Genomic DNA, 57671 nt, shown 5'->3' with positions numbered 1-57671 from the left:
TAAAGATAATAACCATTGAATTGGAAATGTTTCTTTAGAAAAGTAAATATAAAATTTCTTTAAATATTCAAATCCTGGTATTCCATTTTCAAAGGTTATTATTTCGCTATCTGTAATTTCTATTTCACCAAATTTAGTTTCATATTTTTTCTTATTTTGAGATAATTTTGAAACCTCTTTAATTTGTTTTTCCAATATATGTTGGCTCACTATGATTTCATCTCTTATATTATGTTTTATTGATAAATTTTCATCATCCAGGATGTATTGAATTCCTTTATTCGTTTTTTTGGAAATTATTAAAGGAGCTTTTAAATTTACAGTTGCATCTTCAGGATTTTCATGTGGAATAGTCATTACAGCAAAAACAGCGGCTTCTTCAGGATCTTCAATATCTAATTTTTTAACAGCTTCTTCAGGAACCTTGATTTGATAATCTATTTTTACTAATTTTGGTTCTATTATAGGTAAAGATACTAATTCATCTTCCAAAGATAATAGCCACATTATTGGATATGTTTCTTCGAGAGTAAGTATAACAAATTTCTTCAAATGCTCAAATCCTGGAATTCCATCTTCAAAAATAATAATTTCATTATCATCTACTTCTATTTCTCCTACTCTTGTTTTATATCTTTTCAATGCCACTTTTAATCTCCTCCCTATCTAATAAAATCCACAAGGGACTGTGGTAATATTTGGGCTGTTGTTTTTAATGCTGCCTGCAATGTTGTTTGTTCAAGAGACAAATCACTTAACGCTTTTGGCAAGTCTGTCCCACCAGATTGTTAATAATATCCGTATTATTATCCACAACCTTTTCAAATCTTTTTTCCATTGACTCCAACATATTATCAACACTACCAACTCTTGCCAGATTTGCATTAACCTTATTCAAAACGCTGTCTAAAGAGCCTAAATCTCTCTCAATATCATCATCATTTCCACTTTCTGCAGAATCAATAAGTCTATCTAATATTCCAAAAACTGTTTCTCCAGAATCCGTTTTAAATACATCATACACTGTTACACCATACTCAATATCTATATGTTCCACTGGAAGTTTAGCCCTTATATTTGCTTCTTGTGGAGTATTTATTACAACCGTCTCGTTTTCTTTTCTAACAGGTGGAACATTAGTTTTTGCACCACCAAAAATATACTTACCTCCAATTTGAGTATTGGCTAATTTATATAAATGTTCTTTTAATTGTTTAAGTTCAAGAGCAATATGATGCCTATCCTCAACCGTTTGTGTATCATTAGCTGCCTGAACAGCTAATTCTTTTATTCTATGATTAACATTCTGCATTTCCTGCAAAGCAGTATCATAATAAACGAGTACAGAGCGTGTATTTTTTATATCTTCTATATATCCATTAAGCAATCTGTTTCTACTCATCAAATAACTGGACTTTCCAGCATTGACCGGATCATCTGATGGCTTATTAATCTTTTTCCCTGTAGATATTTCCTCACTCAATTCTTCTCTTCGTAGCAATGAATTCCTGATATTGTTTATAGCATTATTTGCTATCATACTTTGAGTAACTCTCATATTAATCACCTCATCAATCCATTAATTATTCTATCAAGCATTCCATCAACTACATTAATCACCTTTGCTGCTGCATTAAATGCCTGTTGATATTTTATCATATTTGTCATTTCTTCATCCAATGAAACTCCTTTTACACTTTCTCTTTGATTAAGATATTCTGTTCTTAAACTATCTGTATTGATTTCCATTCTTTTTGCTTTCTCTCCAGACAACCCTACATCAGTAATCATATCTGAAATATAATCTTCAAAATCATGTCTTCCATCTGAAAAAATTTTAGCACTTTTTAATAAGTACCCTCTTCCATAGTGAAGAAGAGTGTTCCCAGTTGGAATAATCGTATCCACATCTCCATCATTATCAGTATCAACTTTTTTCCCTATATCCATAGCAAGCATATCTGGGTTACTCAAAAGATAATCTTTTACTTTTAAATTTTTTGCAACTTTTACATTATCTGATAAAATAAATTTTGAAGCATATTTTAATTTATCTTCTAATGTGGTTGCATCATAATCTGGATTTAATAATGTAAAATTTTCGGAATATGCCTGTGTAGTATCTTCATGCTTCCATAATCCAAGCATCTCAAATAATTTTTCAGGTCCTTTGATCTCAGCATTTTTTAGATCATAATTAAGTGTTTTATCCGCTTTTAATACAAACCTTCCTCCTGGTGTAAAATATGCTAAAACACCGTATTCGTTTGATTTATCTTTTCAACCAAACTTTCTAATGTATCTCTATGAAAATCTATTTGAACTTTTTTACCCTGAATTGATATAAAAGAACCAAAATCAAGAAAATCCATTCTCCATTTTAAATCTGAATCAGATTTCAACTTTAATTTTGCACTCTGTGTATCAGCAGCCCACCCTTGATTAACAAGTTTTGTTGCGGCGGAAGCTTCATCATAATAAAAATTCTCCAATTTTATTGTATCAGACCCAACTTTTATTTCAATATTATCAATGTTATTCCAGCTAAATGTGCTTCCGTCAGCACCTGGTAAAATCTCAAATTCTTCTCCATTCTGTACAATTTGAAATTCACTGTTAGTTCCTATTGTACTTCCATTTAATCCGGCCTTTGTTATTGTTGCTGTATATTGTGGAGTACTATCTTTATAATTTATTGTTATATTCACATTATCTGTTGCAGAGTAGGAAGATAAGTCAAAATTTTTAGTTTTATAAGCATATAGTCCAAATGAATTTTTTAGAGAATTTTGTGAGGAATCCAGTACTGATAAACTTACTGTATTAGAATTCATTTCATGAAGCATACCATTTGGATCATCTACTATTACATTTTTCATATCCAGATAGGATTTGTCTGTTGGAACAACATATAATTCGTTATTTCGGACAAATGCTCTAACTAATTTTAATCCACCATCACTTATTCCATCGCCGTCCGCATCTGTATTTATCCTTTGAGCTATTTCATTTAATGAAGTTACTCCCTGTAAATTGAGCGTTTCAGAGTAATTCCCTGGTCCTTTAAAAGTCATAATTCCCTGCATTGTTGTTGGTGGAATATCCGTCCATTTTAATGCATTAATATCTTTTGTAGGCATTCCTAATTGTTTAAAAACATTCCTATTAAAATCTATGATTAATCGATTATCTAACGAAGACCCACCTTCATTGGAAAACGTCAGTAATCCACCACTTTGAGTACTGTATTTATAATTGAAGTTACCCCTAAATTTATTTCCTGTATTTAAATTATCAAGCGTTTCTCCAGAATTTATTGTCGCTGTATAATCATTATTATCTTCAAACCCATCTTCTATATTTATTAATTCCCAGAACTTATATCAAAATTAAGTTTTATATCACTTATTGCATTTTGGTTGAATTTTATATAACTATCAACATAATTTTTCGGTTCTCCACTTAATAAAACATTTCCAGAAATTCTTCGTAATTTATCCGTTTCCAAATTGCCAGATTCTAATTCATTAAAAAAATTCATTCCTCTTATTGTTCCAGTTACATCATATCCTTCTTCATGAATCAAATTTAACGTATCATAAAATGTAGCAGCCAATTCATTTAATCTATTCAATTGATCTTTTATTATATTATCTCTTAATTCAATGGTTGCACCCAAAGAACCTTTTTTATATCTAACATTCCATTATCTACAAACACATAATTTTTATTGTTTATCTCTTTTACACTTAATTTTTTATACACTTCTCCATTTAATATTTCGTGATTTTTTAATATTATACTTATCTGTCCATCTTTTTTTTCATTAGTTACAAAATCAAATTTTTCTGATAGCTCATCTAAAATCTTATCTCTTTTATCCAGTAAATCATTAGCATCTATATTTTGTACTTTTAATTCTTTTATTTGCTTATTTAATTCCGCTAATTCGCTCAACTTAGAATTTATTTCTTTCACATTTTTTTCTACGTCATCATTTAGATTTTTCTGAACATTTTCAATATCCGAATATAAAGTATTCATCTTATTTGAAAGTTCCTGTGCTTTATAAACAAGTTCCCTCTTATTTTCAGGCACGGTTGGTTCTGATAATATTTTATGAATTGATCCCCAAAAATCATCAAATGCCCTTCTAAAACCATCTTCTGATGGTTCACCATAAAGAGATTGAATATAGTTTAAATTAGAATTCATTGTTTTCCAATAATTATAATTACTGTTGTATTTTCTATATTGAATATCTAAAAATTTATCTCTGACTCTTTCTATTGACTCAATTTTAGATCCACTTCCTAATTCAAATCCTCCATAATTTATAGTGGCATTAGTTGACATATTTACCTGTCTTCTTGAATAATCCGGGTTATTTGCATTGGCAATGTTTTGGGATACTGCATTCATTGCCATCTTATTTGTAAAAACTCCAGAGATACCAGTATGCAATGTATTAAATAATGACATTTTATCACCTCAACCTTGCCAGCTTGCTTTCCCCTGTTTCATTGTCTTATTATATAAACCGTTTTTATTATAAACTGGCACGCTATTTTTTGGTTCTATGTAGAGCTTTATTAATAAATCGTTGTATTCAATCTTTGTCTTTAACAAATCTTTTAACACATTATTTAGTGAAGATATTTCCACTAATTTTTCTGCTAATTCTTTTAATGAATTAACAATTTCATCATTCTTAGATGAAAAATATTCTATAAAGTCGTTTAATGTATTTTTTATCTTATTTTCAATAGCAATTTTTTCAAAAATTGTTATTCTTTTCTTTTCAATACGCGATAATCTCAATGCATTTTCGCTTATTCTTGATACAATAAAATTTAATGATTTCACATCATCATTATTTAATATTCCATTTTTCAATTTTTCCATAAAATAAAAAAGATCCACGAGGGTATTTAACTCCTCGTGGATTATTGTTTTTATATTAATATCTGGCATTTTAGAAACCTCCAAGCATTTTTTCTGCTATTTTATCCACATCGATTTTATATAATCCCTGTTCTATGGCCTGGCGCATCTCTTCCACGAGGTTATCCCTTATTTCAGGGATTTCATTCCTGGCCATTTCTATGTATTTTTTCGAAGAACCATCAACTGAAACCTTTACAGGAGAATTATCCTGTTTTATTATTCTACTTTCATTGGAGGTTTTCCCTATTTTATTTTCTTTTTTTAACGTTTCATTTTTTACATACTGTTGATATACCCTGTTCAATTTATTTATATCCATATTAAGCACCTCCATAAAATCCTATCATAATACATATCGACTATTTTTTGCCAGATATTAATATTATATTTTAATTTCTAACCTGTATTTCTAATTCACTTTCTAACATTTTTATTGTTTTTTCAGATATCCTGTTTATTTCATCGTCTGTCAATGTTCTATCTTTAGCTCTATAGGTTACAGTTATTGTAATACTTGTTTTCCCTTCTTCTATGTTTTTACCTTTATATATATCAAATACCTTTATTTCTTCTACCAATTTCTTTCCAACTTTTAATATTATATTTTTTATATCCAGGAAGGTTATTTTATCATCTACTAACATGGAATAATCTCTTCTCATTGATGGATAATCTGTTGATAAAATTGCTTTTCTCTTATCTCTCTTAAATGTATACATCTTTTCCAGATCTATTTCTGCTATATAAACAGGCTGATTGATATCATAAATATCTTTTGCAATATCTTTATCAATCTTTCCCATAAAACCAATTTCAGTATTATTTACATAAATTTTTGCTGTTTGTGAGTAAGACATGCCTTCTACATTTTCTCTCTTAAATTCTGCATTTATTCCAAAGTAATCAAATAGATTATCAACAGCACCTTTAAATGTATAGAAGTTTACAACCCTCTTATCAGTATAATCATATGGATTTTCTTCACCCACACTTACAAAAGCCAATTTTTCTATTTCTTTCACCTTAGTTTCAGAATTTTCATCTTTTAAAAAGCTTTTACCAATTTCAAATAACTTTATATTTCTGCTTTGATTTCTAAAATTATATGATGCAGACTCTAAAATCCATAAACAAGTAAAGGTCTCATTGTTCCAAGTTCTGAAGATATTGGATTTGATAAAAATACTTCTCCTTCTTTTAACCACATTCTTGAATTATCCATAAATGCAAATGTAAATGCTTCATTGTATCCATTTAATCTCATTACCTCTGAAACCTTTTCTCTAAACTTAATATAATCAGAAATTCCACCAATTAAATTGTTTTGAGGTAAAACTGATGGTATATTATGATAGCCATATATCCTTCCAATTTCTTCAACAAGATCTATCTCTTCTGTTATGTCAGGTCTTCTTGTAGGAACAGTAACCTTAAATCCATTCTCTACTTTTTCACTCTTAAAACCTAATTTATCTAATATTTCTTTTATTTTTTCTTCTTTTATTGTTACTCCTAACCTTTCATTTACATAACTGCTTCTAATAAAAATTTGTTTTGGTTCTATATATTGAGGATATACATCTGTCATTACGGGAGATACCTTACCATTTGCCAATTCTTTTATTAAATAAGCTAATCTTCCCATTACAAATTCTGCATCGTTTGGATCCACACCTCTTTCAAATCTATATGAAGAATCTGAAGAGATTTTATGATATCTCGCGCTTTTTCTAATATTTACTGGATCGAAATAAGCTACTTCTAATAATACACTCTTTGTATTTTCGTTTATACCAGAATCCTGCCCTCCCATTATTCCACCAAGAGCCAGTATTTTTTCACCATCTGTAATCAATGTTTCTGTACCATTCATTTCATACTCTTTTTCATCTAATAATACAACTTTTTCGCCTTTCTCTGCCTTTCTAACTACAATCTTATCTCCAATTAAATCCATATCAAATGCGTGAACAGGGTGTCCTGTTTCCAATAAAACATAATTTGTGATATCTACTATATTGTTTATGCTTCTTATTCCAGCAGTTGCTAATTTCTTTACCAACCATGCAGGTGATGGTTTAACTTCCACATCTTCCACTACCAATGCAGAATATCTTTTACATCCTTCATATTCAATATATACAGGAAATCCTTCTCCCTTTTCTACTTTAATAATTTCAGGATATCCTAAATTTTCCGCAGCATCAATAGCTACGAATTCCGAAGCTACTCCTAAGTAAGATAATAAGTCCGGTCTATTAGGAAAAATTTCTATATCTATAATGTCATCTTTTAACCTTAAATATTCCACAAAATCCGTTCCAGGATCTATATCATCTGGAATTTTATACACATATTCTGATTTTTCTTCCAATCCCAATTCTTCTAAAGAACACATCATACCTTCAGACATTATACCTCTCATTTTTCTTGACTTTATTTTAAAATTACCAGCCAATACCGCACCATCAATAGCCACTGGTATCAAATCATTAACTTTTACTGATTTATCAGCAGTTAATATTTGTAATGTTTTATCACCAACATCCACTTTACAAATAACGATTTTATCTGCATCTGGATGATCTTTTATTTCTAATATTCTACCTACTATAACTCCTTTAATGCCTTCACCTAACTTTTCAACACTTTCAACATTTGTAGAATGTAATTTTATTTTATCCACCAAATTATCTGTATCATCTTTTAAATCTATATATTCAGAAATCCAATTTCTTGATATATTCACTACTATTCCTCCCTTATAACCCTAAAAATCTCATATCATTTCTATAAAATTCTCTCATATCTGCAATTCCATGTTTTAACATAGCAATTCTTTCCACACCTGTTCCAAATGCAAAACCCTGCCACTCATCAGGATCATACCCTACATTCTTTAATACATTTGGATGAACCAAACCTGCACCTAATATCTCTATCCATCCAGTTCCTTTACATACATTACATCCTTTTCCACCACAGAACATACAATCAACATCAACTTCATACCCCGGTTCAACAAAAGGGAAATAACTTGGTCTTAATAATACCTTTCTTGAACCACCAAAATACATGGTTAAAAATCTCTCAAGAGTTGCTTTTAAATGCCCTACAGTAACATTTTTATCTATATACAATCCCTCTATTTGATTAAAAGCCGGTGAATGTGTTGCGTCCGGTTCATCTTTTCTATATACTCTACCCGGTGAAATTATCGCCAACGGTGGCTTATGATTCAACATGGTTCTCACCTGAACAGGTGAAGTATGTGTTCTTAAAATAATATTATCTTCTATATAAAAAGTATCCTGCATATCCCTTGCTGGATGCCATTCTGGAGTATTTAAAGCATCGAAATTATGCCATGTTGTTTCTATTTCTGGACCTTCAACAATTTTATATCCCATATTTGAGAATATATCATAAACTTCTCGTATTGTTTGTTTTAATATATGTTCATATCCTATTTTTCTTTTTGCTCCTGGCAACGTAATATCTATCCAATTCTTTTTTCTTCCTCTTCTTTCATTTTTTCTTTAAATTCAAAAGAGCTTCTTCTAAAATCTCTTCTGCCTCTTTTTTTATACCATTTACAAAGGCACCAAATTCCTTTCTCTTTCCTTTTCAACCTTAGAAATTTGCTTCATTAAATTAGATATTTCACCCTTTTTACCCAAAATTTCGATTTTAAAATCTGGAATTCTTGAACATTTTTTACTTCATTTACCATCTCTTTTAATTCTTTTAAAATTTTATCTTTTATTTCATTCAACTTCCTTTTCCTCCTTAACGTTAATTGTTTTATTATAAAAAATCGATATGTAATTATAGACAATACTAATAATAAATCCTGCTAATAAAATAAATAAAGCAAATATAATATTTTCAAAAAACAAAGCAATTATTGAAAAAACTAAGGGAATTAATATATTTAAATAAATATTTTCAAAAACAGAAGTAAGCAATATAGATAATAATGCATAAATTAAAAATAGATATAATTCGCTAATATCATGTAAAATCAAAAGCTCAATTGCAATAAATGAAAAAATAGCTGATAAAAGAAAAAAGACTCTTTTAAAATATTCTTTATAATAATGCAACATAAACAAAATCAAATTATTTTTATCAAATATAGTAAATATTCGACCACTGATAAAAATTGTGAAATAAAATACCAATCCTATAATTTTTATATAAAAATTATACACTTCTGGAGTTTTTAAATTTTCTTTTTCAATGAAATATGGTTTTACAATTTTGTTCAATTTAATAGAGGTATCATATAAAAATACTTTTAAATCTTTCAAAATTAAATCAAAATATTTGCTATTTTTGGGCAAATATACTTTTAATATATCTCCTTCTAATGATAAAACAGCCTTAGCCTGTTGTGGAAACTCCTTTGAAAATTTTAAATTATTACTTTCAATAGGAAAAGAACCATAATATAAATATGGCTCTTTTTGAAATATAAAATCGAATATTATTTGTGATAATGACAAAAAAATAGAAAAAAATATAACCAATAATATATATATACTTATCTTTTTTACTTTCATATTCCCCTCACATTTAATTCTCTCTTTTTTAATATTAGTGGAACATATTTTTCTTCAATTTCATTTATATTTTCAATTTCTTCCATATTATCCAAACGTTTAATAAATATTCCTTCTTCTAATTCTAAAGCATTTCCATTTATATCAATTACTCTATCACATATCGCTTCAAGAAAGTCTTTTGAGTCAGTTATTACTAAAATATTTTCCTGAGATAAATTTTTATCTATATATATTGAAATATCTACTATATTCTTCAAATCAATTTCACTTTCTTTTATTAATAAAATTATTATTTTCCTATTTTCAGGCTTGTTTTCTATTAATTTATTTATATTTTTTTCATTCCATAACCCCGTAGATATAACATGAAAAATTCTTCTACTAAAATAAGACAAATTCTCTGCTTCCATACCTTCTAAAACATATTCTTCTGTATATTTTTTAGGCTTGATTATTATTTTTAATAAATTGCGAAATAGTTCATCTGGATTATTCGCATATATTCCCACTTTTTCTCCTGTAATTATCTCAATATCTGGAAACGCAATCTTTGAATTCACTATTTTCAGCATAACATCAGACATAAAATCAGCTCCATTAGTATGGGATAAAATTCAAATAATCGTAAATAATTTTGCCTTTAAACCGTGTAGAAAATAAATTTACATTTTTTAATTTCTTAATAACTTCCAATAAATTCCCACCTTTAAATTTCAACAAACCTTTTCTGTATAATCCATATTCAGAATCTATCGAAATATTTTCATTTTGCGGATTAAAATAAGTCACACAAAATTCAAATAATTTTTTTGGTATATTTAAATTTATTTCTATATCAAAGTCATTATTTTGTAATTTTATCTCATTTTTAAAAGATAATTTCCCTAATGCTCTCAAAAAAGAGGTATGTATTAAGAATCTTGCTGTTATTTCTTTTTCACTCTTTTCAATTAAAAATGTGTAATCTGTCAAATCATCACCTAAAACTATTGGAGATATAATTTTCCCGTCTTTTTTCAATTGATTAATCCACGTCACTGGAATTGCATCAACAGCTATCGTTGAAAATATTATATCAAATTTTTCCTCATTATACCCATAATAACCATCTTTATTCAATACCATAATATTGTCATACATACTTAAATTCTCTCTAGCTTTTTGAAAAATTTCCGGTTCTGGTTCTGTTGTAATTATTACTCCTTTTTTTCCTACTATTTCAGCAATAATAGCAGCATTATATCCTGTACCTGTTCCTATTTCTAAAACCCTATCCCTTCTTTTAAGTTAGCTTTTTTATAAAACAAAGCCATCAAAGATGGTTGACTTGAAGTTGAAAGAAAATCCTTTCCATAAAAAGTTGGAATCGCTTGATCAGAATATATTGAATCAATCGAAATCCCACTAAAAACAAATTTTTCACGTGGGACTTTCTCAAAAGCTTTTATTATTCTATTATCTAATCCTTCAATTTTCCTCGAAACAATTTCAGCAATATATTTCTTTAACATTTTACTTTTTTATAGAATTTAAATATTTTTTCCAGTCTTCATTAAACCTCTCAATTCCTTTATCTGTTAAAGGATGGAAAAAAAGCTTTTGTAAAACTCCAAATGGAATTGTTGCTACATCACATCCCATTTTAGCAACTTCAACAACATGATATGGATGTCTTACACTAGCTGCTATAACTTGTGTATCAAAATCATAATTATAATATATCTGCAAAATTTCTTCTATTAATTCTAAACCTTGATTACCTATATCATCTACTCTTCCAATAAATGGACTTACATATGTAGCTCCTGCTTTTGCAGCAAGCAATGCCTGTAGTGGGCTAAAAACAAGAGTAACATTTGTTTTTATTCCCTCAGAAGACAATGTTTTTACAGCCTTTATTCCATCCTGGGTCATTGGTATTTTTACTACTACGTACTCACTTAATGAGGCTAAATGCCTGGCTTCTTTAACCATATTTTCATAATCCATGGAAACCACTTCTGCACTTACTGGTCCTTTTACAACATCACAAATTTCCTTTACCCTTGTTTCAAAATCAATATTCCCTTCTTTTGAAACTAATGTTGGATTAGTTGTTACTCCATCAATAATTCCCCAATTTTTAGCTGTTTTGATTTCTTCTAAGTTAGCTGTATCTAAAAAAATTTTCATAAATATACCGCCTCCTGATTTTATTTTTATATATACTCAAAAGTACTAAAATAAAACTTTGTATACTATAATTATATCACAAAACTGAGACTTTTCAGTCTCAGTAAAATTATTTTATTAACTTTTATTTATCTAATCTATTTTGATTTTGATAATCTTATTTTAACGTTTCTTATCCACAAATCAGAAGTTAATGTTTTATAATGCTTATTACCATAAGTCCAAAAAATAACTCTCAAATATTTCACATTTTTATCATTCACAATATCTTTTACATTAAAAGCTATAGAAAATTCTTTGGAATTTGTTAATGGCATAGGATTTATCCACAGATATTCTTTAAAAGGATATTCCGATGAACTCCAGACAAATGAAAATTTATCAATACTCCTTTTGTTTTCATCTAAAAATGAAAAAATAATGCCTGCTAAACTGTATGCATCTTCCGGTAAAAGCTTACTTTTACTCACCAACCTGCAATTTCAGCATAAAAGTCAACAAATGAATTTTCACCATATGGTAGCTCAAAATCTTTATACAAATTATTTTCAGAATACCCTTCTTTGTGTATTCTATACCATATAGTATTTTCAAGCACGCTCAAATCCATATCATTTTTGTCTTCTCTTCTTCCACCAACTTTCCAGTAATTATAATCTTTTGGTAAAAAATACGAAAAAACATGCGATTTTTCAAATAATTTTACTTTTTCCTGTTTTTCAATTATATTCCCTACCATTTTTATATTATTTAATTGTGAAGAATTTACATTCCCATTTTGTGAATAAATTTCACCTAATACTTCTTTTACACTATTATTCACAATAATTACTTTTTTATCCGAATAATCATTTAATTCTTTTTCAGGATATATGATTTCTACATTATAATCCTTCTCATTTTTCAATTTTTCAGAACCTTTATACACTACATTTCCTATAACATAATATGTTTCAGAAAAGAGTAGATATGGTAGTAGCAATAATAGTATTAAAATAAAAATCCTTTTTTCATTTTGTCCCTCCTTGAGAAATTCTAAATTATTTATCGCCCAAATTTTAAAGATATTTAATTTTATATTTTGAAAAAGATTGTGATATAATAGATTGAAAAAAAGAGATGTAGGTGATAATATGAAAAAATCCCTTGTTTTTAGCAAACATTCTGAAGAGATGCGTGTTGCCTTACTTGAAAATGATAAATTAATGGAAATTTTTTTCGAAGATTTAGAGGCTGGAAAGTTATCAGGAAAAATCTTTCTCGGTAGAATAGAAAATGTCGTTCCTGCATTAGAATCTTTTTTTGTTAATATTGGTACCAAAAAAAACGGCTTCTTAAGGTTTAAGGACACCACTGTAGATCCAAATTCTTTACATAGAGGCTCATTTATTATAGTTCAGGTAAAAAAAGACGGAAATACCAGAAAAGGGCCTCAATTAACGATGCGAATAGATATTCCCGGAAGATATATGGTTTATATGCCATATGGAGAAAACAGTATAGGAATATCAAAAAAAATTTTCTCTTTATCAGAAAAAGATCGATTAAGAGAAATTGGTGAAATATTGATTGAAACAGAAGAGGAAGGTTTAATATTCAGAACGAATAGTGAAAATGTTGATTTCGAAAGTATAAAAAACGAATTTTATAATTTAAAACTAATATGGAATAATATTTTAAAAAAAGCAAAATTGTATAATAAACCAACATTATTATTTGAAGATGAAAATTTCGTCCAATATATTTTACGAGAAAAATTAGATAATAATACATATGAAATAATAACTGATGATATCGAATTATTTAAAATTTTTAATAAATTAAAAACTCAATATTCTAATTTAAAAGTTAGAAAAGTCGATATTGATGCCTTTAGTTGGGCAAAAATATATGAGCAATTAGACGACCTCTTCGCTCGAAAAATAGAGCTCCCAAGCGGTGGAGTAATTACTATAGATAAAACAGAAGCTCTTACTGTTTTCGATGTGGATTCTGCCAGCAATGTTCTTGAAAAAGATGTTGAAACAACATCTTTTAAAACAAATCTTGAAGCTGCAAAAGAAATAGCACGACAATTAAGACTTAGAAATATTGCAGGGATTATACTTATTGACTTCATAGATATGAAAGATAATTATCATAAAGAGGAAATTATAAATATTTTTCGCGAAGAAACGTTGAAAGATAAAGCCAAAGTTTCTATTTCTGGATTTACCAAATTAGGATTACTGGAATTATCGCGAAAAAGAACCACTCCTTCAATTGATGCATTATTATTTACACAATGCCCAATTTGCCAGGGGACCGGGAAAATTGCTTCTCCTAGAATTGTTTTTAGAAGGGCTTTAAAAGAATTAGAGGAATCTTTAACTGATTTAAAAGAAAAACATAATATAAAAGAGGTTTATGCCAGTGTTTACCATAATTTATCTGGATACTTTACAAAAGAAAAAAAGAAAGAATTAGAAAAAAATTCAATGTAAAATTAGAAATAGATTTCAATTGGCCTGATCCAAATTCCTATAATATTAGATATAGAAAGTAGGGGGTAAAATTATGAGAATACAATTTCAAATAAAAGAAAAAATGCTCCCTTTATACGAAATTGAAAGAAAACAGGATATCTTAATAATTGGAGGAATTGAAGTATTAATAAAATCTATACTCTCAATTCCCCATATTTCTCTTGAAATTAATGGGATTGGTACTAAAATAGCAACACATTTAAAAAAAATGGGCATATTCCCTGTTATTTTTGATTTTCTTGGCAATGACGAATTTTTTGATTTAGTGAATAAATATTTCGAACAAAAAGAAATAAACTTATTTTTCGCAAGACAACCTTATGGAACAAAAAGAGTTTTAAAAATCTTGGATAACAATGAAGAAAAGGTTTATAAAGATTTTAAAAACATAGAAAAATTAAACTATAATTTTACACTAAATGCCCTTTCTGAAATATATAATAATGTTAGAAGTGTGTATTTAATATTACCTCACTGGGATAACAACTTAGCCAGAAATATCAAGCTTATGGGAAAATTTTTATTTCTGGATTTTGAAGAAAGTATTCATATTCCTGAAAACAAAGAAATTTTTGGAGATTTTGTTTTTACTAATGAAAATACCCTTTTACCTGATAATATTCATTATATATATAAAACCACGTTTTTAAATAACGGAAATATATTATTTAGTTTTTCAAAGGAAATTTGGGAAATAGAACCTTTCTCAGATAAACGCATTTCTAAATTTGAAGCAAAATGTGCTTTTAAGAGCGCTATAATAAATGCTTTATTCGATGGAAAATCTTTAAAAGATGCTTTATTAATAGCAAATATTGCATATTCTTATGCTCTTGATAATAATGGTAAAATGATATCAAAAAATAAATTATTCGAAGAATATTATAGAAGAAAATAACTTTTATAGTGTATTTTCCTGAAAAAATTTGATAATTTCATCTGCTACTTTTTCTTTTTCTATATCATTAACCACAACATGCGGGCTTTTTTCAAGAATTACAGTTTTGATTACATGTGATGAGATATTATTTTTTATAATATCCGCAACTTCTAAAGGAACCGTCTTATCTTTCTTAGAAACTATTATCAACGTATCACTTTTTATTTTGCTCAATCTTTTTTTAGCCAAACGTTGTAGTTTATACAAATCTGCAGCTTTTGAAGGCCAATCATAATCCCAATATTCTCTTGCTAACTTATTCAGCCCTTCTTCTTCATATTCAAATTTCTTATTTTTTTTTAATCTTTTAACAAATATTTTCATTATCGGTGTTAATTTCAATCTCCAATCTGTAGCCTCAAGTGCAGGAGCTGCCAGGGCTATTTTTTCTGGATTAAATTGTGCAGCTAATAACAAAGTCAAAACTCCACCCATAGATAATCCAGAAACATAAACTTTCCTATATTTTGTTTTTAGCTCAATATAAGAATCTAAAACTCTTCTTAACCAATCTTTCCAGTTGCTGTTTAAAAAATCGATTGAATTTGTTCCGTGACCAGGCAGTCGAGGTATTGATACTGTAAAACCTGCTTCATTTAATCTTTGGCCTAAATAATACATATCATGTGGAGTCCCAGTATATCCATGGATTAGTAAAATAGCGATATCTCCACCTTTTAAAAATAATGGAAATGATTTTTCATAATTAATTCTAATTCTTTTAGGAATATTATCTAAAAACATAATTTCCTCCTTTAATTCTTATTTTTATAATTTTACCATTTTTTCTCTAAAGTTTCAAAAAAAAGCGACGAAATATATAACGGTTGAAAAACATATTACATTTCACACGGAGGTGAAATTATGAGAATTTATCACAACATGGAAGCTTTAAACGCATGGAGAACGCTTAATAGTGTTAAAGGTGAGATGAGTAAGTCTCTGGAAAAACTCTCTTCTGGTTTAAGAATTAACAGAGCAGCAGATGATGCAGCAGGTTTGGCAATTTCTGAAAAAATGAGAAACCAGATAAAAGGTCTTGACACTGCAGTAAGAAATGCGCAGGATGCTATATCAATGATCCAAACTGCTGAAGGTGGAATGGATGAAATCCATTCAATATTAAAACGTATGAGAGAACTGGCTGTTCAATCATCTACAGATACAAATACTGATGCTGATAGAGTTCAATTGCAAAACGAATTTACAGAATTAAGAGATGAAATCAACAGAATTGCTAAAACAACACAGTTTAATACTAAAAACTTGTTGGATGGCTCTTTGAAAGAAACAAGAGATGCAGAAGCTAAATTAGTTTCTCCAGGCTCCGCTCACTTTTCAACCAGCCTTGTATCTGATACTTACACAGATGCTAATATCATTATAGAAGTCGGTCAATTTAGCGGTGGAGCTACTTCAGGTATCGATATTAAGTTAACCATAATTACTGCTGGAGGCAAAAGTAGTACATTGGTAACAAGTGCTGCTGGAAAAGCCGCAAATTCAACTGTTCTTAACGTAGGTGCCGGAAGCGTTAAGATATCTTGGGAACAGGATCAATTAGCAGATATTGACGATTATGGCGGAACATTAGCTTCCGGAACAAAAGTTGATGGTGGTGCAGTTGCTGTATTTGGTGCAGTTACAGCAGGTTCCAGTGGTGTAAATCCATTAAACTATCATATTGGAGCTAATGAAGGACAAATTATTAATCTTGGTTTCCAGAGCATGAAAGCTGATGATATTGGTATTACCTCAGAAATAAAAATAGATTCACAAAGCGATGCTGAATTTGCTATTAGTGCTATAGATGCTGCTGTTTATAAGGTTTCTGCATTCAGGGCTAAATTGGGTGCTGCTCAGAATAGGCTTGAACATACTATCAAGAACTTAGGTGTTGCTTCTGAAAACTTAACAGCTGCTGAATCAAGAATTAGAGATGCTGATATGGCTAAAGTTATGGCAGAATACACAAGACAACAGATACTTATGCAATCTGGTACTGCTATGTTATCTCAAGCTAATCAGTTACCTCAACAGGTATTACAATTACTCAGATAATACAACTAATTTAGGGGCGAAGGGATTCGCCCCTTTTTGTATTTTTATGTATTAAAGTTTCAAAAAAAAGAGACGAAATATATAACGGTTAGAGAATATATTACATTTCACACGGAGGTGAAATTATGAGAATTTATCACAACATGGAAGCTTTAAACGCATGGAGGACACTTAATAGCGTTAAGGGTGAGATGAGTAAATCTTTAGAAAAACTCTCTTCTGGTTTAAGAATTAACAGAGCAGCAGATGATGCAGCAGGTTTGGCAATTTCTGAAAAAATGAGAAACCAGATAAAAGGTCTTGATACTGCTGTAAGAAATGCACAGGATGCTATATCAATGATTCAAACCGCTGAAGGTGGAATGGATGAAATCCATTCAATATTAAAACGTATGAGAGAACTGGCTGTTCAATCATCCACAGATACAAATACTGATGCTGATAGGGTTCAATTGCAAAACGAATTTACAGAATTAAGAGATGAAATCAACAGAATTGCTAAAACAACACAGTTTAATACTAAAAACTTGTTGGATGGCTCTTTGAAAGAAACAAGAAACGCAGAAGCTAAAATAGTATCTCCAGGTTCTGGCCATTTTGCCATTGGTGCCTATTCAGCAAGCATGACAAATGACGCCAATTTCGTTATAGAAGTTGGTCAATTCAGTGGTGGAGCTACTTCCCAATTAGATGTTATCGTAAAAAGAATTGATTCTAACGGAATAACAACTGTAGGATCTTCTATAACTACCGTTAGTGCGGGAAGTATTCAAGTTACTGTAGCCGGTGGAGGAACTATAACTATTACGTGGGATACTAACCAAATTGCAAAAATTGATGATTATGGTGGAACATTAGCTTCTGGAACAAAAGTTGATGGTGCAGTAGTTGCAGCATATGGACAGGTTACAGCTGGTTCCACTGGTGTAAATCCATTGAACTATCATATTGGAGCTAATGAAGGTCAGGTTATTAATCTTGGTTTCGAAAGTATGAAAGCTGATGACATTGGAATCACATCAGGTGTAAAAATTGACTCACAAAGTGGCGCTGAATTTGCTATTAGTGCTATAGATGCCGCTGTTTATAAGGTTTCTGCATTTAGAGCTAAATTGGGTGCTGCTCAGAATAGGCTTGAACATACTATCAAGAACTTAGGTGTTGCTTCTGAAAACTTAACAGCTGCTGAATCAAGAATTAGAGATGCTGATATGGCTAAAGTTATGGCAGAATACACAAGACAACAGATACTTATGCAATCTGGTACTGCTATGTTATCTCAAGCTAATCAGTTACCTCAACAGGTATTACAATTACTCAGATAATACAACTAATTTAGGGGCGAAGGGATTCGCCCCTTTTTTATTTTTTAGAAACTAAAAGCCCCAAAAGGGGCTTTGATTTAATTATTATTATTAGAATGTTTTTGCTTTTTTTATCCATCCAATAACAATAGGACTTGCAATATACAATGAAGAATATGTACCTACTACTACACCTACTGCTAATCCAAAAGCAAACGGAGCAATCGCTCTTCCACCCCAGATTAATATTGGCAATACTACCAAGAATGTTGTAAGTGATGTGTTAATTGATCTAACAATAACTTCATTAATACTTGTATTTACTATTTCTTCTATTGATTTTTTACCTCTTAATTTTTTCATATTTTCCCTTATTTTATCATACACAACAATAGTGTCATTTAATGAATAACCTGCTAATGTCAAAAATGCAGCAATTGCAGCGACATTGATTTCAATACCAAATAAGGAATAAAATCCCATTGTGATAATAATATCGTGAGCTAAAGCTATAATTGCACCCACACCAAATGAAAATTTAAATCTTAATGTTATATAAGCTAATAATAATACTAACGAAATAATAACTGCATACCATGCATATGATTTGATTTCTTCTGCAGCATAACCAGAAACGTCATTAAATTCCAGAAAATCGATTTTTATGCCCTTCTCTGAAAATTTACTTTTCATAGATTTTATTAATTCTTCTTTCAATGCTGTAGAACCTGATAATGATTCTTTTAGAACTACTGAATATTGGAATAATTCAGAGTTTTCAACGTTCAGATTTTTTAATTTAGCAATTTTTGCAGTTGCATACTCCGATTTTATTGAACTTAATATATCTCTTATTTCATTAATACTTATTTCTTTATCAGAAGATATTACAAATTCTGTTCCACCTGCAAAATCTACACCTAAATTAAAACCTTTGGTAAAAACAAATATTAAACCAGTTATTACTAATAATAATGATAAAAGAATAAATACTTTCCTCTTTCCAACAAAATCAATCATCTTTTCCCCTCCTCTACAGCCGCACTTTGGTACTTTTTCACATTAATTAGATGACTTGTTGATTCAAGAATTGCTCTTGAAACAACTAAATTTGTAAACATACTACCTAAAACACCAATAATCAATGTAATCGCAAATCCTCTTACAGTACCTGTTGCAAAATAATAAAGAACCACACCTGCTAATACTGTAGTCAAATTAGCATCAAACAATGTCCAAAATGCTTTATCAAAACCGAATCTAACGGCTGTTAAAGGAGGTCTTCCATGTCTTAATTCTTCTTTTATTCTTTCATAAATAATTACATTACCATCAACAGTTGTACCAAATGTCAAAATAATACCTGCTAAACCTGGTAATGTTAATATTGCATGTGTCCCAGCTAAAACACCTAATAATAACATTGAATTAAATAATAAAGCTATATCCGCAACGACACCCATCCAACCATAAAAAGCTATCATATAAACCATAACAACTAATAAACCCAACAATCCAGCTTTTACTATTGTTTCAACAACATCTTTTCCTAATGTTGGACCTGTTGTTCTTTCCTGGAATTTTACTAAATCAACTGGCAAATTTCCTGCCTTTATCAAAGCAGCCACATTTCTTGCTTCTTCAATTGTCTGAATACCTTCAATTACAGCTGAACTACTTGTAATTTTTTGATTAACAACTGGTGCGATAATAACTCTATTATCAAGAATAATAGCCAATCTTTTTCCAACTAAGTTTCCAGTTATTAATTCAAATTTTTTGCTTCCTTGAGAGCTGAATTTTAAATTTACCAAAAATCCTTTCTTTCTTGTGTTGATATCAGCATTAGCATCAACAACTTCAGTTCCAGTAAATTCAAAAGGTTCCTTTCCAAATGTAAAATATTTTTGAACTTTATACCATGTTGTTTCATCATATAAATCCCTTACATAATCATATATAGGTTCTTCTTTACCATTAATAACAACATATTTATTTCTTCTAATCTCTGGTTTTGTATCTGATGTTTGAACATCAATTACTTCAGCAAAATATAATTTACCTCTACTGCCTATTAACTTTTCTGCAGTTTCAATATCTGTAATTCCTGGGATTTCAACACGAACTCTTATCTTATTCCCACTAACAACTTTTGATACAACAGCTTCTGTGTATCCTGCAGCATCTAATCTTTTTCTTAGAACCAAAATAACATTATCAATAATTTCATTAGGATCTGTTCCTTCATCAAGTTTCATGTTATACTCCAGCATACTCCCGCCTTTAATATCCAACCCAAGCTTAATGTTAGAAAAATATTTAAAAACTCCTGTATTTTCACTGGCTGTTTTTGATGGCCAGAAAAACATCAATAATGCTGTTAGTATAACTACTACCGAAATGATTACTCTAACTTTGTGTGACTTCACAAAACCAACCCCTTGAAAATTACTTTTTATTTTCTTCTTTATTTGATTTAGAAAGAATTGCTACTATTGAGCTTTTAGTTATGTCCAATTCAGTTTTATCAGCTGTTCTAATTCTAACAAAATCATTATTTATATTTACTATTTTTCCTATTATTCCTGATTGTGTTAAAATTTTATCATCTTTTTTTAGTTTAGATAACATATCCCTATGCTTTTTTTCCTGCCTTTTTTGAGGCATTATAATTAAGAAATACATTAACCCAAAAATCAAAATAAATGGAAATAATAAACTCCAAATACTTCCCGCGGCTGAAGTTGACGCAGCACCAGTTGTTGTTTGAGGAGCAGCTGCTTCAGGGGACCAAAAAATAAAAAATTTGTTATACTATGAAAATTCATAATAACTTCACCTCCAAATTAAATTTTTCTTAGAATATTATAACACAGATTTGTGATTTATGGAAATTTTTATGATATAATTAAAAGGGAATTTTATTATTTTTATGGAAAAAATGATTGAAAAACAATAAAGGGGTATGAAAATGGAACTTTTAAAAGAACTTGAAAGTATTATAAACAACCTTACTGAAAAATACAACAAGGTTAAAGAAGAAAGAGATGCATTAAAAAAAGAAAGTGAAGAACTTTATGCAGAATATGAAAATCTTACAAGAGAAAGGGACATGTTAAAAAGTCAGATTGATGAATTTAAAAAGAATGAAGAAGAAATGGAAAAATACATTCAAGAAATCAATTACAAATTAAAAGAAATTTTAGGAGAAGAAAATCCAGAAACAACATCAGAACCTTATATTTCTGATGAAACAATTTCAAATGACTCCTCAAATATGGATGGAATTTCTCACGAAGAGTCTAAATGGTAATAAGGTAATAACGTAGAGGCGGTGAATTTATGGGAGACAAAAGACGAAAACATATATATTTCGATTTACTTGGAAAAAAATATGACTTTATTACTGATGAACCAGAAGAAATTGTGAATGAAATACTGGAAAATATAAAAAGAAATGTCGAAGAAATATACGCTAAAATGAACAATCCTGACCTGGTTCATATATTGTTATTCCTTCTTTTAAATGAAAACCTGGAAAAATTAGAATTAAAAAATGGCTTAAAAGAATTAATAGATAAAGCCTCCTTTGTCTCCCATAATTAAAGGATAAAAATATCTGGTGGTGTAAAAAATGAGAATAGGTTTTTTTGATTCCGGAATAGGTGGTTTAACCGTTTTAAAAAAGGTGGTCGATACCTTTAAAGGCCACCACTATTTTTATTTTGGCGATACTTTAAATGTGCCATATGGTTCAAAACCCCCGGAAAAAATCATACACATATTAAAGAACCTATTTCTATTTTATGAAGAAATAGGAATAGATATTGTTGTTGCGGCATGCAACACATCTGATTCAATAATTCTAAGAAATTATATAGATATAAATTCATATAATTTTAAATATATTAGCATCCTGAAAAATGCAATTTCTCAAATAAAAGAAAAGGAAAATGTATTGTTATTAGCTACTGAAAATACTGTAAAAACTGGTACATATAGAGAATTATTAATATCTAAAAATACGAAATTAACAGAAATAGCCTGTCCTTTATTTGTCCCTCTTATTGAGGAAGGAATATGGCACGGCCCAATAGCTGAATCTATTGTAAATTTTTATCTAAAAAAACAAAAAAATATGATAAAATAATTTTGGGTTGCACTCATTATCCAATATTAGAAAAACACATAAAAAAGTCGTTAAGGGAAAAATAATAGACCCTGCTGATGGAATTGTTGAATCGTTAAAATTTCATTTACCAGTTGTAAATTCATCTCCTGAAATTCAATTTTATGTTTCGGGGATTTATATAAGTTTATACATAATTCCGAAAGAATTTTAGGAAGAAATAATTATAATGTAAAATATTCTTCTTTGATTTTTGGGGAAAATGGAGTGGTTTCATGGTAAAAAAAAGGAAAATCCTATTAATTACAGGTTTATCGGGAGCTGGAAAAACTACAATTCTAAAGATTTTAGAGGATATCAATTATTATACAATAGATAACATTCCCCTCATTTGATTGAGGAATTCCTAATAATGTTATTGAATAGTTCTGATATTGACAATATTGCTTTTGTTAGTGATATCAGATGGAAAAATCCAGAAGAATTAAAGGAAGAAATCATAAAAATACGAAAACGCTTTAAATATACTGATATTACATTTAGAGTAATTTTTTTAGATTCTTCTATAGAAACAATAAAAATAAGATTTATGAAATCCCGAAGAGGTCATCCTTTACAAAATTCAGATTTAACACTTGATGAATCTATAGATAAAGAGATTGAATTGATGAATCCTATAAAAGAGATATCAGATATTGTAATTGATACAACAAATCTTGAACCTTCAAAGTTTAGAGAAAAAATATTTGAAATTCTGGATGAGCAAAAAGAAAACAATACAAAAATTAAAATAATTAGTTTTGGATTTAAATATTCTCCCCAAACGATTTAGATTACTTATTTGACGTAAGATTTTTACCAAATCCTTATTATATAAAAGAATTATTTGTACAAACTGGTAAAGATAAGGAAATAATAGATTACCTGGAGCATTTTGAAGAGTCCAAAGAAATTGTTAACTCAATAATGGAAATATTAATAAAAATTCAGAAATGGTATTCTACAACTGGAAGAGTATCTATAAATGTTGGTATAGGTTGTACCGGTGGGCGACATAGATCTGTGTATGTTGCTGAGAAATTATATACTTTATTAAAATCAAAAAAATATAATGTTTCTATTTATCATAGAGATATCAACAGGTGATATTATGTCTGTATTTTCTGAAGAAGTTAAATTAGAACTGGTAAATTCAAAAATTGATTATCCTGAAATTGAATTGTTTGGCTTTATAAAAGGAAAAGGTAGTTTTGTTATAGAAGAAGATAATCATTTTTTGAAATTATCGATTTCTTCTATGAACACATTAAAAAGAGTTTATAAACTTTCCAAAGAATTATTTGAAGAATGGATAACCACATATATAAGAATTGAAAAAAGGCTTAAGCTTGGAAGAATGGGTGAATTGTACTTTAATTTAATGCATGCTAAAATTATTTTTGAAGAGAAAAATATTGATATTTTTTCAGATGGACTTCCAGGTTATATTGCTAAAGATCCTTATTTATTTGGTATTTTTTTGAGAGGTTTATTTTTAAGTTGCGGCTCTGTTTCTATTACTAAAAATTACCATTTTGAAATATTTTCAGATTTCACAGAACTTTTTGCTCAAATGATAATAAAAAATTTACAAAATCTTATAGGAATCAAAGCCAATTATATAACAAAAAATAATAAAATAAAAATATACATCAAATCATCTAAAGATATTTTAAATGTACTGGAATTAATTGGCGCTCACAATTCAGTAGAAAAAATATCAACTATCATCAAAGTTCGCGAATTAAAAAGCAATGTATCGCGAACATTTAATTTTATCTCAGCTAATGCCACAAAAACCGCTGAAAGCGCTTCAAAACAAATTGAGAATATAACTATAATTTTAAATAATATTGGATTGGATAATTTACCGGATGATTTAAAACAGATAGCTTTATATAGGCTCGAAAATGAGAGTGATAGTTTAAGCGAAATGGCAGAAAACTTAAATATATCAAAATCTACCCTGTATTATAAAATGAAAAAATTGGAAAAAATCGCAAACGATTTAAAAAGAGGTGAATTACCATGAAATGCCCTTATTGTGGCTTCGAAGAGACCAGAGTCTTAGATTCAAGAACAATTGCAGAAGGAACAGTAACCCGAAGAAGACGTGAATGTTTAAGATGTAATAGCAGATTCACAACTTATGAAAGATATGAAACTCACAAAATTTTTGTAATTAAAAAAAATGGACAAAGAGAAATTTTCGATAGACAAAAAATTTTAAACGGACTCATAAAAGCCTGTCATAAAAGAGCTATAAGTTATGAACAAATCGAAAATCTGGTAGCCGAAATAGAAGAAAAAATAAGAAAGATGGGAACATCCGAAATTGAAAGTGTTAAGATTGGAGACATGATTATGAATGAATTAAAAAAAATAGATCATGTTGCTTATGTTAGATTTGCTTCTGTATATAAAGAATTCGGAGATTTAGATCATTTTATAAAAATAATAAATGACTTAAGAAAAAAGAAAATTAAGGAGGTTTAAATATGGTTCCAGGTGAAAAAATACAATTAACCAGAGAAGGTTATGAAAGTTTAATAAAAGAAAAAGAGGCACTGAAAAATAAATTAATGACAGAAATAGCTGAAAGAATTAAGGAAGCAAGAGAATTAGGTGATTTGTCTGAAAACAGTGAATATGAAGAAGCAAAAAACGAACAGGGAAAAATCGATTCAAGAATTAAAGAAATAGACTATATTTTAGAAAACGCTGAAGTTATTGACGAATCAGCAAGCAACAACGAAGAAGTAAATTTAGGAAATACTGTTATAGTTAAAGACTTAAAGAAAAATGTTGAAGAAACTTATAAAATTGTTAATTCACAGGAAGCAGATATTTTCTCTGAACCTAAAAAAATTAGCTCCGAATCGCCACTAGGAAGAGCTTTATTAAAAAAGAGAATTGGTGATAGAATTAAATTCAAAACACCACTAAATAAAGAAAGAGAACTTGAAATTTTAGCTATATTAAAATATGGAGGTGCTTGATTTGAGCGATTTAAGAGAACAAAGATTAAAGTTAATTGAAGAGATACGAAAAGAAGGAAGAAATCCATATCCTTACAGATTTGAAAAGGATATGAAAGTTGAAGAAATTAAAGAGAAATATAATAATATTTCTGATGGTGAATTATTAGAAAATGAAGTATTTAAATTTGCAGGAAGAGTAATGTCCATAAGAAAACATGGAAAATCTGCATTTATTGTTTTAAAAGATGATACTGGAAGAATTCAAGCTTACATTAGAAAAGATAAAGTCCCAGAAGGAAAATTTGATGAATTTAAAAAATATATGGATATTGGTGATTGGGTTGGTATAGAAGGATTCCCTTTTAAAACCCACACAGGGGAATTAACATTATTAATCCTTGATTTTGAAATTCTTTCTAAAGCTTTAAGACCTTTACCAGAAAAATGGCACGGATTAAAGGACAAAGAAGTAAAATACAGACAAAGATATGTTGATATGATAGCCAACGATGAAAGCTTAAAAACATTTGTTACTCGATTTAAAGCTATAAGATATATAAGAGAATTCTTAAACTCGAAAGGATTTATTGAAGTAGAAACTCCTATCTTACACCCAATATTAGGTGGCGCAAATGCAAGACCTTTCATTACACATTTAAACGTTTACGATACCAATATGTATTTAAGAATTGCACCAGAATTATACTTAAAAAGATTAGTTGTTGGTGGTATGGAAAAAATATATGAAATTGGAAAAAATTTCAGAAATGAAGGTGTATCTTATAAACACAATCCAGAATTTTCAATGATGGAATTATATCAGGCATATGCGGATTATACTGATATGATGAAAATTACAGAAGATGTATTATCTTATGTTGTTGAAAAAATACATGGTACGACAAAGATAACCTATCAGGGTGTCGAAATTGATTTCAAACCACCTTTTAAAAGAGTAAAAATGAGAGATTTTATTAAAGAACATCTTGGAGTTGATATATTAGAAGATCCTGACGAAAAATTAGTTGAAGTTTTAGAAAAAAACGGTGTAGAGGTTATGGTTGAAGATAAAGGACATTATATTGATGAATTATGGTCTTTAGTAGAAGATAAAATTGTTCAACCAACATTTGTATTAGAACATCCTGTTGAAATTTCACCATTAGCAAAAAGGCATAGAGAAGACCCAAGAGTTACGGAGAGATTTGAATTAATTATATATGGAAGAGAATTGGCAAATGCTTTTAGTGAATTAAATGATCCTGTTGATCAATTACAAAGATTCAAAAAACAGGTGGAGCTAAAAGAAAAAGGTGATGAAGAAGCCCAAATGATGGATTTAGATTTTGTCAGAGCTTTAGAATACGGATTACCTCCAACAGGTGGATTGGGAATTGGCATTGATAGATTTGTAATGTTCCTTACAAATGCAGAGACTATTAGAGATGTTATTGCCTATCCAATTGTAAAACCTATGAAATTTGAAGACGAAGAAAAATTAATGGAATCTGATGAATAAAATTAACCTTTTTTAAATATTAAATTCATCTTTATGTATATAATATAGTAGGTGTATACTATATGAAATAATAATATAATAAAATACATAGGAGGATGATTAAAATGGCTAGAGTATGTGAAGTGTGTGGTAAAAGACCAACAGCGGGAAATAGTGTTGCTCACTCTAAAGTAACAACAAGAAGATGGTGGAAACCAAATATTCAAAAAGTTAAAGTTGTTTTAGAAGATGGAACTGTTAAAAGAATGAATGTATGTACAAGTTGTTTAAAAGCAGGAAAAGTTAAAAGAGCAATATAATCATACAATAAAAAGCGCCGTTCTGGCGCTTTTTATTTTGTAATTTATATATAAATTGAATAAAAACTTCATACATACGGTGTTCCTGCTGACTACGTCAGCTTATTTAATAATTATAAAAAACATAATTCAATAACACAGAAACCCGCGGATGCGTGTTTCTGTGTTATAATATAAAAAAAAGGCCTTGAGGTGGTATTTTGAAAATACTTGGTCCTGTTGTTACTTCAAAATCAATTGGAAAATCATATATACAGTTAAGAGACTTAATACCTTTAGCTAAGAAATATAATTATAATAGCATCGCAATATTAGAAGACCATCCAAAATCTTGGATAAGTTTCATATCCTTATGTAACAAATATAGAATAAAGCCAATTATTCTTTTTGAAAAAGAGAAGAAAATTTATATTCCTAAAAATTCTGATGAACTAAAAAATTTAATAAAATCTTATAATGGGATTGAGGTCAAACTTCCATATATTGAAAAGGATCATATATTAAAAAAACTTGTTTATCCAACAAAAAGATTTTCAGAATTATTAAATAATATAGATGGTGATTATATAAAAAAAGATTATGGCATTGAAAATTATGTTGATAAAAGATTATACAATTATATTTTAAAAACAGATTTTAATTATAATATTTCAAAATTTTATCTCGGAATTCCCAAAATTGGTGGTTTCAAAAAACTATATGAAACGATACTTCCACTAATAAGTAAATTACCTGACAATTATGTCGAACGCTTAAAAAATGAACTTGAAGTTATAAGAAAATTAAATGTATCTGATTATATTTTATCTGTAAAAAAATAACTGACACTGCAAAAAAAGTTGGAAGTCTTGTTGGACCTGGAAGAGGATCAGCTGTCGGCTCACTTATAGTTTATTTATTAGGAATAACTCTAATAGATCCTATAAAATATAATTTATACTTTGAAAGATTTTTAAATGTTTCCAGACAAGAACTTCCTGATATTGATATTGATGTAGAGTCAGAAAAAAGAGATTTAATAATAGAAGAACTATCAAAAGAATTTGAAATTGCTCAGGTTAGAACATATGTAAGAATGAAAAGTAAAAGCGTATTTAAAAAAATCAATGAAATACTAAATGTTGATTACTCAAAAAAATTCAAAAAGCCTATAAGAGCACCAGAAAATATGTACTTATATAAAAAAATTAAAGATTATTACACATTGGCTTTTTATTTAGAAGGTTTAGAAACAGCAGAATCTGTACACGCTGCAGGAATAATTTTATCCGATAAATTTTTAAAAGAAAACATTCCTCTTGATCTTTCAAGAAAAGTGCCTATCACTCTCTGGGAAATGGATGAATTAAAAGAAATCGGAATAGAAAAATTTGATCTATTGTCTCTTGACACACTTTCTCTATTAAAAAAATTTGATTTTAAATATTCAAAAAAACATTTTCAGAACTTAAATAATAAAAACGTTTATAATATAATATCTCAAGGTTTAACGGAAGGAATTTTTCAGCTTGAATCAAAATTAGCTAAAAAATTAGCTAAAAAATTAAGACCTAAAAACTTTGATGAACTCTATATTCTATTGGCTTTAAATAGGCCAGGTCCTCTGAATTCAGGAATGTTTGATGAATATTTAGAAGGTAACAGCAAAGATTACCTGAAAAAACTTTTACCAGAAACAAAAGGAGTTATTATATTTCAGGAACAGGTAATGTATTTAGCTCAAAGATTAGGTGGTTTAACTCCTCAGGAATCAGATAATTTTAGAAAAGCTATTGCTAAAAAAGATATTGAAAAAATTGAAAATTTAAAAACAAAGTTTATTTCTAATGCTTCTAAAATAATTGGTATTAATGAGGCTAAAAGATTATATTCTAAAATTGAAAATTTTGCTCAATATGCATTTAATAAATCTCATAGTGTTGCATATGCTCATCTAAGCTACTGGATTGCTGAAATAAAAAGTTTATATCCAGAAAATTTTTATCTTGAATATATTAAATATAAAGGTTTTTCTTTTGAACTTTTTAATGAAATAAAACTTATGAATATAAGCTTGAATCTTCCTTCTATAAACCACCCTATGGGATTAACCCAAAAAAAATATATAATTTTACCTCTGCGAATAATAAAAGGTGTAGGAGAATTTGCCGAAAAACGAATCTTTGAAGATATTCAAAAAAAAGGAAAATATACATCATTTGAAGATTTCATAAAAAGAGCAAAAGATATTGGAATAACCAGAAATATCATCGAACAAATGATTAAAGGTGGGACATTCGATATATTTGATAAAAATAGAAGGAAATTATTTAGAAAAATTTCGGAAATTGAAATGTATGCTAGTGAAAATTCTAAAAAAATATTATCCAATGTTTTTGGAGAAACTATTGCAAATGATGATAAAAAAATCATAACCTCAAGAGAAGATATAATTAAATTTGAAAAGGAAGTTTATGGTTTTTCTATTTCTTATACCTAAATATTTCAGAACAAAAAAGAAAGGTCACTATTGATTTTATAAAAAAAATATGATATAATCCAATTGAAATAAAACATTTAAGATGTTCGAGGGCTAAGCCCTCGAACTCTCTTTTATTTAAAATAAGGAGGTGTAAAATCAATGAATAATATTAAAGACCTGATAAAAGAAAAAGCTGATAAAATAGCTAAAAGTATGGATTTAGAAATTTTTGATATTTCTCTAAAAAAGATAAGGAAAAAGTTTAAATTAGAAATAATAATAGACAAATTAAATGGTTATGTAGGAATAGACGAATGTGAAAGCTTTTCCAGAGAAATTGAAGCTTATTTAGATGAAAAGGATCTTATAGAAACTTCATATGATTTAATAGTTAGTTCGCCTGGATTAGACAGACCTTTAAGATGTTTAAACGACTATATTCGCTTTAAAGGTAACCTTGCAAAAATTATATTAAGAGAAAGAATTGAAAATAGAACTGCTATAAAAGGTTATATTGAAGATATTGAAAAAGATATTATTTTTGTAAAGGAAAAAGATAGTGAAAAATTGATAAGAATACCCTATAATAAAATACTTAGAGCAAATCTAGAAATAGATTTATAGGAGGTGATAAAATGAACGTTGTTTTAATTGAGGCTTTAGAAGAATTAGAAAGAGAAAAGGATATTAAAAAAGAAGTATTGTTAGAAATTATTGAAAAAGCCATCGAAAAAGCTTATAAAAATAATTATGAAATGGAAAATGTGGAAGTTGTTGTTGATAAAAATCATGGTGAAATCAGCATATATCAAATATTAAAGGTTGTTGAAAAGGTAGAAAATGAAGGAGAAGAAATATCTTTTGAAGATGCCAAAAAAATTAATTCAAAAGTTCAAATAGGCGATTTAGTAAAGAAAAAAATTAACCCTAAAAAAGAATTCAAAAGAATAGCAGCTCAAACTGCAAAACAGGTAATTAAACAAAGCATAAGAGAAATAGAAAAAGAAAACTTATATCATAAATATTCGCCACTTGAAGGAAAAATTACAACTGCTGAAGTACTGTTGGTAACAAATGAATATGCTGATATAAGAATAGGTAAATTAGAAACAAAATTACCTAAAAAAGAATGGATTCCTAATGAATCATTATATTCTGGAGACATTATAAAAGTTTATATAAAAAGCATTCAAAAAACTACAAAAGGTCCTAAAATTTTAGTGACAAGAAGTGCTCCAGAATTTGTTGAAGAGCTATTTAAAATGAATATACCTGAAATTGAAGATGGTATTGTAAAAATTAAAAAAGTTTATAGAGAACCAGGAGTGCGAAGTAAAATAGCTGTATACTCTGAAGATCCAAAAATAGATCCAGTTGGAGCATGTATTGGAGAAAATGGGGTTAGAATCAGTCAAATATTAGAAGATCTAAAAAACTTAGAAAAAATAGACGTTATTAAATGGTCTGATAATATTGAAGAATTAATAAAAAATGCACTTGCTCCTGCCCAGGTATTAAATATAAAATTAGATAAGAAAAATAAAATGGCTGTGGTTCATGTACCAGAAAATCAACTCTCACTGGCAATAGGTAAAGGTGGTCAAAATGCAAGGGCTGCTGCTAAAATTACCGGTTGGAAAATAGATATACACACTGTTTGAATTAATTAAAAAGGAACACAATTTTAATAATACTTAAATCAAAAAGTCTTCTTTTTGCTGTAAAATTGAATCGAACTAAAAAATGAGGAGGCGGATTTAACACTATGTCCCAACAGGTTTTGAAAAAAGTTCTCAGAGATAAAAAACAAAGAATGACAGCACAAAGAGAGTTGATTTTAAAAATATTTATGGAATCAAAAGGAAGATTAATGAGTTTAGATGATGTTTATATGAATATTAGAAAAAGAAAAAACCATAAAACAAGTAAAATGACTGTTAAAAGGGGCATTGATCTTTTAGAAGAATTAGGAATTATAAGAAAAGTCAACTTTGAAGATGGAACACCCAGATATGAACTAATAGAAGAATTAGAAAATGAACCAAAAGTATTATTTATATGCGAAAATTGTGGAAAAGCTATAAAACTTGAACTAGATAAAGAAAAATTAAAAGTATATTGCCTTATGAAAATATTGAAATTAAGGATTTTGATTTGAAGATATATGGAATGTGTTCAGAATGCAAATAATACTGCACTTAATGTGCAGTATTATTTTTCTCTGGTGACTACGTCACCAGGTCTAAAATTCAATAAAAACAAATCATTTAAAATAGCTGGTGACTACGTCACCAGCTATTTTAAAAATTTATTTATTTCATTTTTTAAAGTTCCAATTCCTTCACCAGTTTTTGAAGATACTGGAAAATATAAATATTCACCATATTTCCTGCCTTTGACAGCAATTTGGCGATTTTAAGTGAAATGGAACGGTAGAATGCGGGTTTGAGGCGTGTATTTTTCAGGAAGTCGAAAAATTGTGTGGCTAACTTTTGTTACAGAGAATTAACTATAATTAGTAATATATTAGTCCTTTTGGTGGTATAATATATATGACAACCACTGAAAGGAGATGTTTTAAAATGTATCCTAAAATATCAAAAGTGAAAGGAAAAAGATATTTAAGGATAATGGAAAGCAAAAGAGAAAATGGAAAAGTGAAACAGCATACAGTAATAAATTTTGGAAATATAGATAAGTATAGTAAAAAAGATATAACAAAACTTGTAGATAGTCTTTTTAAAATATTTGAAATAGATGAATATGAAAAAATAGAAGATGATTTAATGGAAGAAATAGCAAGAAGAAATTACGGAGCCAAAGTAATAGTAAATAAGATATTTGAAAGATATGAGATGAAAAGATATTTTGAAAGACTGGATAAAGAAATAAAATACAATGCAGAAGAAATGTTAAAAATAATGGTGATGAATAGAATAGTAGAACCGAAGAGTAAATTGGGAATATTTAATAATTTAGAGTATTTTGGATATAACAAAGTGGAAGTTAAAAAAGAAAAAGACCTGGAAGAAAAAGATGTAATGTTGCACTGGTTATACAGAACATTGGATATATTAGCAGATAATAAAGAGTCGATAGAAAAACATATGTATAATCAAAGGATAAGTTTGTTTAATACAACGGTAGATTTAGTATTTTACGATGTAACAACATTAGCGTTTGAAACACAACAAACAAATGAAATATTACAAATGGGATATTCAAAGGATAAGAAATTTAATGAGTCGCAAGTAGTATTAGGGATGTCAATAGATCAGGATAGAATGCCAGTTAGTTTTGATATATATGCAGGAAATACATTTGAAGGGCATACATTTAAAGATTCAATAGAAAAAATGAAAAAAGAATATCAATTAGGAAAAGTAATAGTAGTAGCAGATAGAGGAATGATGAGTAAAAAAATATAGAAGTAGTAGAAAATTCTAATTATGAATTCATAGTAGGAAAATCAATAAAACAGTTAAAAAAGTAAATATATTTGAAGGAGAATTCATAGAAATAGCAAAAGGAATAAAATATAGAGAAGTAGAATATGAAAATAAAAGATTACTCATAATATATTCAGAAGAAAGAGCCAAAAAAGACAGAGCAGATAGACTACGATTAATAGAAAAAGCGAAAAAAATGTTAGAAGAAGGAAATATAGATTCAAAAAGTAAAAGAGGAGCGAAAAAATATTTAAAAGAACAGAACAAACAAAATTATATATTGGACATAGAAAAAATAGAAAATGATGAAAAATACGATGGATACTATGGAATAATAACAAACACAAAACTATCTCCAAAAGAAATATTAGAACAATATCATACATTATGGAAAGTAGAAGAAACATTCAGAACATTAAAAAATTATCTTGAAACAAGACCGGTATTTCATTGGACACCGAAAAGAATAAAAGGACATATTGTAATGAGTTTCATATCATAATTCAAAGAACATTAGAATTAGAACTGGAAAAAAATAATATTGAATACTCTCATGAAAAAATAAGAGAAGCTATAAAAAAAATGGAATACTCTGAAATAAGATTAAAAGACAAATTATTTGCATTAAGAGCCAATTTAAACGATTTTCAAAAAGCCATATTAAAAACATTAAAAATAGAAAAACCGAAAAAAATGATGGAATTAGATGAATTTAAAAAAATAATCTCCTAAAACACGCATGAAAAGCCAAAAAGGAGGAGGTGTGTGGCTAATTTCTCTTTTTATAAAAGTTAACAATAGCTATTTTTTTGAATAATTCTACTTTTTAGAATTTTGTTGATAATAATAGTGTCAAACTCAGGTGGTGACTACGTCACCAGGTCTAAAATTCAATAAAAACAAATCATTTAAAATAGCTGGTGACTACGTCACCAGCTATTTTAAAAATTTATTTATTTCATTTTTTAAAGTTCCAATTCCTTCACCATTTTTTGAAGATACTGGAAAATATAAATATTCACCATATTTTGCCAATTCTGTTCTTATTAAATTTAGTTTTTTCTGTCTTTCAGATTTTTTTACCTTATCCAACTTAGTAAGAACTATCATAAACGGTATCTCTAACTCTTTTAGCCATTGGATCATTTCAATATCCTTTTTTTGCGGCTCATGTCTGTGGTCTATTAATAAAAATACCATTTGTAATGAATATCTATTAATAAAATAATCTTCTAATAATTCTGCCCATTTTTTCTTTTCTTCTTTTGAAACACTCGCAAAACCATATCCAGGCAAATCTACAAGATATCCTTTATTATCAACATTATAAAAATTTATAGATCTTGTTTTTCCGGGTTAGAACTAATTTTTGCTATTTTAATTCCAAATAATTTATTCAACAAACTTGATTTTCCTACATTTGAACGGCCAGCAAAAGCTATTTCAGCATTCAAAGGTGGCGGATACTTACCTTTTACATATACAGTTTTTACCAATTCCACTTTTCTAAACATACTTATTCCTCCAATAATGCTATTTTAAGTACTTCTTTTATATTGCTTACCTTATGAACCTTGATTTTCTTCAATATTTCTTCTGGTATTTTTTCTAAATCCTTTTCGTTTTCTTTAGGTATAATGACCTCTTTTATTCCGCTTCTATATGCGGACAACAATTTTTCTTTAATTCCACCTACTGGAAGGACCTTTCCCATTAATGTTATTTCACCGGTCATTGCTATCTCATTATTTATCGGTTTTTTCAATAGAGACGAGATTATAGATGTTGTCAAAGTTACTCCAGCGGATGGTCCATCTTTAGGAACTGCTCCTTCAGGAACATGAATATGAAAATTACAATTATCAAATTTTTCAAGAAGTGTATTATCTATCTTTTCTATTAATGATTTAGATAATGTCAAAGCTATTTGAGCTGATTCTTTCATTACATCTCCCAATTTACCGGTAATTATTATTTTACCTTTTCCAGAAGTTATAAGTGTTTCTACTTGTAATATTTCACCACCATATGCAGTCCAGGCCATTCCAGTTGCAACACCAATTTCAGGCTTTTCTAACTTATCGGATTTAAAATATGGCGGTGTACCTAAAAACTCTTTTATATTAGAACTTTTCACTACTATCTTATCTTCACCTTCTGCAATTTTTAAAGCTATTTTCCTCATTAATTTTGCTAAAACTCGTTCTAATGACCTTACTCCGCTTCCCTGGTGTATTCTGATATTATTTTTTGCAATGCTGCTTTATTTATTTTCATATGCGATTTTTTAAACCATGTTCTTCCAATAACTTTGGAATTATATAATCTTTAGCTATATAATATTTTTCTGCATCTGTATATCCGGGAATATGTATAACTTCCATTCTATCCCTTAATGCAGATGGAATAGTATGCAATACATTAGCAGTAGTAATAAATATAACTTCAGATAAATCGAAAGGTACCTCTAAATAATGGTCTATAAAACTATTATTTTGTTCAGGATCTAGAACTTCCAACAAAGCTGCAGCTGGATCTCCCTGATAAGATACTCCCATTTTATCTATCTCGTCCAGAACAATAACAGGATTTTTCACATCTAATTTTTTAATTAACTGTATAATTCTTCCTGGCATTGCACCTACATATGTTCTTCTGTGTCCTCTTATTTCTGCTTCATCTCTCATCCCTCCGAGAGATATTCTGCCAAATTTTCTCCCTAAAGCTTCTGCTACAGATTTCCCAAGAGATGTTTTTCCAACACCAGGTGCCCCAACAAAACAAAGTATTGGTGACTTTGGTTTATCTGATAACTTTCTAACTGCTAAAAATTCTAAAATCCTTTCTTTAGGTTCTTTTAAACCATAATGGTTTTTATCCAATAATTTCTCTGCATCCTTAATATTTAATCTATCCATTGTTTTTTTATTCCATGGAAGATTTATAATCCAATCTATATACGTTCTAATAACATTAGCTTCAGGAGAATATGGTGACATTTTTTCCAGACGTGTCAATTCATGTTTGGCCTTTTCTTTTACATAATCCGGTAAATCCTTGCTTTCTATTTTCTCTTTTATCTCTTTCATTTCTTCATCGCTTTCACCAGAAAGTTCTTCCTGAATCGCTTTTAGCTTTTCTCTTAAATAAAACTCTTTTTGCCCTTTTTCTATTTTTTCTCTAACTTTAGATTCCAAAACTTCTTCTATTTCTAGTAATTCTATTTCCCTCATCAAAAGTTCTAACTCCAGTTCTAACCTTTTTTTAGGATGTAATTTTTCTAATAATTCTTGTTTTTCATTTAACTCCAAAGGTAAAACTGAAGCTATTAAATCACTTATCACTTCTGGATCATTTGTATCTTCCAAAACCATTATGGCTTCCTGAGGAAATTTTTTAGTTAACCCTATATACTTTTCAAATAACGTTTTTACTTTTCTCACTAAAGCTTCCAATGTTTTTGTCGTTTTATATTTCCTCTCCAAAGGTAAAATTTTAAATTTAAACATATCTTTTTCTTCTATAACCTTTTTTATTTCCGCTCTTTTTAATCCTTCAACAAGAATCTTATATTCACCATCTGGCAATTTAGCTATTTGCACAACCCTTCCAACAGTACCTATTTTAAACAAGTCTTCTATTGTAGGATCTTCAAGTTCTATTTCTTTTTGAGAAACAAAAAATAATAAATTATTATATTTCTCAAGAGATTCTTCCAAAGCTTTAATAGACTTTTTTCTCCCAATCAACATAGGTAAAATTGAATTTGGAAAAATTACCAATTTTGCTCTTGTTGCAATAGCCGGTAACTCTTCTGGAATACTCTCTTTAAAAGATTGGTCTATAAATTTATCTATTGCACTTTTTTTATCCTCCATATGCTCAACCTCCATTTTTATTCTAAATTTAACATATATATTAATAAATTAAGACGGAAATATGGTAGAATATACAATTGAAGTAGTCTTTTTAATATGAAATATAAATATAAGCCGATTTATATTTTAACACATATAATTGTAATTTATTAGGTATTTATGGTAAAAATAAAGAAAAAATAAATAGAAGTGATTATTAAAAGGTGGGAATGGCGTGACTCAAATGATTGAACTGTTTGGACTGAAACTATTATCAGGGAAAAAAGAAGAAATGTGGAATTTCATAAAAAGAAAAATCAACTCAGACGAAAAAACCTGGGTTGTTACACTTAATGCTTTAATGTTCCTGGAATATTTTAAAAATAACGAATATAAGTATGAATTACAAAATTCAACAATTTCAATACCAGATGGAATTGGTGTTGTTAAATATCTGGAAAAATGGGGATATACTACCGAAAGATGTCCAGGAATTGATACCATGCTCAAAATATGCGAATGGCAAGAACACAAAATATTTTTATTAGGTTCAAAACCTGGAATTTCAGAAAAAGCTAAAGAACATTTAGAAAAAAAATTCCCGAAAATAAATATAGTAGGAACTCATCATGGATATTTCGAAAATCCAGATAAAATTATAGGAAAAATAAATAGTAGTGGTGCTGAAATACTTTTTGTAGGCATGGGAGTTCCAAAACAGGAAGAATTTATTTATAAAAATATGCACAAACTAAATGTAAAGATGGCTATGGGAGTTGGTGGAAGTATAGATGTAATTTCCGGTAAAATTCCGAGAGCACCTAAGGTATTTCAAATATTTGGACTTGAATGGTTATACCGAATGTTAAGAGAACCAAAGAGATTTAAAAAACTACCTGATTTAATGAATTTTTATTTTAAAATCTATCGTTCTAAAGAAATGCCAATAAATCTGGAAGTTATAAACCTTTAAACATTCCGCTTCGCGGAAGGTTTAAAGGTTTTTATTATTAAAATAATTATTCCTAAAACCCTTCACGAAGTGAAGTGTTTTACTTCACGGAAAGTTTATGGATTTATTTTTATTTTTATTATTAATATTATATTATTTTCCTAAAATACTTCGCGAAGCGAAGAGATTTTTTGTTTTACGGAAGGTTTGAGATTTTTTATTATTAAAATAATAATCCTAAAACTTTTGCTTCGCAAAAAGTTTTCGCTTCGCGGAAGGTTTAAAGGTTTATTTTTATTATTAATATTATATTATTTTCCTAAAACACTTCGCGAAGCGAAGCGTTTTGGTTTGGAGGGATAAAATGAATATTCATCATATTGTAGAATTAACTGTAAGCTATATATCTGATATATCTTATATTATGGCCATTATTGTAATTTTTTTTGGTATGCTAAAAGGTTTTTCTATTTTTTTAAAAGATATATTGTTAAGTAAAAAATCTGAGGAAGCTACATGGGAAAGCAGATTAGAATTAGGGCATTCATTTTCTTTGGGATTAGGATTTTTAATAGGTTCCAGCATTTTAAAAACAACTGTAGCTCCAACCTGGAATGACATTGGACAACTGGCTACAATAATCGCAATAAGAACAACATTGAATTATTTTTTAACCAGAGAAATAAAAGAACATAAAAAGGATGTTTCAAATGGTTCGAAATAATATAATATGGATGAAAGAATTTTTAAAAGAATCAAACAAAAATATAATAAAAAATATTAAAAATAATAAAATCCCATTTATCGATAAGAAACAATTAAGTTTATATCTTGATAGTCTTAAAGAAAAGAATATTAAGGTAATTACTTACTTTGATGATGAATATCCTGAAAAATTAAAAAGAATATATAATCCTCCTGTACTTCTATATATTAAAGGTAATATTGAACTATTAAAGAAAAGAGCAATAGGTATTGTCGGCTCAAGGAAATGTACTTCTTATGGTAAAAACATAACCCTTTCATTTTCAGAAATCTTATCTAAAGAATATGTTATTATAAGTGGAATGGCATATGGTATTGATTCCTATGCACATAAAGGAGCAATAAACAATGGAACAATTGCTGTGTTAGGAAGTGGAATTGACATACCCTATCCTGTTTCTAATACCAATCTTTACTATGAGATATTAAAACATAATGGGTGCATTATTTCAGAATATGCTCCGGGTACTCCCGCTCAACCTTTTAGATTCCCAGAAAGAAATAGAATTATAGTTGGGTTAAGTGAATCAATTATTGTGATGGAAGCAGCAAAAAAAAGCGGTTCTTTAATAACTGCAAGATTAGCAGCAGAATCTGGAATTGATGTTTACGCTGTCCCTGGAGATATAAATAAAAAAAGTTCAGAAGGAACAAATAATTTAATATATAACGGTGCTACTCCTATTATTTCTGAAAAACATTTAAAAGATTTGTTCAATATAAAACAAGATAAAAATATTAAATTAAAAAGTTCTATTGATATAAAAATAGTTTCTGCAATAACAAACGGATACGATTCATTTGAAAAAATTATATATTATACAAATGAAAGTCCTTCCATTATATTACAACGTCTGACAATTTTAATAATGGAAAATTTAATTGTAGAAAATAATGGCACTTATTATTATAAAGGGGATGATGATTATGAAAAAGATATTATATTTTATTATTTTTTTATTGATATTTACACTACTTTCCTGTTCTTCGCAAAACAAGCAGGAACCTTATGAATATTTTTCTTCTCAAGAAAACAACTATACTGAAATTATTACTGAAGGAAAAGGAACAACATTAGAAGATGCTGAAAGCAATGCTCGAGTTCAAGCATTACAAAATATTGTAGGAATGCGGGTATATAATCAAACAACTGTAAAAAATTTCAAGTTAGTTGATAAAACCATCTTAACTAAAACCTATGGTTTTATAAAAGGTTCTCAAATAATCGAGCAGCATTATGATAATGGTATATACATTGTAAAGGTAAAATATAAGGTATCAAAAGGTATAGGTGATGATGATTTCTTTTATATTTTACAACAAATGAAAAAACCCAAAATAGGTGTTTCTATTTCATTAATTTCAAGTTATAATTTATCAGGAGACAAAATAGCTGAAGTTTCTATTGAATCAGAATTAAGCAAATATGGTTTTAACTTATTCGATTCAAAAAGAATAACAGAAATATCGGATAAAACACAACTGGCAAACAAAGGACTGGATATTTTAATTACAGGTAATGCTTATGCAGAATACTCAGGTGAATACTATGGATTAAGTACCGCCAGATGTAAAATAGATTTAAAAGCTTATTGGACATCTACCGGAAAACTGATTGCAAGTGTAACTTCGGAGGCAGGAGGATCTGATGTTACAAAACTAAACGCTATTAAAACTGCAATAAAAAAGACTTCAGAAATTGCCGGAGAAAAGCTCGCTAAAGAAATTTTGAAAACATGGATGGATTATCTGGCAAATGGCCTTCCAATTCAAATTGTCGTATTAGACTTATCCAGCATTGAATATCAAAATATTGCAAATAGAATTAAAAGTATATTTAAAGTTTTTTCATATAATTATTCTAATGGAAAAGCTGTTTTCGAAATCGAATCAAATAAGTTCACTGATGAAATATATAATTTATACTTTAAAGACTATAAACTTATTACCCAAAATATAACTTATTTGGTTATAAAATGATTCTTTTTATTCTTAATCATAAATAAATACTATTAATCATATTTAATTATTCTTAAAAACCAAAAAAAGATAGAAAAAAAAATTTTTTTGTGTTATAATTTTCTTGTAACAGTTTTTTTATAAATATAGTTAAGGGAGGGTAAAAAGATGAAAAAAGTTGCAGTATTAGTATTATTGGTATTACTTACTTTCACATCTATCTTCGCTGTTTCAAACAAGATAGTTGTATGGTGTTCAGAAAAACAAGTAGACTTTATGAAAACTTTTGGCGAAAAGTTTACAAGAGATACTGGTATTTTAGTAGAAGTACAACAGGTAAATTTTGGTGATATCAAATCAAAATTCTTGACAGCAGCACAAGCAGGTGAAGGTCCAGACATTATCGTCGGTGCTCATGACTGGGTTGGAGAATTAGTAGAAAATGGATTAATCGATTCAATTCCATTTTCAGCTATTGAAACAGACAAATTCGCAAAATCAGGTTTAGACGCATTTACAGTAAATGGTAAATTATATGGTGTTCCATATGCTATTGAAGCTGTAGCATTATTATATAACAAAGATTATGTTGAAGAAGCACCAAAAACAATTGAAGAATTGAAAAAAGTTGCAGCAGAATATACAACAGACGAAACATTAGGATTTGTATATGATGCAGGAAACTTCTATTTCTCATATGGATTTATAGCGGGAAATGGTGGTTATGTATTTAAATGGACAAAAGAAAATGGTTATGACGTAAATAACATCGGTTTAGCTAATGAAGGCGCAATTAAAGGTGCTGAATTAATTAAATCATTCTTTGATGAAGGTTTAATTCCACAAGGTGCAAATTACGGAACAATGGATTCAATGTTTAAAGATGGTTTAGCAGCTATGATTATCAATGGTCCTTGGGCGGTAAAAGATTATATTAACGCTGGTATTGATTTTGGTGTATTACCATTAACAGAATTAGACTTAGGAAATGGTCATTACGGAAAACCATTCGTTGGTGTACAGGGTTTAATGGTAAATGCAAGAAGTGAAAATAAAGCATTAGCAAAAGAATTTATAATCAATTACTTAGCAACAAAAGATGGAATTTACCAATTCTATTTAGCAGATCCAAGATTACCAGCAAGAACAGATGTAGCAAAAATAATCGAAGAAAAAGGTGGACCAGTACCAAAAGAAATCGTAGACGCATTTGTAAAAAGCGCAGCAGGTGGAGAACCAATGCCAAATGTGCCAGAAATGGGAGCAGTATGGGGACCAATGGGTGACGCATTATCACAAATCATCAATGGTCAATTAGAACCTGCACAAGCATTAAAAGAAGCTGTTGAAAAAATCAAATCATCAATTTCAAAATAATTAATTAATAAATAAATGACGACTCTTAATGAGTCGTCATTTATTTATTATCAATCCATCATAAGCTGTTATTATATTCTCTTTAAGATATATTCCTTCAAGTACAGAATGCACTGGATTATGCAAATGAGAAAAATGAGTTACAATAATTTTAGATGTTTCATTTATTATTCCTTGATTTAATAAAACTTCTTTTGTTTCTAATATTTCATCATATCCCATGTGGAATTCATATTTTTTATTAAATCCCATAGTAGCATCTAAAATCACAATATCTAAATGGTGTATATTATTTTTTATAAATTCCAAACTTTCAGGTAATAGTTTTCCAGAATCAACTGCATAAAGAACTTTTATTCCATTTTTTTCAATTACATAATTTAAAGGGGTTTCATTATATGATGATGTATGCTTTGCTTTTAGTGTATAAATAATATATCCATTTAAATGCAAGGTTCTAAAAGGTTCTACAGACATTAAACTAATCTTTGGAAGATCCACATTTTCTTTCAAAACACTACCCAGTTTATCTGGAACTATCAAATCAACATGAAACAACTCATTAAAAGATCCTGAAAAAATAGGATTCCTGTATTCGAAATTTTTAAAAAATAAATGGTCAGAATGCCCATGAGTAATTAAAATATGTTTTACTTTAGAAAGGTCTTTAGCAAACCTATTTGCAGAAGCTACAATGTCTGGACCAAAATCAATTAATATTTCTTCATCAATCAATAAACTTGATCTTAAACGAATACTTTTTTTACCTTCTTCTCTTGCTTTTTGACAATTTTCACATGAACAAAAAGGATTTGGATAACCTTCAGATGCAGCTGTCCCTAAAAATAAAATTTCCATAGTTTCTCCCCTCAAACATTGATTTTTTCTAATTATACCATATTTCTATCCCTTATTAAAAATATGGTAAAATAATAATAGTAATATTATTTTTTGTTTTAGGAGGTAAAAATATGAAACTTGGTGTTTTAAGTGACACGCATGGCTCTTTATTTTATTTTGAAAAAGCTCTTAAATATTTAAAAGATGTAGACAGGATTATTCATTTAGGAGATTACTTATATCATGGCCTCGAAATCCTCTTCCAGAAGGATATAATCCTATGGAATTATCCAATTTATTGAATAATTTTAAAAAAAGGACTTTTATAACAGGAAATTGCGATTCGCCCATAGACTTAAAATTGCTTAATATACCAGAACCTACACCTTATGTTGTAGAAAATTACGGTTCATATAATTTCTTCTTCACACATGGTTGGGATCCTAATCTAGAGGATTCTATTTCTTTAGCAAAAAAATATAAATGTCAATATTTAATTCACGGTCATACTCATATTTCCAAATATGAAAAACACGATGATTTGATTATAATAAATCCAGGAAGTGTCTCTATACCAAAAGAAAATACTCCACATAGTATTTTAATAATCGATATGCTCAAAAACAATATTGATTTTAAATTTATAAACATCATAAACGGAAAAATTTATAACCATATATATTATTAATATATATTTTATTATTTTGTAAAAAGTGATATAATAAGTTTGCACTATAAAAAACAGGGGTGTAAAAATGAAAAAAGTGCTGATTCTATTTAGTATTTTAATTCTTGGTTTATTAGTTTTTGCAGAACAGATGAACTTAGTTATCCTTCACACGAGTGATTTACATGGTAATATTTTTCCTGTAAATTATGCAACAAATAAGCCTTATTATGTTGGTTTGGGTAGAGTTGCTACTTTCTATAACATGGAAAAAGAGAAAAATCCAAATGTTCTTTTAATTGACACAGGAGACTTGATACAGGGGACTCCACTCGAATATTACCATGCAAGGATAGACAATAAACCTATAGATCCTATGGTTAAAGTTATGAATCACCTGGGATATATCGCATCTATTATAGGTAATCACGAATTTAATTATGGAAAAAAAGTATTAAACAAAGCTATTTCAGAAGCTAATTTCCCATTTTTAAGCGCAAATATTGTAGATAGAGATACTGGAAAACCTGTATTTAAACCTTATCTAGTTTTCAATTATAAAGGTGTTAAAATTGGAATTTTAGGATTAACAACAAAGTATATACCACATTGGGAAGATCCAAAAAATATTAGAAATTTAGACTTTTATGATCCAGTAGCTGTAGCAAAAAAATACGTAAAAATCTTAAGAGATCGGGAAAATGTTGATGTTTTAATTGTAGGTTATCATGGAGGTTTTGAAAGAGATTTAAAAACCGGAAAACCAACAGAAGAGTTAACAGGAGAAAATGAAGGATATCAGTTATTAACGGAAGTTCCTGGTATCGATGTATTATTAACAGGGCATCAACACAGAGCAATTTCAGGCGTCTACAATAATGTTGCTGTATCCATGCCAAAAAATTGGGGAAAAATGGTTGGCAGAATTGAATTAACTCTTGATAATTCCGATGGTAAATGGAAAGTAATTGCTAAAAAATCAGAATTATTAGATTCAAAAACAGTAGAGTCAGATAAAGAAGTTTTATCTCTCGTTCAGGATTATGAAGATAAGGTTCAAAAATGGTTAGATCAACCGGTTGGAACTGCTAAAGGCGATTTCTATGTATATGATCCATTAAAGGTTAGATTAGCAGATCACCCTTTGATTGAATTTGTAAATACAGTTCAACAAACATATTCTGGTGTAAAAATTTCTTCAACTGCATTATTTAACAATGACATAAAAGGCTGGAAATCAGGTCCAGTTACATTAAGAGATATTAACGGCGTATATATTTATCCAAATACATTAAAAGTATTAAGAGTTACAGGAAAAGATATAAAAGATGCTATAGAAAAAAGTGCAGATTACTTTGTATATAAAAATGGTAAAGTAGATGTAAATAAAACATGGGTAGATCCAAAACCACAACATTATAATTATGATATGTGGGAAGGTATTAATTATATTATTGACGTTGAAAAACCGGTTGGAAAAAGAGTTGTTTGGTTAGAATACGAAGGAAAACCTGTTGAAATGGATAAAGAATATAATATCGTCTTAAATAATTATAGAGCAGGTGGCGGTGGAGGATACTCAATGTTTGCTGGAAAACCTGTTGTAAAAGAGGTTATGATGGAAGTTTCTGAATTAATGGCTGATTATATTATGGACCATAAAGTCATAGAAGCAAAAGTTGATCATAATTGGTATGTTGCAACAGACGTTATGTATAACGTAAAATCAGGAGATACATTATTTAAATTAGGTAGAATGTATAATGTAAATCCTTATGCTATTGCAAAATGGAATAAAATTAAAAATCCTGATTTAATCTTCGTTGGTCAAAAGTTGATAATCTATAAACCTATAATCTCTGATAATTAAAAAATCAAAATCCCCTTTTCAGGGGATTTTAGATTGTTGGCAAAATAAAATAAGAAAAAATAATATGAACTAATACTTGAAAACTCTTGGAGCATTTGCTTCGCAAAATTTTAAATATTATAAACTAAAATAATTGCTTTATTTCAAACCTATATTAATTTTTATATTTTTTAAATATAAAAACCTTTATCTATTAATGCTATGCATTAATAATATGTTCATGAGTATTTTTAAAGGTTTAAAATTTCTGTATGAGTGAATATTGTTTTTGAAAACAATTTGTATTTAAATATAGAGTTTGGCAATAATCTAAAGTATCTTTCGGCACATTAAAGTGAGGGTTTTTACTTTTAGAATTAAATCCAATTACTATTTAATTGTTTCCTTTAATATATTTTTGAATATCTTGTTTCAAAGTAGTATTAGAGTTTTCTATTTTCTCAAACAATCTATTTACACTATTTATATCAATGTTTTCACCTTTTCTGGCCTTCTTTAAGTAAAATTCAATTTGCATATAATTATCCGTTATATCTTTTATAATTTTGTTTTCTGATAATGAAACATTTTCTCCGCCTATAAGACCAAAAATTGAAATTATCTGAAAAACTAATACAATAGATATTATTGATAATATTATAGCTAAATTCACTTTTATAATTTTACTTATTAAATTCATCTAATCCCCTCTCATTTAATAAAAGCTTGATCATATACATTTAATGTTCTCGTCACAAGCGTAACTCCTATTGGATGCACTCCTAAATAAAATTTAAAAACGACATTTCCAGAAGCCCATGCGTAATTATATCCAATCCCCCATAATCTTTGCCAATGGATACAATCTCCCATCCAGGCCTATATGTTCTAGGCATTATATTTACATTTATACCGTAACTTTTTTATTATCATTATAAAAATATTGACCAGTTAAAACCACTTCCAATACCGTTTGATTCCATCTATTTTTATATTTTGCAATATCAAAAAGATAATTATAATGGGTATTTTGAAATAATTTTAATGCATTTGAAGATTTTTCATATAATTTTAAACTTTTACTATGAACTAATTTTAAAGATTCAATCTCATTAATAATTTTTTTTAATTCAACAAAATTTTTTACCCAATAAATTTTTACATTATTTGGAATATTATTTTCAGGGATAAATTTTATAATTTTATTATCAATCTTAATTTCACTTATTTTATCTAAATTAAAATAAGCATTATTTGAAAAAACTGTTAAACTTATAAAAACTAACAAAAATACTATAAAAATATATTTATTCATAAAATCCCTCCTAATTTTTAGATTTTTATTCTGGCGCCAGAAGTTAATTATTTTTAATTATAAAGCTCCATACAAAATTATTTAGAAAATGATAAAGCATAGGTGAATATATTATTTTAGATTTTTTTTATAAGTAATACTCAATAACTGCAAAAATAAAGACAGATAAATTTCCATCTAATATTATATGTTGTTGATGAACTATAGCAAAAATAAATACTGAAATAAAACAAATTATTCTGCTATTTTGGAATAAAATTTCCATAAAATTCCCCTTTTAAATTTTCAATTTTAATTATATCAAAAAAAAGAAATAATCAATAATAATTGAAAAAAATTTACGTTATATTTTCAATTTTTAAATTTATGATTAATATATCAGATGATCAAAAAATAATATAAAATAATCACAAGATTTTGAAAAAGGAAAAATAGTAATACTCTTTCTGATATTAAAAATAACATTAGGAATGAAGTTTATTTTAATTATTTTAAACAAAGTATAAAATAGAAAATCCCTCCTCGTAGTTCAGTGTATTTTTTATTAATTACACTGTCTACTCTGGAGGTATCATATCAGTTTCCAGGGGATTTTCTATATTTCGAAAATTTCTATATTTTTATTCCCATTTTCATCATATATTTCAAATTTAATTCTTTTTATAGTACTTACAAAATCTTCAGACTCATCCTTTTCTAATTCATAATTATACCCATTTTCTGTTTTTTTCACAGAAATTTTTATTTTTATATACTTTCCATTATTAAATTCATATGTTTCTCCATCATCATCAAAATATGTAAATTCCGCATTATCAGTAACAAAACCAATTACCGTCAATTCCTTGATTGGTTTTTCATCTACATAATTTATTTCCTCTTCATTTAATATAATTAAAGAATTTTCTCTTACAAATACTGGAATTTCATTTAATTCTGTTTTTATATAATAATCTCCTGGTTCATATATTCTAATATTCCTTTCTTTAAAATCTGATACATTCCAATATAACCATCTTACCTCTGGTAAATGAACAAATCTACCTCTGGCATTAGGTTTTATCACAGGAGTTGCCATTATTGAATCACCAACCATAAATTGGCCTTCAATTTCTTTAGAAATTTCATCTTTAAAATATAAAAACAATGGCGCAATAAATGGTTTTAATTGATTTATAGAATTAAAAAATTCTGAATAAAGATAAGGAATTAATGCATATCTTAATTTTATAGTATCTTTTAATATTTCCTTTGTTTTTTTATCAAATGCCCACGGTTCCTGATTTCTCGTTCCTAATGCTGAATGATTTCTATATAATGGAGAAAAGACTCCCAATTGCATCCATCTGATAACTAATTCAGGAGAAGCATTAGAACCAAATCCTCCTATATCTGCACCAGTATAAAAGAATCCTGCCATATTTAACGAAAGAAGCATTCTAATATTTACTAACATATGTTCCCACCATGACATGTTATCTCCCATCCAAATAGTAGCTATTCTATGATGCCCGGCATAACTACTTCTGGATAATAATAAATATCTTTTATCTGGAATTATCCTTTCAAACCCTTCTACAGTAGCTTTTGTCATATAATATCCATATAAATTATGCAACTCATCATTTGTATATCTTCCCTGTGGAGTATTATGATAAAAACTCTGGTAATATTCCCTTTTATTAGATAAATTTATAGCTTCGTCTTTAATCATGAAAAATTCTAAACCCACTTCTTTTTCCTTTAAATCATCAATTTTTCTCAAATATTCTTTTAATGTCTTTGGTACAAAGAAAATAGAAGGTTCATTCATATCATTCCAAAAACCGGTAATACCTAAATCAGTAAATAATTTATATTTTTCACCCCACCATTTTCTTACCTCTGGATTTAAAAAATCTGGAAAATGTGTATATCCAGGCCACACCGTAGCAATAAAATCTTCTCCATTTTCTTCTTTACAAAAATATCCTTTTTCAATTCCTTCTTCATATACATCATAACCTTTCTCTATTTTCACACCCGGATCTATAATAGGAACTAAATTAAATCCAAGATTTTTCATCTCAGATACAAATTCTGGAAAATCCGAAAATTTCTTTTCATCTATGGTAAATACCTTATAATCTTTCATATAATCTATGTCCATATATATTGCATCACATGGAATATTCTTCTTCCTAAAATTCTCTGCTACCTTCTTAATAGTATTTGCATCAGGATAGCTCCATCTACTTTGTTGATACCCAAACGCCCATTTTGGTGGTATATACGGTGTTCCTGTTAATTTCAAATATTCCTGGATTATTTCTAAATTATTTTTATTATCAAATATATATATATCAAAATCTTTTGAATTAATAGTTATAGTCATTTTATCGAAATTTGTATAACCAATATCAAAAATAATTTCTCCTGGATAGTCTATAAAAAATCCGAATTTATCACTTATAATTGCAAATGGATGAGACCCATATAGCGACTCCTTTTCTGGGTATGCACAGGATCATCTGTAGCATATAGTCTATATCTTTTTCCTCTTTTATTTAATCCTCCTAATGTTTCACCTAATCCATATACTCTATCTTCATAATCTAAGTTTAATGTTAATATAACCTGATTTTCTTTATCTTTAATCTTAAAATAATCAATTTTTTCACAATATTTGAAATCATTTTCTTCAGGTTTTACCAAAGTCGCATCCGTTGCAAACGGTTTCCCAAATCTGTATAATTTAGTAAAATTCAGTAATTTCGTAAAATGCATTGTACCTCTCCTTTCTTATATATGAAAAAACGCCATTATAATCTCAAAAACGATTAAAATAACGATTAAAAATTCAAGAAAATTAGCTCTTGCTCCTTCATTAATTTCATTTAGAACTGTATAACTCTCTAACGCACTATCAAGCTTATGCGAAAGTATTTTATATCTTCTGTTTAATTCAAAAAATCTTGCAAGAATTTCATATAATTCATCATAAACATTCCATTCCCAGGTAATAGTGGGTTTATCCAGGATCATAATATCAGAAATGATTTCATGTCTTGTTTTTATTAAATTTAACGCCTTTCCTACAGCAACATTTCGCATAATAGATAAAAAATGCTTATATTTATTATATTTATTTATAGTTTTTTCTATATCCTCTTCTAAATCATCTGATAATTGCTCATATCTTTCAAGAGCAACACTTTGGGATATTGCAAGAGAAATCAAAGAAATAATTTCTTTAGAAAAAATATTTTCATTTATAAATAAAATCTCTTTATTATTATCCATATAAAAGTTTTTGTTCAAATCATCAACTATTTTTATAATCAATTCATCTTCAAATCTTGTTTTTATCTCTATTTCCAATAGTTTTTCAAGGTAGTTAATGAATTCCTTTATTTCCTTATCTAAAAAATCAAAAAATACAAATGCTCCAAATTGATATATATGAACATCTTTTTGATTATAATTCAAAATCAAGGGAATTTCCCACTTTGTTACTATAGGTAATTGTAATTTAGATGCTATCATTTGTATATCAATATTTTCTCCTGCATCAAAAGCTTTTATTTTAATTTCTCTTTCCATTTTTCTCCCTCCACATTAAAGAAAGAATTTTATAAACAATATAGGCTATTATAAACGCATTTACTGTTCTTAACACTCCTAAATATATTGGCGTTTGAAAATGCAAAAATGTATCCAAAATAGAAACAAAAAGTATTGATTGCCCGATATTCCAGAATATTTCAAAAAATTTTGTTGGTGGTTTTGTAAAGACAAAAAGATAAGCAAATAATTCTTTAAACCTCGGCCTTGCTATTAGCGTCCTTTCAAGAAAATCTCTTATATTTCTTTCAAACATCGTTGAAAATCCGAAATTTCCACTTCTTAAAATATAGTATATTGCAATTACACCCAACATCACAGAAGATAAAATGATGTCTTTCTTCTTCATTTTAAAATTTTTTATTTGCACTAAAAATAATACAAATGGTAAGGTTATCAATAGTAGTTTAATACCTCTTATAACAGAGATTTTATAAATATAAAAATATTTATACCCCGTTCCATATATTAACATTCCAAAAAGGATATTCAATAATATAGCATATAAGATTTTTTTGTTCTTTTCGAACCTTTTTTTCCAATATATCCAGGATAAAAATGAATATATAATGGCTAAAAAAACATAAGACCATGGATTAAAATAAATATACATTATTAAAAATATAATAGCCAATATTGGCACATATAAGGTTAAAAATACGGTATTTACAACAGCAGTTAAAAAACTAATGTTATCCTTTACTTTTATCAAATTTGGTATCGACTCATTATAATTATTTATTTTATTTTTTATTTCTATAATTATTTTTTCTCTTTTAAAATGATCTGGAATATAAAAAATATTTATTCTTCTTTCATTAAATGCTCTCCAAAATCTTTGAACTATTTGGTCAACATTATATTTATCCATTTCTTTTGGCTTTATATAATGCACATATCTTATTCTATTCAATTCAGATTTATTTAAACTAACTTTATATCTATCAAACAAATATCCAAAATCAGAAAATTCTGCTATGAGAATATTATTAAAGTGTGATACAAACCCTTTAAAATCATTTAATGTTATATTAGTGGAATTCTCGCTTATTAAAATATAATCCTGATATTTATAATAATCGATATTCTTATTATTTATTTTTATACTTTGTTTTATCAAAACATTATTATCAATAATATGATATCCTGATTTTAAATATTTAAAATCAGTAAAAGATATATATACAAACAAACCAATTGAATATAATACAACTAAAATAAATATTATTTTTTTTCTCTTTTTCAAATTATTATCCTCCTAACCTATTCAATACCTTTCTTAAATCAGGTGTTAGATTAGAAATTAATGTGTATCTTTTATTTTTATATCTAAATTCCAAAAAGTATGAATGCAAGAAATACCTTTTAAGACCTATTTGCTTTTTTAATATTCTATTTACTTCAAAATTACCGTATTTATTATCACCAGCCACAGGACTTCCAATTTTTGCAAATTGCTTTCTTATCTGATGTTTCCTTCCTGTTTTTAATTCAATATCAACTAATGTTAGATCTATATTATTCACCTTATAATTCTCTAAAACATCATAATATAACACTGCATTTTTGTCTTCTAAAACGCTCTCTAATTTATTATTATCACCTTTTAAATAACCTACAACCAATGCCTGATATTTCTTTGTTATATCCCTTCCTTTTATAATATCCGTTAATTCCCTTGAAACAATTTTATTTTTTGCTATCACTAACACTCCGGAAGTATGTTTATCCAATCTATGTACTAAATGAGGTTCAAATTTATCCTTTGCATAATATAATAATCCTTCTATAATAGTTACCTTTTCTTCATTTCTACCAGGGTGAACAGAAATACCTGCAGGTTTATTTATGGCTATTATTTTATCATCCTCAAAAATAATTTCTAAATCTAATGGTCTGGGTAAAATCTTCTCTTCTTTTTTTCTCTCATCTAATGGTCCATTATATCTTATTTCAACACTATCACCAATATTCAATTCAAAATCCTGTTTTTTTACTCTTTTTCCATTTACATATATAAATCCTTTTCTTAAAAGTTTATATATAAATCCTAATTTTAATTCCTTATAGTTATTTCTCAAAAACTTATCCAATCTTTTATAATAATTCCTATCATTTACAATTATATGTTTTTGCATATAAACACTCCTTTTCTGGTATAATATATATAATCAGATAAAATTATAAAGAGGTGATCATTTTGTATAAAGAAATTTTAAAAACATTATATTCTTTTCTTGGAAAGAATATATTAAATGAAGAAAAAAAGCTAAAAAGCGAAATTTTTGACAAATTAAATACAAAAAATGATTTTTATGATATTTTAGATTTTTTAAAAACTGAAACATTTCCACGGGAAATTGAAGAAAAATTTCTTTCCTTATTTATTATATCATTATTTAATCGATTACGCATCTCAATTGATATTGAAAAGAAAATTTTAATTTACGGAAATGAAAAGATTGATTTAGATACATTAGGAATAAATAAAGGAATTATTCAATCTGAAAATCTATTAAAAGAATTAATTGATTTAATAGATTACGGAAACCTGCCAACAGAATATCTTTTTGGTATATTATCTAATGATCTTTCATTTAGAATAAGGATCTTTAAAGAATTAATTGGCAGTTCTAAGATTACAGAAGAAAAATGGTCAAAAGAGGAATTAAAAGGATTGATTAATTCATTAACTGAATCTACAAAAAATTTCTTGAAATATATGGTTAAAAAAGGAAAAAGTTCTAAAGATGAAATAATTAAAGATTTAGAATTAAAAGATACAAGATCTATATCTGCATTTACCAGCGCCATTTCAAGGAATTCTCCTTCTAAAAAAGAAAGAATTTTGTTTGGTGAAAAAGGGAAATTATACATTAATGAAGATTATAGAGAGATATTAAAAGAACTATTATTGGAATGACAAATGAAATGCATAAAACTCTTCACTTCGTGAAGAGTTTTAAGAAAAATATGTTTATTATAAAATAAAAAAATAACCTTAATCCTTTCGCAAAACGAAATGATTCACTATATGAAGGTCTTAACTCTTCGCTACGCGAAGTATTTTAGAAAAAATATATAAAATAACAAAAAATAACAAATTTTCCGCTACGCGGAATGTTCTGGTATAATTGAAGCAGGAGGTGGAACTGATGAAAAAATTGCCAATAGGTGTACAGGATTATAAAAAGATAATAGAAGGAAATTATGTGTATGTAGATAAAACGAAATATATATATAACCTGATAAGTTCAGAAGTGCCAATATTTTTATCCCGTCCAAGAAGATTTGGAAAGAGCTTAACGGTATCAACATTGTATTATATATTCAAAGGAGAAAAAGAATTATTCAAGGATACTTATATATATGACAAATGGGAATTTAAAGAATATCCGATAATAAAAATAAGCTTGTTAGATGTGATAAGTGAAACAGCAGATGACTTGAAAGAAGGGTTATTAAGAATAATAAAAAAGGAAGCAAAAAAATATAATATAGAATTGGAAAGTAATCATTACAAATACTCATTTGACGAGTTAATCATGGCTTTATCGGAAAAAGAAAAGGTAGTAATACTGGTAGATGAATATGAAAAACCAATACTGGATAATATAAATAATAAAGAAAAAGCAGAAAGATATAGAGAAATATTAAGGGATTTTTATGTCACAATAAAATCAAATGATGAATACATAAAATTCGTATTCATCACAGGAATAACGAAATTCACAAAAACAGGAGTATTCTCTGCATTAAATAATTTAAACGATATATCATTAAACAAAAAATACTCACAGATGTTAGGATATACACAGGAAGAACTCGAACATTATTTCAAAGAGCACATAAAAGAAACATCAGAGGAAATGGGAATAAGTGAAGAAGAATTATTAAAAGGATTAAAAGAGTATTATAATGGATTTTCATTTGATGGAGAACATTATGTATATAATCCATTTTCAATATTAAAATTCTTTGAAGAAAAGAAATTTCAAAATTACTGGTTTGAAAGTGGATCTCCATCATTCTTATACGAATACATAAAAAACAGAAAGATAACCTATGAGGATTTAGTAAAGGAAACAGTAAGTGCAATGGATTTCTCAACAAGAGAAATAGAAGATGCAAATGCAAATATATTCTTCACACAGGCAGGATATTTAACCTTTAAAGGAATAAAAAAATTGGGATTAAAAGAAAAATATATACTCGACTATCCAAACATAGAAGTAAAAAGCAGTTTCTCAAGATTAATATTAGAAGCAAACTATGGATTAAAAGGATTAGATGAAGCAGAAAATATAATATATGAAAAAATATATGACAATGATATAGAAGGATTAATAGAAGAAATAAAAAAAGTAATAAGTTCAATACCGTATAATCTACATGAAAAAGAAGAAAGATATTATCACTCATTAATATTTGCAATACTGGCAATAGCCGGATTAAATGTAAGAGCAGAAGAAATGACAAATATTGGGAGAAGTGATGTAGTATTGGAATTCAATGAAAGGGTATATATATTCGAAGCAAAACTGGACAAAAGTGCAGAAGAAGCACTAGCTCAGATAAAAGAAAAGAAATACTATGAAAAATATAAAGGAAGAGAGATATATCTTATAGGAATAAATATAAATTCTAAAAAAAGAAATATTGAGGATTATATTATTGAAAAGATGGAAAAATAATACCCTGGTCCTTTAAACTGACCAGGTTATTTTTATAACAGGGAGAGGTGAAATTATGAAATTAGGTATTATAGGTTTAGGCAGAATGGGGAAAAATATGGCAAAAAGATTATTAAAGGATAATCATGAAGTAGTTGTTTATAATAGAACCAAGGAAAAGGTAGAAGATATGGTAAAAAAAGGAGCAATTGGCGCTTTTTCATTGGAAGAATTTGTTGAAAAATTAGACAACCCAAAAATAATATGGTTAATGCTACCAGCTGGAGAAATTACAGACGATACAATAAATAAGCTAATACCATTATTAAAAAAAGGAGATATTATCATCGATGGTGCTAACACATATTATAAAGATGATTTGAGAAGATCAAAAAAATTAAAAGAATATGGCATTCATTATATTGATGCAGGTGTTTCCGGTGGTATTTGGGGACTAAAAGAAGGCTATTGTACTATGATTGGTGGCGAAAAAGAGATATTTGAATACATTGAACCAATATTAAAAACATTAGCTCCAGAAGATGGCTATTTATATTGTGGTCCTAATGGAGCAGGACACTTTGTAAAAATGATTCATAATGGCATCGAATATGGATTAATGGAAGCATATGGTGAAGGATTTGAGTTGTTAAAAGCTTCAGAATATGGAAAATATTTAAATTTACATGATGTTGCGCATCTCTGGAATCATGGTAGCGTTATAAGATCCTGGTTATTAGAATTATTAGAAAACGCCTTTAAAAATGATGATAATCTGGAAGAAATACAGGGTTATGTTGAAGATTCTGGTGAAGCCAGATGGACTGTATTAGAAGCTGTGGAAAAAGGTGTTTCTATACCTATAATATCAAATTCATTATTTAAAAGATTTCAATCAAGACAAAAAGACGTTTTTTCTGATAAAGTTGTTGCTGCTTTAAGAAAAGAGTTTGGTGGTCATGCAGTTTACGATAAGACTCAAGATATTAAAAAAAGCATAGCAGGAGCAGGAGAAGTTAAACCTGCAAATCCACATGAAAAATATAAGGGATGATTTTTTATGAGTTATGTTGAAAATAAATTAGGTTCATATGTAGAACTATGTGATGATCCAACACCTTCTCCTGCAGGGATTATTATTTTTGGCGCTTCTGGAGACTTAACTTTTAGGAAGTTAATTCCTTCTATTTTTCAATTATTTAAAAAAAGAAAATTAGTTAATTTTTATTTATTGGGCGTAGGAAGGTCAAATATAAACGATGAAGAATATAGAAAAAAAGCATATAACAGACTTCTGGAGGATTTTAAAGATAAAAAATTAATTAATATGTTTGTATCTCATTTATATTTTCTATCAGGAAATTATAATTCAGAAGAACTATATAATAACTTAAAAAAAGATTATCATATTTAGATAAAAAAGAAAAAACAGAAAACAATCACTTATTTTATTTTGCCACTCCTCCAAATATTTATTTGCCTATAATAAAAAACATGGGATCCTTTGGACTTACAGAAGAAATGAATAATTATTCAAGAATTGTTATCGAAAAACCCTTTGGAAAAGATTTAAATAGCGCCAAAAAATTAGATGCTGAACTACATGCTCATTTAAGTGAAAATCAAATATATAGGATTGACCATTATTTAGGAAAAGAAACCGTTCAAAATATTATGATGATGAGGTTTGCAAATATTGTTTTTGAGCCTATCTGGAATTACAAATACATAGATCATGTTCAAATCACCGTTTCAGAAAAATTAGGTATAGGAAATAGAGTTGGATATTTTGATCAGACAGGACTTTTAAGAGATATGTTTCAAAACCATATATTACAATTACTAACTTTAATTGCAATGGAACCCCTGCTTCTTTAAATGCAGAAATGATACATGGAGAAAAAATAAAGGTTTTAAAGTCTATCAGGGAATTTCCGAAAGATAATTTAAATAATTGGATTATAAGAGGACAGTATATTGATGGTATCATTGATAATGAAAAAGTTAAATCATATAAAGATGAAGTTGGTAAAAATTCTACAACAGAAACCTTCATAGCCGCAAAATTATTAATTGATAATTGGAGATGGAGCGGAATTCCATTTTATATAAGAACCGGAAAAAGATTAAAAGAAAAAATTTCCGAAGTTTCCATAATATTCAAAGACGTTCCTCACTCTTTATTTTCAGATTTTTATCCTGTAAGAATTGAGCCCAATGCACTTGTTATAAGAATACAACCTGATGAAGGTTTTTCTCTTATTCTTCAGGCAAAGCAACCTGGTTCAAAAATATGTATAAATACCCTTAATATGGAATTTAAATATAAGAACTTTTTTAATTTTGAAACCCAGGATGCTTATGAAAGATTAATTCTTGATGCACTGCTTGGTGACCAAACATTATATGTAAGAAATGAT

Annotated in this window: 60 protein-coding genes and 9 pseudogenes (2 of these 69 cut by a window edge); 34 read left to right on the top strand and 35 right to left on the bottom strand. The window is 28.1% G+C overall.

What is annotated here, in order from left to right; all coding sequences use genetic code 11:
- From fliW (DJ007_RS20105) to DJ007_RS06830, 20 genes and pseudogenes are all read right to left on the bottom strand, one after another.
- A protein-coding gene (gene fliW, locus DJ007_RS20105) for a flagellar assembly protein FliW (RefSeq protein ID WP_129409026.1) crosses the window boundary here: on the bottom strand, positions 1–183 show its 5' portion. It extends 333 nt beyond the left edge of the window; 183 of the gene's 516 nt are visible here — the first part of the coding sequence; it begins with the start codon at positions 181–183; the stop codon falls past the left edge of the window.
- Positions 184–237: 54 nt separating this feature from the next.
- A pseudogene (gene fliW, locus DJ007_RS20100) lies at positions 238–648 on the bottom strand (flagellar assembly protein FliW); the annotation flags it as partial.
- A gap of 106 nt (positions 649–754) precedes the next feature.
- Positions 755–1558, bottom strand: a complete 804-nt coding sequence (flgL, locus tag DJ007_RS06905; protein ID WP_129408920.1) for a flagellar hook-associated protein FlgL — start codon at positions 1556–1558, stop codon at positions 755–757.
- Positions 1559–1563: 5 nt separating this feature from the next.
- Positions 1564–2148, bottom strand: coding sequence for a flagellar basal body rod C-terminal domain-containing protein (locus DJ007_RS06900; RefSeq protein WP_129408918.1), 585 nt, complete (start codon positions 2146–2148; stop codon positions 1564–1566).
- A 101-nt stretch (positions 2149–2249) separates the two neighbouring features.
- Positions 2250–3140, bottom strand: coding sequence for a hypothetical protein (locus DJ007_RS06895; protein WP_129408916.1), 891 nt, complete (start codon positions 3138–3140; stop codon positions 2250–2252).
- A 224-nt stretch (positions 3141–3364) separates the two neighbouring features.
- Positions 3365–3679, bottom strand: a complete 315-nt coding sequence (locus DJ007_RS06890) for a FlgK family flagellar hook-associated protein (RefSeq protein WP_129408914.1) — start codon at positions 3677–3679, stop codon at positions 3365–3367.
- Positions 3658–4482 (bottom strand): flagellar hook-associated protein FlgK, encoded by an 825-nt coding sequence (flgK, locus tag DJ007_RS06885; RefSeq protein WP_129408913.1) that lies wholly within the window; start codon positions 4480–4482, stop codon positions 3658–3660. Before flgK ends, DJ007_RS06890 begins: the two co-directional genes overlap by 22 nt.
- Before the next feature lie 9 nt (positions 4483–4491).
- Positions 4492–4974 (bottom strand): flagellar export chaperone FlgN, encoded by a 483-nt coding sequence (gene flgN / locus DJ007_RS06880; protein WP_129408912.1) that lies wholly within the window; start codon positions 4972–4974, stop codon positions 4492–4494.
- 1 nt (position 4975) lies between these two features.
- Positions 4976–5266 carry a flagellar biosynthesis anti-sigma factor FlgM gene (flgM, locus tag DJ007_RS06875; RefSeq protein WP_129408911.1) on the bottom strand — a complete coding sequence of 97 codons (291 nt, stop codon included), beginning with the start codon at positions 5264–5266 and terminating at the stop codon, positions 4976–4978.
- Positions 5267–5336: 70 nt separating this feature from the next.
- Positions 5337–5591, bottom strand: coding sequence for a phenylalanine--tRNA ligase subunit beta-related protein (locus DJ007_RS17445; protein ID WP_240739368.1), 255 nt, complete (start codon positions 5589–5591; stop codon positions 5337–5339).
- A gap of 141 nt (positions 5592–5732) precedes the next feature.
- Positions 5733–7633: pseudogene (pheT, locus tag DJ007_RS06870) on the bottom strand (phenylalanine--tRNA ligase subunit beta); the annotation flags it as partial.
- A 76-nt stretch (positions 7634–7709) separates the two neighbouring features.
- On the bottom strand, positions 7710–8438 hold the full coding sequence (gene pheS, locus DJ007_RS06865; RefSeq protein ID WP_240739336.1) for a phenylalanine--tRNA ligase subunit alpha: 729 nt from the start codon (positions 8436–8438) through the stop codon (positions 7710–7712).
- Positions 8439–8540: 102 nt separating this feature from the next.
- Positions 8541–8627: a hypothetical protein gene (locus DJ007_RS17440; RefSeq protein WP_240739367.1), complete on the bottom strand. Its 87-nt coding sequence runs from the start codon at positions 8625–8627 to the stop codon at positions 8541–8543.
- The gene (locus DJ007_RS19050; protein ID WP_276318691.1) at positions 8597–8722 is read right to left on the bottom strand and encodes a hypothetical protein; all 126 of its coding nucleotides are present in this window, start codon (positions 8720–8722) and stop codon (positions 8597–8599) included. The genes DJ007_RS17440 and DJ007_RS19050 overlap by 31 nt, the downstream gene beginning before the upstream one ends.
- Complete coding sequence (locus tag DJ007_RS06860; protein ID WP_129408909.1) at positions 8715–9512, bottom strand: hypothetical protein; 798 nt, start codon at positions 9510–9512, stop codon at positions 8715–8717. Before DJ007_RS06860 ends, DJ007_RS19050 begins: the two co-directional genes overlap by 8 nt.
- Positions 9509–10099, bottom strand: a complete 591-nt coding sequence (locus DJ007_RS06855) for a hypothetical protein (protein WP_129408907.1) — start codon at positions 10097–10099, stop codon at positions 9509–9511. The genes DJ007_RS06860 and DJ007_RS06855 overlap by 4 nt, the downstream gene beginning before the upstream one ends.
- Before the next feature lie 13 nt (positions 10100–10112).
- A pseudogene (locus DJ007_RS06850) lies at positions 10113–11026 on the bottom strand (rRNA adenine N-6-methyltransferase family protein).
- 1 nt (position 11027) lies between these two features.
- Entirely contained in the window at positions 11028–11687 is a 660-nt protein-coding gene (gene fsa, locus DJ007_RS06840; protein ID WP_129408902.1) for a fructose-6-phosphate aldolase, read from the bottom strand.
- Positions 11688–11824: 137 nt separating this feature from the next.
- Entirely contained in the window at positions 11825–12157 is a 333-nt protein-coding gene (locus DJ007_RS06835; RefSeq protein ID WP_129408901.1) for a hypothetical protein, read from the bottom strand.
- Positions 12154–12669, bottom strand: a complete 516-nt coding sequence (locus DJ007_RS06830; RefSeq protein ID WP_206076188.1) for a hypothetical protein — start codon at positions 12667–12669, stop codon at positions 12154–12156. Before DJ007_RS06830 ends, DJ007_RS06835 begins: the two co-directional genes overlap by 4 nt.
- A 151-nt stretch (positions 12670–12820) precedes the next feature.
- Here DJ007_RS06830 and DJ007_RS06825 point away from each other — a divergent pair, with 151 nt between their 5' ends.
- Positions 12821–14170, top strand: coding sequence for an Rne/Rng family ribonuclease (locus DJ007_RS06825; protein WP_240739335.1), 1350 nt, complete (start codon positions 12821–12823; stop codon positions 14168–14170).
- Between the two features lie 73 nt (positions 14171–14243).
- A complete protein-coding gene (locus DJ007_RS06820; RefSeq protein WP_129408898.1) occupies positions 14244–15110 on the top strand; it encodes a hypothetical protein in 867 nt (288 codons plus the stop codon).
- A 3-nt stretch (positions 15111–15113) separates the two neighbouring features.
- Here the strand turns inward: DJ007_RS06820 and DJ007_RS06815 are convergent, their stop codons facing one another.
- The gene (locus DJ007_RS06815; RefSeq protein ID WP_129408897.1) at positions 15114–15896 is read right to left on the bottom strand and encodes an alpha/beta hydrolase; all 783 of its coding nucleotides are present in this window, start codon (positions 15894–15896) and stop codon (positions 15114–15116) included.
- A 120-nt stretch (positions 15897–16016) separates the two neighbouring features.
- Here DJ007_RS06815 and DJ007_RS06810 point away from each other — a divergent pair, with 120 nt between their 5' ends.
- Both DJ007_RS06810 and DJ007_RS06805 read left to right on the top strand, forming a co-directional pair.
- Positions 16017–17213, top strand: coding sequence for a flagellin N-terminal helical domain-containing protein (locus DJ007_RS06810; protein ID WP_129408895.1), 1197 nt, complete (start codon positions 16017–16019; stop codon positions 17211–17213).
- A 125-nt stretch (positions 17214–17338) separates the two neighbouring features.
- A complete protein-coding gene (locus DJ007_RS06805; protein WP_129408894.1) occupies positions 17339–18538 on the top strand; it encodes a flagellin N-terminal helical domain-containing protein in 1200 nt (399 codons plus the stop codon).
- Between the two features lie 90 nt (positions 18539–18628).
- Here the strand turns inward: DJ007_RS06805 and secF are convergent, their stop codons facing one another.
- Genes secF through yajC form a run of 3 tightly spaced genes read right to left on the bottom strand, consistent with a single transcriptional unit; the run spans position 18629 to position 21217 of the window.
- Positions 18629–19537 carry a protein translocase subunit SecF gene (gene secF, locus DJ007_RS06800; protein WP_129408892.1) on the bottom strand — a complete coding sequence of 303 codons (909 nt, stop codon included), beginning with the start codon at positions 19535–19537 and terminating at the stop codon, positions 18629–18631.
- Entirely contained in the window at positions 19534–20946 is a 1413-nt protein-coding gene (gene secD, locus DJ007_RS06795; protein WP_129408890.1) for a protein translocase subunit SecD, read from the bottom strand. The genes secF and secD overlap by 4 nt, the downstream gene beginning before the upstream one ends.
- A 19-nt stretch (positions 20947–20965) precedes the next feature.
- Positions 20966–21217, bottom strand: a complete 252-nt coding sequence (gene yajC / locus DJ007_RS06790) for a preprotein translocase subunit YajC (RefSeq protein ID WP_240739334.1) — start codon at positions 21215–21217, stop codon at positions 20966–20968.
- A 271-nt stretch (positions 21218–21488) separates the two neighbouring features.
- Between yajC and DJ007_RS06785 the strand changes: the two genes are divergently transcribed.
- The 18 genes and pseudogenes from DJ007_RS06785 to DJ007_RS20790 all read left to right on the top strand — a co-directional run bounded on the left by DJ007_RS06785 (position 21489) and on the right by DJ007_RS20790 (position 34126).
- Complete coding sequence (locus DJ007_RS06785; protein ID WP_206076187.1) at positions 21489–21830, top strand: hypothetical protein; 342 nt, start codon at positions 21489–21491, stop codon at positions 21828–21830.
- Between the two features lie 29 nt (positions 21831–21859).
- Positions 21860–22123: a cell division protein ZapA gene (gene zapA, locus DJ007_RS06780; RefSeq protein ID WP_129408887.1), complete on the top strand. Its 264-nt coding sequence runs from the start codon at positions 21860–21862 to the stop codon at positions 22121–22123.
- Positions 22124–22151: 28 nt separating this feature from the next.
- Positions 22152–22667, top strand: a complete 516-nt coding sequence (locus DJ007_RS06775) for a glutamate racemase (RefSeq protein WP_129408885.1) — start codon at positions 22152–22154, stop codon at positions 22665–22667.
- 254 nt (positions 22668–22921) lie between these two features.
- Positions 22922–23478, top strand: a pseudogene (locus tag DJ007_RS19045) (RNase adapter RapZ).
- A complete protein-coding gene (locus DJ007_RS19040; RefSeq protein WP_129408880.1) occupies positions 23457–23792 on the top strand; it encodes a RapZ C-terminal domain-containing protein in 336 nt (111 codons plus the stop codon). Before DJ007_RS19045 ends, DJ007_RS19040 begins: the two are co-directional and overlap by 22 nt.
- Positions 23793–23796: 4 nt before the next feature.
- Positions 23797–24717, top strand: coding sequence for a DNA-binding protein WhiA (gene whiA, locus DJ007_RS06755; protein WP_165974051.1), 921 nt, complete (start codon positions 23797–23799; stop codon positions 24715–24717).
- Positions 24714–25181, top strand: a complete 468-nt coding sequence (nrdR, locus tag DJ007_RS06750) for a transcriptional regulator NrdR (protein ID WP_129408877.1) — start codon at positions 24714–24716, stop codon at positions 25179–25181. The genes whiA and nrdR overlap by 4 nt, the downstream gene beginning before the upstream one ends.
- 2 nt (positions 25182–25183) lie before the next feature.
- On the top strand, positions 25184–25684 hold the full coding sequence (gene greA, locus DJ007_RS06745; protein WP_129408876.1) for a transcription elongation factor GreA: 501 nt from the start codon (positions 25184–25186) through the stop codon (positions 25682–25684).
- Positions 25671–27185 (top strand): lysine--tRNA ligase, encoded by a 1515-nt coding sequence (gene lysS, locus DJ007_RS06740; protein ID WP_129408874.1) that lies wholly within the window; start codon positions 25671–25673, stop codon positions 27183–27185. The genes greA and lysS overlap by 14 nt, the downstream gene beginning before the upstream one ends.
- A 104-nt stretch (positions 27186–27289) precedes the next feature.
- A complete protein-coding gene (gene rpmB / locus DJ007_RS06735; protein WP_072862122.1) occupies positions 27290–27484 on the top strand; it encodes a 50S ribosomal protein L28 in 195 nt (64 codons plus the stop codon).
- A 200-nt stretch (positions 27485–27684) separates the two neighbouring features.
- On the top strand, positions 27685–28305 hold the full coding sequence (locus tag DJ007_RS06730; RefSeq protein WP_129408873.1) for a PHP domain-containing protein: 621 nt from the start codon (positions 27685–27687) through the stop codon (positions 28303–28305).
- Positions 28290–29963 carry a helix-hairpin-helix domain-containing protein gene (locus tag DJ007_RS06725; protein WP_368359580.1) on the top strand — a complete coding sequence of 558 codons (1674 nt, stop codon included), beginning with the start codon at positions 28290–28292 and terminating at the stop codon, positions 29961–29963. The genes DJ007_RS06730 and DJ007_RS06725 overlap by 16 nt, the downstream gene beginning before the upstream one ends.
- 141 nt (positions 29964–30104) lie before the next feature.
- A complete protein-coding gene (rimP, locus tag DJ007_RS06720) occupies positions 30105–30569 on the top strand; it encodes a ribosome maturation factor RimP (protein WP_129408869.1) in 465 nt (154 codons plus the stop codon).
- Positions 30570–30580: 11 nt separating this feature from the next.
- Entirely contained in the window at positions 30581–31606 is a 1026-nt protein-coding gene (gene nusA / locus DJ007_RS06715; RefSeq protein ID WP_129408867.1) for a transcription termination factor NusA, read from the top strand.
- 104 nt (positions 31607–31710) lie between these two features.
- Positions 31711–32103, top strand: a complete 393-nt coding sequence (locus tag DJ007_RS06710) for a Fur family transcriptional regulator (protein ID WP_129408866.1) — start codon at positions 31711–31713, stop codon at positions 32101–32103.
- A 66-nt stretch (positions 32104–32169) separates the two neighbouring features.
- The gene (locus tag DJ007_RS14690; RefSeq protein WP_206076186.1) at positions 32170–32364 is read left to right on the top strand and encodes a hypothetical protein; all 195 of its coding nucleotides are present in this window, start codon (positions 32170–32172) and stop codon (positions 32362–32364) included.
- A gap of 133 nt (positions 32365–32497) precedes the next feature.
- Positions 32498–32629 (top strand): annotated as a pseudogene (locus DJ007_RS21030) (IS1634 family transposase N-terminal domain-related protein); the annotation flags it as partial.
- Positions 32603–34126, top strand: a pseudogene (locus DJ007_RS20790) (IS1634 family transposase). The pseudogenes DJ007_RS21030 and DJ007_RS20790, both read left to right, overlap by 27 nt.
- Before the next feature lie 204 nt (positions 34127–34330).
- Here the strand turns inward: DJ007_RS20790 and yihA are convergent.
- Positions 34331–34908: pseudogene (yihA, locus tag DJ007_RS06685) on the bottom strand (ribosome biogenesis GTP-binding protein YihA/YsxC).
- Positions 34909–34910: 2 nt separating this feature from the next.
- A pseudogene (gene lon, locus DJ007_RS06680) lies at positions 34911–37272 on the bottom strand (endopeptidase La).
- A 223-nt stretch (positions 37273–37495) separates the two neighbouring features.
- Between lon and DJ007_RS06675 the strand changes: the two are divergent.
- From DJ007_RS06675 to malE, 5 genes are all read left to right on the top strand, one after another.
- Positions 37496–38224, top strand: a complete 729-nt coding sequence (locus DJ007_RS06675; RefSeq protein ID WP_240739365.1) for a WecB/TagA/CpsF family glycosyltransferase — start codon at positions 37496–37498, stop codon at positions 38222–38224.
- A gap of 343 nt (positions 38225–38567) precedes the next feature.
- On the top strand, positions 38568–38927 hold the full coding sequence (locus tag DJ007_RS06670; RefSeq protein ID WP_129408860.1) for a DUF1622 domain-containing protein: 360 nt from the start codon (positions 38568–38570) through the stop codon (positions 38925–38927).
- Between the two features lie 10 nt (positions 38928–38937).
- The gene (gene dprA, locus DJ007_RS06665; RefSeq protein ID WP_165974049.1) at positions 38938–39981 is read left to right on the top strand and encodes a DNA-processing protein DprA; all 1044 of its coding nucleotides are present in this window, start codon (positions 38938–38940) and stop codon (positions 39979–39981) included.
- Positions 39896–40948: a hypothetical protein gene (locus DJ007_RS06660; RefSeq protein WP_129408857.1), complete on the top strand. Its 1053-nt coding sequence runs from the start codon at positions 39896–39898 to the stop codon at positions 40946–40948. Before dprA ends, DJ007_RS06660 begins: the two co-directional genes overlap by 86 nt.
- A 147-nt stretch (positions 40949–41095) precedes the next feature.
- The gene (malE, locus tag DJ007_RS06655) at positions 41096–42304 is read left to right on the top strand and encodes a maltose/maltodextrin ABC transporter substrate-binding protein MalE (protein WP_129408855.1); all 1209 of its coding nucleotides are present in this window, start codon (positions 41096–41098) and stop codon (positions 42302–42304) included.
- Between the two features lie 36 nt (positions 42305–42340).
- Here malE and DJ007_RS06650 read toward each other — a convergent pair whose 3' ends face one another.
- Positions 42341–43162, bottom strand: coding sequence for an MBL fold metallo-hydrolase (locus DJ007_RS06650; protein ID WP_129408854.1), 822 nt, complete (start codon positions 43160–43162; stop codon positions 42341–42343).
- A 113-nt stretch (positions 43163–43275) separates the two neighbouring features.
- On the opposite strand from DJ007_RS06650, the gene DJ007_RS19035 reads away from it, so the two are divergent.
- From DJ007_RS19035 to DJ007_RS06635, 3 genes are all read left to right on the top strand, one after another.
- Entirely contained in the window at positions 43276–43446 is a 171-nt protein-coding gene (locus tag DJ007_RS19035; protein WP_129408853.1) for a metallophosphoesterase family protein, read from the top strand.
- Positions 43443–43832, top strand: coding sequence for a metallophosphoesterase family protein (locus DJ007_RS06640; protein WP_276318689.1), 390 nt, complete (start codon positions 43443–43445; stop codon positions 43830–43832). The genes DJ007_RS19035 and DJ007_RS06640 overlap by 4 nt, the downstream gene beginning before the upstream one ends.
- A 67-nt stretch (positions 43833–43899) precedes the next feature.
- Positions 43900–45681, top strand: coding sequence for a 5'-nucleotidase C-terminal domain-containing protein (locus DJ007_RS06635; protein WP_129408851.1), 1782 nt, complete (start codon positions 43900–43902; stop codon positions 45679–45681).
- Between the two features lie 373 nt (positions 45682–46054).
- Here DJ007_RS06635 and DJ007_RS06630 read toward each other — a convergent pair whose 3' ends face one another.
- The 8 genes from DJ007_RS06630 to DJ007_RS06605 form a co-directional block, all read right to left on the bottom strand.
- Positions 46055–46360 (bottom strand): hypothetical protein, encoded by a 306-nt coding sequence (locus tag DJ007_RS06630; RefSeq protein WP_129408850.1) that lies wholly within the window; start codon positions 46358–46360, stop codon positions 46055–46057.
- A gap of 11 nt (positions 46361–46371) precedes the next feature.
- On the bottom strand, positions 46372–46533 hold the full coding sequence (locus tag DJ007_RS14685) for a hypothetical protein (RefSeq protein WP_165974048.1): 162 nt from the start codon (positions 46531–46533) through the stop codon (positions 46372–46374).
- Between the two features lie 34 nt (positions 46534–46567).
- Complete coding sequence (locus tag DJ007_RS06625; protein ID WP_129408849.1) at positions 46568–46975, bottom strand: hypothetical protein; 408 nt, start codon at positions 46973–46975, stop codon at positions 46568–46570.
- A gap of 595 nt (positions 46976–47570) precedes the next feature.
- The gene (locus DJ007_RS06620; protein WP_240739333.1) at positions 47571–49349 is read right to left on the bottom strand and encodes a TIM-barrel domain-containing protein; all 1779 of its coding nucleotides are present in this window, start codon (positions 49347–49349) and stop codon (positions 47571–47573) included.
- A gap of 74 nt (positions 49350–49423) precedes the next feature.
- Positions 49424–49741, bottom strand: coding sequence for a hypothetical protein (locus DJ007_RS17430; protein ID WP_240739332.1), 318 nt, complete (start codon positions 49739–49741; stop codon positions 49424–49426).
- Between the two features lie 15 nt (positions 49742–49756).
- Positions 49757–50557 (bottom strand): RMD1 family protein, encoded by an 801-nt coding sequence (locus DJ007_RS06615; protein ID WP_129408848.1) that lies wholly within the window; start codon positions 50555–50557, stop codon positions 49757–49759.
- Entirely contained in the window at positions 50541–51824 is a 1284-nt protein-coding gene (locus DJ007_RS06610) for a DUF5693 family protein (RefSeq protein WP_129408847.1), read from the bottom strand. The genes DJ007_RS06615 and DJ007_RS06610 overlap by 17 nt, the downstream gene beginning before the upstream one ends.
- A gap of 4 nt (positions 51825–51828) precedes the next feature.
- On the bottom strand, positions 51829–52716 hold the full coding sequence (locus DJ007_RS06605) for an RluA family pseudouridine synthase (protein WP_129408846.1): 888 nt from the start codon (positions 52714–52716) through the stop codon (positions 51829–51831).
- Between the two features lie 62 nt (positions 52717–52778).
- On the opposite strand from DJ007_RS06605, the gene DJ007_RS06600 reads away from it, so the two are divergent.
- The 4 genes and pseudogenes from DJ007_RS06600 to zwf form a co-directional block, all read left to right on the top strand.
- Positions 52779–53501, top strand: a complete 723-nt coding sequence (locus DJ007_RS06600) for a hypothetical protein (protein ID WP_129408845.1) — start codon at positions 52779–52781, stop codon at positions 53499–53501.
- A gap of 232 nt (positions 53502–53733) precedes the next feature.
- Positions 53734–55272 carry an ATP-binding protein gene (locus DJ007_RS06595; RefSeq protein WP_129408844.1) on the top strand — a complete coding sequence of 513 codons (1539 nt, stop codon included), beginning with the start codon at positions 53734–53736 and terminating at the stop codon, positions 55270–55272.
- A 55-nt stretch (positions 55273–55327) separates the two neighbouring features.
- A complete protein-coding gene (gene gnd, locus DJ007_RS06590) occupies positions 55328–56305 on the top strand; it encodes a phosphogluconate dehydrogenase (NAD(+)-dependent, decarboxylating) (protein WP_129408843.1) in 978 nt (325 codons plus the stop codon).
- A 6-nt stretch (positions 56306–56311) separates the two neighbouring features.
- Positions 56312–57671, top strand: a pseudogene (gene zwf, locus DJ007_RS20095) (glucose-6-phosphate dehydrogenase) (it continues 150 nt past the right edge of the window).

The sequence above is a fragment of the Marinitoga lauensis genome (assembly GCF_004135675.1).
GTDB lineage: Bacteria > Thermotogota > Thermotogae > Petrotogales > Petrotogaceae > Marinitoga > Marinitoga lauensis.
The sequence above is the reverse complement of the archived record's forward strand: the minus strand, read 5'-3'. Positions and strand labels throughout refer to the sequence as shown.

What these genes read in the sequence shown, in the direction of transcription:
- flgL (WP_129408920.1), bottom strand. Translation starts at nt 1,558, where the DNA reads ATGAGAGTTACTCAAAGTATGATAGCAAATAATGCTATAAACAATATC.
- DJ007_RS06900 (WP_129408918.1), bottom strand. Translation starts at nt 2,148, where the DNA reads ATGCTTGGATTATGGAAGCATGAAGATACTACACAGGCATATTCCGAA.
- DJ007_RS06895 (WP_129408916.1), bottom strand. Translation starts at nt 3,140, where the DNA reads ATGCCTACAAAAGATATTAATGCATTAAAATGGACGGATATTCCACCA.
- flgK (WP_129408913.1), bottom strand. Translation starts at nt 4,482, where the DNA reads ATGTCATTATTTAATACATTGCATACTGGTATCTCTGGAGTTTTTACA.
- flgN (WP_129408912.1), bottom strand. Translation starts at nt 4,974, where the DNA reads ATGCCAGATATTAATATAAAAACAATAATCCACGAGGAGTTAAATACC.
- flgM (WP_129408911.1), bottom strand. Translation starts at nt 5,266, where the DNA reads ATGGATATAAATAAATTGAACAGGGTATATCAACAGTATGTAAAAAAT.
- DJ007_RS17445 (WP_240739368.1), bottom strand. Translation starts at nt 5,591, where the DNA reads ATGTTAGTAGATGATAAAATAACCTTCCTGGATATAAAAAATATAATA.
- DJ007_RS06860 (WP_129408909.1), bottom strand. Translation starts at nt 9,512, where the DNA reads ATGAAAGTAAAAAAGATAAGTATATATATATTATTGGTTATATTTTTT.
- DJ007_RS06855 (WP_129408907.1), bottom strand. Translation starts at nt 10,099, where the DNA reads ATGTCTGATGTTATGCTGAAAATAGTGAATTCAAAGATTGCGTTTCCA.
- fsa (WP_129408902.1), bottom strand. Translation starts at nt 11,687, where the DNA reads ATGAAAATTTTTTTAGATACAGCTAACTTAGAAGAAATCAAAACAGCT.
- DJ007_RS06825 (WP_240739335.1), top strand. Translation starts at nt 12,821, where the DNA reads ATGAAAAAATCCCTTGTTTTTAGCAAACATTCTGAAGAGATGCGTGTT.
- DJ007_RS06820 (WP_129408898.1), top strand. Translation starts at nt 14,244, where the DNA reads ATGAGAATACAATTTCAAATAAAAGAAAAAATGCTCCCTTTATACGAA.
- DJ007_RS06815 (WP_129408897.1), bottom strand. Translation starts at nt 15,896, where the DNA reads ATGTTTTTAGATAATATTCCTAAAAGAATTAGAATTAATTATGAAAAA.
- DJ007_RS06810 (WP_129408895.1), top strand. Translation starts at nt 16,017, where the DNA reads ATGAGAATTTATCACAACATGGAAGCTTTAAACGCATGGAGAACGCTT.
- DJ007_RS06805 (WP_129408894.1), top strand. Translation starts at nt 17,339, where the DNA reads ATGAGAATTTATCACAACATGGAAGCTTTAAACGCATGGAGGACACTT.
- secF (WP_129408892.1), bottom strand. Translation starts at nt 19,537, where the DNA reads ATGATTGATTTTGTTGGAAAGAGGAAAGTATTTATTCTTTTATCATTA.
- DJ007_RS06785 (WP_206076187.1), top strand. Translation starts at nt 21,489, where the DNA reads ATGGAACTTTTAAAAGAACTTGAAAGTATTATAAACAACCTTACTGAA.
- zapA (WP_129408887.1), top strand. Translation starts at nt 21,860, where the DNA reads ATGGGAGACAAAAGACGAAAACATATATATTTCGATTTACTTGGAAAA.
- DJ007_RS06775 (WP_129408885.1), top strand. Translation starts at nt 22,152, where the DNA reads ATGAGAATAGGTTTTTTTGATTCCGGAATAGGTGGTTTAACCGTTTTA.
- whiA (WP_165974051.1), top strand. Translation starts at nt 23,797, where the DNA reads ATGTCTGTATTTTCTGAAGAAGTTAAATTAGAACTGGTAAATTCAAAA.
- nrdR (WP_129408877.1), top strand. Translation starts at nt 24,714, where the DNA reads ATGAAATGCCCTTATTGTGGCTTCGAAGAGACCAGAGTCTTAGATTCA.
- greA (WP_129408876.1), top strand. Translation starts at nt 25,184, where the DNA reads ATGGTTCCAGGTGAAAAAATACAATTAACCAGAGAAGGTTATGAAAGT.
- lysS (WP_129408874.1), top strand. Translation starts at nt 25,671, where the DNA reads ATGGAGGTGCTTGATTTGAGCGATTTAAGAGAACAAAGATTAAAGTTA.
- rpmB (WP_072862122.1), top strand. Translation starts at nt 27,290, where the DNA reads ATGGCTAGAGTATGTGAAGTGTGTGGTAAAAGACCAACAGCGGGAAAT.
- rimP (WP_129408869.1), top strand. Translation starts at nt 30,105, where the DNA reads ATGAATAATATTAAAGACCTGATAAAAGAAAAAGCTGATAAAATAGCT.
- nusA (WP_129408867.1), top strand. Translation starts at nt 30,581, where the DNA reads ATGAACGTTGTTTTAATTGAGGCTTTAGAAGAATTAGAAAGAGAAAAG.
- DJ007_RS06710 (WP_129408866.1), top strand. Translation starts at nt 31,711, where the DNA reads ATGTCCCAACAGGTTTTGAAAAAAGTTCTCAGAGATAAAAAACAAAGA.
- DJ007_RS06675 (WP_240739365.1), top strand. Translation starts at nt 37,496, where the DNA reads ATGATTGAACTGTTTGGACTGAAACTATTATCAGGGAAAAAAGAAGAA.
- DJ007_RS06670 (WP_129408860.1), top strand. Translation starts at nt 38,568, where the DNA reads ATGAATATTCATCATATTGTAGAATTAACTGTAAGCTATATATCTGAT.
- dprA (WP_165974049.1), top strand. Translation starts at nt 38,938, where the DNA reads ATGAAAGAATTTTTAAAAGAATCAAACAAAAATATAATAAAAAATATT.
- DJ007_RS06660 (WP_129408857.1), top strand. Translation starts at nt 39,896, where the DNA reads ATGAAAAAGATATTATATTTTATTATTTTTTTATTGATATTTACACTA.
- malE (WP_129408855.1), top strand. Translation starts at nt 41,096, where the DNA reads ATGAAAAAAGTTGCAGTATTAGTATTATTGGTATTACTTACTTTCACA.
- DJ007_RS06650 (WP_129408854.1), bottom strand. Translation starts at nt 43,162, where the DNA reads ATGGAAATTTTATTTTTAGGGACAGCTGCATCTGAAGGTTATCCAAAT.
- DJ007_RS19035 (WP_129408853.1), top strand. Translation starts at nt 43,276, where the DNA reads ATGAAACTTGGTGTTTTAAGTGACACGCATGGCTCTTTATTTTATTTT.
- DJ007_RS06635 (WP_129408851.1), top strand. Translation starts at nt 43,900, where the DNA reads ATGAAAAAAGTGCTGATTCTATTTAGTATTTTAATTCTTGGTTTATTA.
- DJ007_RS06630 (WP_129408850.1), bottom strand. Translation starts at nt 46,360, where the DNA reads ATGAATTTAATAAGTAAAATTATAAAAGTGAATTTAGCTATAATATTA.
- DJ007_RS14685 (WP_165974048.1), bottom strand. Translation starts at nt 46,533, where the DNA reads ATGGGAGATTGTATCCATTGGCAAAGATTATGGGGGATTGGATATAAT.
- DJ007_RS06625 (WP_129408849.1), bottom strand. Translation starts at nt 46,975, where the DNA reads ATGAATAAATATATTTTTATAGTATTTTTGTTAGTTTTTATAAGTTTA.
- DJ007_RS06620 (WP_240739333.1), bottom strand. Translation starts at nt 49,349, where the DNA reads ATGACTATAACTATTAATTCAAAAGATTTTGATATATATATATTTGAT.
- DJ007_RS17430 (WP_240739332.1), bottom strand. Translation starts at nt 49,741, where the DNA reads ATGCATTTTACGAAATTACTGAATTTTACTAAATTATACAGATTTGGG.
- DJ007_RS06615 (WP_129408848.1), bottom strand. Translation starts at nt 50,557, where the DNA reads ATGGAAAGAGAAATTAAAATAAAAGCTTTTGATGCAGGAGAAAATATT.
- DJ007_RS06605 (WP_129408846.1), bottom strand. Translation starts at nt 52,716, where the DNA reads ATGCAAAAACATATAATTGTAAATGATAGGAATTATTATAAAAGATTG.
- DJ007_RS06595 (WP_129408844.1), top strand. Translation starts at nt 53,734, where the DNA reads ATGAAAAAATTGCCAATAGGTGTACAGGATTATAAAAAGATAATAGAA.
- gnd (WP_129408843.1), top strand. Translation starts at nt 55,328, where the DNA reads ATGAAATTAGGTATTATAGGTTTAGGCAGAATGGGGAAAAATATGGCA.